A 57,671-nucleotide genomic window follows, 5' to 3' on the forward strand; every position below is an offset into this window, starting at 1 on the left:
AAGTCATACAACGGCGTGCGGTTCAAACCAGGCATCTCATAAACCTCTCATTTAGCGAGACTGGTCACGAACGACCATGACAGTGCAATGCGCGTTGCGCACGACACGGGCGAGGTTCGGACCAATCTCATAGTTTGGGAAATCGCCTTTGGTCGATGCCATGACGATCAGATCGAAGCCGTCCTTATGGGCGAGCTTCAGGATTTCGCGGTAAACACTGCCCTCTTCGATATGCACCGGCACGTCGGAGGCATTGTTCTGATCCAGAATGGCCTGAACCGCCTGACGCACATGATCTTTGGCGCCTGCGCCATAGTTGGCGGGCAGGTTTGGCAGCTGGATGATCTCGGGGATAACGGACACCACATGCAGCTCGGCGCCGTAAAACTTCGCTTGTTCCAATGCGACCGGCAGGGCTTGCTTCCAGGAACGGTCCTCGGTGTGGTCAATGGGCAAAAGAATCTTGTTGGCCATCACGTCTCTCCTCGAGAAATGGAATTCGGTTTCAGGAAGCCGGGGGGCCAGATCAGTCCCCCGGCAGTTTCAAGTCCGTTGATTACTCGGCTGCGGTACCGCCCGGCTCTTCGGACTGTCCGTTGCTAGCAAAGAACTCTTTCGTCAGTTTGAAAACAACAGGGCTCAGCAGAACCAGGGCAATCAAGTTCGGAAGCGCCATCATCGCGTTCAGCGTATCCGCCAGCAGCCAGATAAAGCCCAGATCCGCGGTTGCGCCGAAATAGATCATGACGATCCACAGTACGCGGTACGGCATCAGGGATTTGACACCCAGCAGGAACTCAACACATTTCTCGCCGTAGAACGACCAGCCCAGGATAGTGGTGAAAGCAAAGATCGACAGAGCGATCGCGATCAGATAGCCACCGATACCCGGCAGGGACAGTTCGAACGCTGCCGAGGTCAGCGCTGCACCGGACTCACCCGATGTCCAGGCACCCGACGAGATGATCGCCAGGCCAGTGATCGAGCAGACGATGATGGTGTCGATGAACGTACCCAGCATCGCGATCAGACCCTGGTTGACCGGACCTTTGGTCTCAGCCGCAGCGTGAGCGATCGGAGCAGAGCCCAGACCGGCTTCGTTCGAGAAGACACCGCGCGCAACACCAAAGCGGATTGCGGCCCACACAGCTGCGCCTGCAAAACCACCTTCAGCAGCAGATGGAGTGAATGCGTGAGTGAAGACCAGCGACAGCGCGTTGCCGATTTCGCCGATGTTGATCAGCAGCACCAGCAGACCTGCGATGATGTAAGCAACCGCCATGAACGGAACCAGCTTACCGGCAACCGCACCGATACGGGTGATGCCACCCAGGATGACGGCTGCAGTGAGAACCATAAGCACGACGCCAGTGACCGAAGTGTTCAGGCCAAAGTTTGATTCCAGAACCTGTGCCACACCGTTTGCCTGCACACCGTTGCCAATGCCGAAGGCCGCAATTGCGCCAAACAGCGCGAACGCAACGCCCAACCAGGCCCATTTCGCACCCAGACCGTTCTTGATGTAATACATCGGGCCACCGACAAAGTTGCCCAGCTCGTCCTGCTCGCGATACTTCACGGCACAGACGGCTTCAGCATATTTGGTGGCCATGCCCACCAGGGCGGTCATCCACATCCAGAACAAAGCGCCCGGACCGCCCAGGAAGACAGCAGTGGCCACACCGGCAATGTTACCCGTACCGATGGTCGCCGACAGCGAAGTCATCAGCGCATTGAATGGGCTGATTTGCCCTTCACCCTGACCTTCGCGGCCTTTGAACAGCAGGCTGAAGCCCGTGCCAATGCGCATGATCGGCATGAATTTCAGGCCAACCTGCAAGAAGAAGCCAGCGCCCAGGATAAGCACCAGCATTGGCACCCCCCATACGACGCCATTTATGGCCCCTACGATTGAATTTAACGCTTCCATGGTATCCCTCCCATTTGCGTTAGGTTATGCCCCGTTTGCGAGAGCCCGCTGACGGGCCTGCTTGAGAGCGGCAAAATCTTCGTCCGCATGGAACGACGAACGGGTCAGCGGGGTCGCCGACACGTGCAAGAAGCCCTTGGAACGTGCGACCTGTTCCAGTTGGGCAAACTCCTCCGGTGTCCAGAAACGATCAATCGGGTGATGCTTCGGGGTGGGCTGCAGATACTGACCCACCGTCAGGAAATCGACATTGGCAGCACGCAGGTCATCCATGACCTGACGCACATCATTCAGGCTTTCGCCCAACCCGACCATCAGGCCGGATTTCGTGAAGATCTCAGGGTTGGCGCGTTTTGCGTCGTCCAGCAAGCGTAGCGAGGTGTAGTATCGCGCACCGGGGCGAACGGTCGGATAGAGATGTGGGACGGTTTCCAGATTGTGATTGAACACATCCGGAGCAGCATCGAAAACTACATCCGCCGCATCGCCTTTACCCAAGAAATCAGGTGTCAGAACCTCAACCGTTGTGCCCGGGTTCTGATGACGCACGGCGCGGATCGTCTGCGCCATATGTTCTGCGCCGCCGTCGGCCAAATCATCGCGATCAACCGAAGTGATCACCACATGGCGCAAACCCAGTTTCCTAACAGCAGCCGCTACACGTCCCGGCTCGAATACATCCAACGCATCTGGCCGACCGGTTGCCACGTTGCAAAAAGAACAACCCCGAGTGCAGACCTCGCCCATGATCATCATGGTGGCGTGGCGCTTGGACCAGCATTCCCCGATATTCGGACAGGCCGCCTCTTCGCAGACGGTCGCCAGATTGTGGTCGCGCATCAGGCGGCGGGTTTCGTAGTACTCAGGCCCTTCGACCTTTTTCTTTCTGATCCATTTCGGTTTGCGCGGGATGACACTGTCAGCCTTTTTGGCTTTCTCAGGGTGACGTGGACGAAGCTGAATGGTCATCTGTCTATCCCTCAGTTCACGCGTGAATGGCGCGGCCCATGGCATCAAGGCAGGCTTCTTTGACTGCCTCACCCATCGCGGGATGCGCGTGGCAGGTTGCGGCAACCTCGGCGACAGTTGCGCCTTTGGTAATGGCAAGGACCAGTTCGGCGATCAGGTCGCCACCATGGGCGCCACAGATATGGGCTCCCAGAATTTTGCCATCAGGGCCTGAAAGCACCTTAACGGCACCGTCTGTTTCTCCGGTCGAGCGCGCGCGGGAATTGGCCATGAAGGCGAATTTACCAACCGAATACTCCGCTCCCGCTTCCTTCAGAGCTTCTTCGGTCAAACCAACCGAAGCGACCTCGGGATCGGTGTAAACCACGCCCGGAACGGTGTTGTAATCGACATGGCCAGCCTCACCTGCCAGCATCTCGACACAGGCGACCCCATCTTCCTCGGCTTTGTGCGCCAGCATTGGGCCAGGTACGCAATCGCCGATGGCGTAGATGCCAGGGATCGAGGTTTGGAATGTGCCATCAACCTCAATGAAACCACGCGGGTTCACAGATACGCCCAGATCTTCCAGCCCAAGCCCACGTGTAACCGGTCGGCGGCCGACTGCGATGAGAACCTTGTCGGCCTCAATCACTTCTTCCTTGTCCTTGCCAACACGATCCACCGTTAGCGACAAACCCGCATCGGTTTTATCGACAGACTTCAAAGCGCGACCCAGCTGGAACTTCAGTCCGCGCTTGGACAGCGCGCGCTGCGCCAGTTTGGCAATCTCACCATCAATACCCGGCAGGACACGGTCCAAATATTCGACAACGGTGACTTTCGCACCCAGTCGCGCCCAGACCTGACCCAGTTCCAGACCGATCACGCCTGCCCCGATCACGACCAGATGTTCAGGCACATTTTCCAGCGCAATCGCACCAGTCGAGCTTAGGATGTCCTGTTCATCAATCTCGATCCCGTTAAGCGGAGTAGGCTCCGAGCCTGTGGCGATCAGAATGTTCTTGGCCTCATAAACCTCATCGCCGACCTTGACCTGACCTGCCTTTGGAAGGCTGGCCCAACCTTCGATCAGGTCGACACCATTCTTTTTGAACAGAAATGCAATTCCCTTGGTCAGATCGCCCACGATCTTGTCCTTGCGCCCCATCATCGCGCCCAGATCAATGCTGGCCCCCTCAACCTCAATACCGTGAGAGGAGAGATGAGAAAGTTCGGCATATTTGGCCGAGGAGGTCAGCAACGCTTTGGAGGGAATACACCCCACATTCAGACATGTACCGCCGAGCGCACCGCGCCCTTCAACACAGGCCACTTTCATACCCAGTTGGGCCGCGCGGATCGCAGCGACATAACCGCCGGGACCGCCCCCGATAATGATGAGGTCGTAGGTATTCATTGGTCTTCTCTCAGTAGATCGGGTGGTTGGCACACAGGGCGTGGACTTTGGTACGGGTCTCTTTTTCAACCGCCTCGTCACCCTCGGGTGACTGTGCCAGAGCATCCAGCACGTCACCGATCAGATGACCGATCTGTTTGAACTCTTCGGGGCCAAACCCGCGGCTGCAGCCTGCCGCTGTTCCCAGCCGGATACCGCTGGTGACGGTGGGCTTTTCCGGATCACCGGGGACGCTGTTCTTGTTGCACGTAAATCCGGCGCGTTCCAAAGCCGCTTCTGCGGCATTGCCTTTGACGCCAATCGGGCGCAGATCAACCAGCATCAGGTGATTGTCTGTACCGCCGGATACGATGTCACATCCACGGGACATCATCACATTGGCCAATGCATCGGCACTGTCGATGACCCGCTGCATATAGTCTTTGAACTCAGGCTGCAGAGCTTCTCCAAATGCAACCGCCTTGCCCGCGATCACATGCATCAGGGGCCCACCCTGAAGACCAGGAAAAACAGCTGAATCGATCTTTTTCGCCAGCGCCTCATCATTGGTCAGAATGATGCCACCGCGCGGTCCACGGAGGGTTTTGTGCGTGGTTGAGGTGACTACATGTGCATGACCGATCGGCGAGGGATGCAAACCTGTTGCGACTAAACCCGCAATATGAGCCATGTCCGCCAGCAACCATGCACCAACTTCGTCCGCAATCTCGCGGAAACGGGCAAAGTCGATCTTGCGCGAATAGGCCGATGCCCCTGCAATGATCAGCTTGGGCTTTTCAGCGCGCGCAAGCTCGGCAACTTGTTCATAGTCAATCAGACCGGCTTCGGTCAGGCCATACTGGACCGGACGAAACCACTTACCGGATTGCGCTGGCTTCGCACCATGAGTCAGGTGCCCTCCTGCGTCCAGTGACATGCCAAGGATCGTGTCGCCCGGGCTGAGCAGCGCCAGCTTGACCGCGCCATTTGCCTGAGCACCAGAATGCGACTGGACATTGGCGAAGCTGCAACCAAACAGCTTCTTAAGCCGATCGATGGCTTCGGCCTCAACCTCATCTACGTAATCGCATCCGCCATAGTAACGGCGACCCGGATAGCCTTCGGCATATTTGTTCGTCAGAACCGAGCCCTGAGCATCAATAACAGCCTGCGAAACAATGTTCTCGGACGCAATCAATTCGATCTGTTCGGCCTGACGCGTGGCTTCCCGCGAGATCGATGCCGCAATGATCGGATCTGCCTCAGTAAGCGACGTTTTGAACATGGTGTCCTCCTCCAATACCGAATCCTCAGTACGAAATTTTGTTTCCTATAGTGGAAATGATTCCCTTAAGGCAACATATTTCTCCTATTTGTGAAGTTGTGTGCGCATGGGGAAATTAGTAAACTACGATAAAGTGGAGGAATTTTCTTATGGGTGAAGGTGGCCGTAGCGAGGTTTCCGGGCAGGAAGAACTGGATGACGGCGCCGCATTGGGCCGTTCGATCCGCGATGCACGACGTGCGAAAGGATGGACGCTGGAGGAAGCGGGGCGCGTAGCTGGTATCGGCCGGTCAACGCTCTCGAAGATCGAGAATAACCAGACACGCCCGAGCTTTGACATCGTGAGACGACTGACGCAGGCGTTAGAAATGAACACACCGCAGTTGTTTCTGCAGTCTGGCCAGACCGGCATTGCAGGGCGGCGCGACTTCACACCCAAAGGACAGGGCGAAGTTCGCGAGACATCAACTTATCTGCATGAACTTTTGTGTTCGGAACTCACAAGCAAGCGAATGCTTCCCTACGTCGCGACTATTACGGCCCGTGACATCTCAGAATTCGAAACCTGGATCCGGCACGCCGGTGAAGAATTCATGTATGTTCTGAGCGGTGAACTGACCTTTATCTCGGAACACTACCGCCCGCTGCCAATGAAGGCCGGGGATTCCTTGTACTACGATAGTGGTATGGGCCACGGCTGCATTTCGACAAGTGAAGAAGACGCACAGGTTCTTTGGGTGTCGCTAGAGTGACGATCGGCACACCAAACAGCTTGGACTGTCCATTTGCCAATACTGTCCATAGGGGCCTCCCAATGTCGCCCATCACGTCGACCTGTTAGCTACGGGCGATAAGCAGGATGCTTCTGGAGCGGCTGCACGCCAGGCATTGGTAGATGCGTAAATCAAAGCGTAACTAAAGTGCTACCATCGAAAATTTGCTGACAGAATGTACTTTCCCACTACCGCGAAATCAGCCAATGTCCTGCTCGGCCAAACCCCCGTATGTGGTTGTTGTGCTAGTGGAAATTTTTGGGATTGTTCGAGAACGAAATGGTAAACTTCAGCATCGCAAACGGGAATTCCACGACGTTCGTCGACACCACCCCCGATGGTGGAGTGGTTATCGATTTTGCCACCCTCGACAACAGCTTTAGCATTCAGGTCAACGGCGTAGACCTGTTTGTTGGCGGACCTCCCGGAGCGCCGAACGAACTTCAGTTTCAGACGCCAGGCACCGCCGGTCAGACGGTCCGGTTTGCTGACGGTGACAGGTATGAGGTCAATACACCTGCCGTCTGGCAGCTTGGGAATACAAACGACAATCCCGTTGTCCGCCTCGAGATAAATCCCGACGGGACCATCGCACTGTACGGCGTAAAAGCAAACAATGGGCCGCTCGTACCTCTCGAACTATTCAATGGGCTGACGGTAAACACCGCTGCAATCGCAGCAGCCTGGAACGACAGCGGTTCAAATACCATTGTTTTGGACCAGTCAGTGACCGGTCCGACAAACGCTGCCGGCGAGTTTGTAGACGTGCTTTGTTTTGCATCGGGGACACTGATCGAAACATTGCGCGGCCCGGTGCGGGTTGAGGACATGAAAGTCTCGGATCAGGTTCTGACCTATGATCATGGCTATAAGCCGATCAGATGGGTTGGGTCCCGTCACCTGAGTGGTGCTGAACTTGACGCTCAGCCGCGACTTAAGCCGATTATGATCCGTGCTGACGCTTTGGGGGTGGGATATCCCAAACAAGACCTGATCGTCTCGCCGCAACATCGCGTTCTGGTGTCTTCAACCGTCGCTATGCGCATGTTCGATCGCAAAGATGTCCTGATCCCGGCAAACAAGCTTCTCTCGCTTGATGGCGTAGACGTGGTGGAAGACACGCCGGACGGCGTCACGTATTTCCACTTTCTGTTTGATACACATGAAATCGTCTGGTCCAACGGCACGCCAACGGAAAGCCTCTTTACCGGCCCCGAAGCTCTTAAATCGGTCTCGGCAGAGGCCCAGCAAGAAATCAAAGATCTGTTTCCAGACTGCTGTGACCCACAGTTCGAGGCCCTTTCCGCGCGTTACATACCTAAAAAGGGCAAGCTCATGCGAAAGCTGGTTGAGCGGCATCAGGCCAACCAAAAACCTCTTTTCAGCGGATCAGCGGCTGCGAGTTCCACTGCTTAATTTAGGTTCTTACCGCCTACGACCTGATACCTCCTCGAAAGCTCTGCTTCGTGAGCTGTTCATTCTATTCAGTCATCCAGATACAAGTTGCTTTGGAAGCAACAATTTGACCGCAAGCGTCATGCGTCGCGCGTGAAACGGCATACCGCTTTGACTTCAACCACCGGATTATCTGGCACATCCGCGTTCTCGAGCCCAAACATCTAACGCTCGTGAAGCTTCCGAACATATTCAGAGTTTGAAGTTCTGCACATGCTCGGGCACCGCCACCTCAGGCAAATTTCGATCATCGGGAATTGGTGCCCCTACTTCTGTTCGAACAGGGATGACACCCGCCCATATCGGCAATGCGTAGTCTGGTTCCTCGTCGCTTGGACCACCTGTGCGGATCTTGGCGCTACCTTCGCTGATTTGCATCCCAAGAACCGTGGTCGCCTTGAGATCCTGAGCATGGTCCGGGCGCAGATCTTCGTAACGACCCGGGAACAGGCCATCGACAAAGCGCGCCAGCTTACGCAGTTTTTCTTCCGGATCCTCGACCTTTACAGCAGTTCCGAACAAGGTGACCGACCGCGAGTTCACTGAATGATGCATGCCGGATCGCGCCAAAACAAAGCCATCCAGAATAGCGACGCTGAGACAAACATCCGTATCCCGCGAATGGCGTAGCGCGCGACTGGCGGAAGATCCATGCCAATAGACATGATTGCCCTCACGCCATTGAAGCGTCGGTGTCACGACGGGTTTACCATCAATCACGTATCCAACTGTGCACATGGGTTGCGCATCAAGAATGGTGTTGATGGTTTCTCGGTCGAAATGCCCGCGCTGATGCGACCGGCGCAGACGTGACCGTTCGGTGATGGTGAGCATATCTGTCATATCGATAATCCACTGTAAGTCTTGCGACTCCCGGTTTGCAGCTATATTGGCAATCTGTGAATGGCCAATTCTTTGAAAAAATATCAGTCCAATTTAGACAGCGAACTCTTTGCGCTTTCGCTTGACCCGGATGAGAAAACAGCCCTGCAAATGCAATTGCTTGAGGGATTGCGCAGTATCATCGTGTCTTCCCCGAAGTACGCAGGGGCACGGCTGCCCGCCAGCCGTATGCTTTCGGCAGAATTGTCAGTCTCGCGAACAACAGTTCAAGCGGCTTACGATCAACTGATCAGCGAGGGATATCTGATCACGCGCCAGGGAAGCGGCACTTTTATTGCTGAGAATGTGAGCCACCTTGCTCCACCACGCCCCCGGGCCAAGATCAGCCGATACAAAGTTGACAGCTGGTTGCCATTTCAGACTGGCTTACCCGACACCTCGTTGATGCCACATGCCCTATGGGCAAGACACCTTGATCGTGCCTGGCGCAGACCAGATCCAGAGTTGCTGGCGCGCGCCGATCCCCTTGGCTGGTATCCCTTACGCGCGGCAATTTCTGATCACCTGGCCACATGGCGTAATCTGAACTGCGCTCCAGAGCAAATCATCATCACCTCCGGCGCGTGGGAGTCCCTTGAACTGATCTGCCGAACCCTGATCGGAGAGGGAAATACCGTAACCGTCGAAGACCCCTGTTGGCACAAGACCCGTGACGTGCTGAGCTTAACGGGGCTGACAGAACATTCTGCTCGCATAGATCACGACGGGCTCAATCCGGCCAATATCTCGCACAATTCTGCGGCAGTGATCGTCACACCTTCCAGGCATTACCCAACAGGTAGAAGTCTTCCGATGCCACGCCGCATCTCATTGTTGGATTGGGCCGACCGGGTCGGAGGATTGATCATTGAAGACGACTATGACAGCGAATTTCGTTACCAGGGATATCCATTGCCATCCCTATCCGGTCTCGATGGACTGCAACACACTTTGTATCTAGGGAGTTTTTCAAAGCTCATCAGTACCGCTTTACGGATCGGATACATGGTTGTCCCGAAACGCCTTGTGGACAAAGCGCGCGCCTATCTTGAGCAGGTTGGACCTCGCGCTTCGCTTATCCCGCAACCTGCGTTGGCCGCGTTTATGCAGAGCGGCGACTTTGCTATCCATCTGCGGCGAATGCGCCGTATCTATGTACAGCGCCAATCCCACTTGATTTCGGAACTCAGGGCAGTCGAAGATCTGCTCGAAATTCATCCGGATGTCGCCGGCATGCATTTGTGCTTACCGCTGAAGCCCGGTTTAGCCGCCAGAACCACCGATCAGGGCATCAGCCGCTTGGCTCGCCAGCAGCGACTATCGGTAGGCGCGCTGTCCGCTCATTGCGTCTTACCCACAAAGCAACAGGCGCTGTTGCTGGGATACGCGGCATTCGACAATGAGGTTCTGACTAAAGCGGCCAGCAAGTTATGTCACGTTTTGCGCGATTAACTCGGCCGCTCGAAAGCCGATTTTCATCGGCAATAAACTGTTTTCAAGAGCCGCCGGGTTCTGTCTCAATCAACGGCGGCTCCGGGCAACTCGTCAGTCGGTCACTGATCGGCCATTACTTGGTGCTTTTTGACTCCGCCTTTCAGACTGATCGTGTTTCCGACCGGTCATAGCAAACAACGCAGGCGTTAGTCGCGGATGCACAAAGGCGAAACCATGCTGCTGCAGTCGCATGGGCACCACACGCTGTCCGCTCAACATGGTCTCGCGGCCCATTTTACCAAGCCCACCCGAGATAAGCCATCCAGGGAACCTCAGCAGGGCTGGCCGTTGCAGAGCCCGGGAAAGCGACTGTGTGAAATCAACGTTCCGGACCGGTTCCGGCGCCGTCGCATTGATGACGCCATCAATATCCTGTCGCGCAAGCGAGAACGCGATCACACGGATCATGTCATCAAGCGCAATCCAGGGCATCCACTGCTGACCAGTTCCTAGAACACCACCGCCGCAGAACTCGAATGGTGTCAGAAGTCGAGCCAGCATTCCGCCATCGACACCCAGAACCAACCCGATGCGCAAAATAACTACACGCACCCCGCTCTGCGCGATCTTGTCAGCTGCTTGTTCCCAAGCCTGACACACATCGTGCACGAAGGCCGGTTCAGCTCCGGATGTTTCAGTCAGCGTTTCGTCACCCCGCAATCCATACCACCCGATTGCAGAACCGTTGATCAGGCATTCGGGTTTTTGCCGAAGACGCTGAATCAGCATGCGCAACGCTTCTGTGGCAGCAACCCGGGATTCAACTATGCGAGCGCGCTTTTTGGCGGTCCAAAACCAGTTTGCAACAGGTTCTCCGGCAAGGTTGACGATCGCATCAAACCGTTCCGTGTCGTGGATCTGGTCGAGGCTGGTTATTATTCGCACAGGGTGGGATAGCGTGGCAGCCGTTTCGATATTTCGCGTAAGCACAGTCACACAATGCCCACCAGCAACAAGTGCCTGCACCAACCGCCGTCCGATAAAACCCGTCCCACCGGTGATCAACACACGCTGCCTGGGGGGCATATCTGTCACCAGACCAGCCGGATTCCCGCAATCCAAATGATCACAGCGCATAGCAGCAACAAGATCACGAGCGCTGAACAAACCAACACCAATTGCCGAGAGAGTCGCCATGACGCTCCACCATCCATAGCTGACCGGGACAAGTGCCGTGGGCAGGAAAGCCCAGGACCAAAGATAAGGGGCTGCCAACGCCAGAATAGCTCCGTAGTTCAGCGCCAGAAGCGTATGATTGATGCGTTCGCTACCGGGCAGTCTGCGCGTCAGATCTTCTTCGACAAAATCCCAAAGCGTGATGAAAACTTCCAATACCAGGATCGCAGATAGCACGATGGTGAAGACCCCGTGCGGCTCAAACCAGCCGAAACACAGAAATATGACGGCGTAAAACAGGTTGCGAACGCCATGTAGGCGAAGTTCGGTTTTTTGCGAAGCACGCCAGGCAAGGCGTTCCGTTCCTTCGTGATGAACAAGTGTGTCGAAAGCACCCATAAATACCTGAATTGAAATGAGTGCCCAAAGGATTGGGTTATCCATAACGTCCCTCCTGTATGTCGTGAAAGACCGCATCCTGCTGAATCAAATTGCCAAGAAAGCGGCTCTGCAATTTCAGGGAAAAAAGAAAGCGCGATTGCCCCAGATCGATATGCGCGATGGTTAGCGCTCCTGGTTGCAGCCAAGCCGGTAACCTGAGTTTTCTGCGGCCCAACTGCAGAAAAAAATGGTCACTTTTGAAATAGATGCCCGCACGATCGGCACTTACACGCAGAGCCATTCCGATCCCTGCACCGATATACTCCTCAATGCCGGTAGGGCCCGCGAAGCGCTTTGAACTGCGGATCACTTGAGGGAAGCCTGCAGCTCGACCATATTGGCGCACCCAGAATTGGCCCTTACCCAGGCAATCCTCGGTTACTGTAACCACTGCGGGTTGGTTCAGGCAGGACGTATCGTAAGGCAATGGCCCCCCGAGCAGCCGGGTAATTTGGGCTATCAGGCGACCCACCATGTTCATGCGCATGGAAGCCACTTTGCCCTGATAAACAACACTTGCCCCATTTCGCAGGCGATAGCCAAACCGCTTTCGAACCTCGTCGGGAAGCGCGCGCCAGGCGTTCTTGCCAACAAGATCTCTGAACCGGTTGTCCCTAAGAATTTGATGGTGAGGCGAAAAGTTAATCTGCTTCATTCTACTTCCTACTGTTTAGTCAGGTATTTCTGCATAAAGAGAAATCATGTTCCAAAAAATTTTAGACTACTTGCTGTTGATCTTGAGTAGCGACAAAACCTTGTCCCCCATTTTCATCAGCAAAGAGAGTTTTGACTTGGGCACATTGAGCATCTGCTCCGACCAGCGATCGGCCGTGTTCAGGAAATCCTGCATCTCCTGCATCCGACTGAAAACGGCCGGATGCAAATCCGGTTCCGTGGCGGCCTGAGCGACACAAACGTTAATTGCGCGCATGGCCGGATCAATCTCGCGCTCTTTTCGCCCCTTTGCGATCAGCAGAGCCATCTCCCAAACATCGGTTTCGGCGGCGAAGTGCTCTCTGCGATCACCAGGAACCGGAATTCGGTGGATCAACCGCCAGCCAACGAGTTCTTTCAACGAATTCGAAACATTTGACCGAGCAATTCCCAATTTCTCGGATATCTGCTCGGCATTAAGCGGAGTTTCACTGAGAAACAACAGCGCGTGGATCTGGGCCACAGATCTGTTGACCCCCCATTGGCTGCCCATATCACCCCAATACAGAATGAACTTGGACTTGGAGGATGAGGCAGATATATCATTTATTTCTGTCATAACAGAAATAAATGATATCCCCCAGAGAATGTCAAGCCGATGCCACGAGGCGCAATGCCAATCGACATAACGGCATTTTTCTAAGGGCTTCCGATAACACCCACGCTCGCGGTATCGGGTCCAGCTACTGTTAAGACAATGGGCCGATGTGCGGGAGGAACCGCAGCTCCAGGCTACCGCCGTTTCGGGACGGCACTCCCTCCCTTGGCCGCTTTTACAGCAGCCCGAGCACGGTTTTTCTTGCTATTGGGCTTTCCTTTGGGGGGAGGAGGACCTTTAGCGCCGCTTTTGCGAGATTTGGAATGCACGTCTTTGCCAGCCTTGGCCTCAGCCTTTGGCTGACCCTTAGGGCTCGCCGCCGCGGGCTTTCGTTTTTTCAAGGGCGCTTGCGCTATCTTTTCCGCGTCTTTCGCCCTGGGCTTTTGATCTTCTGATTTGCGGGGTTTGCGATCCTCGGATTTCGGCTTGCTGCGCCGAAGTTCCGGCGTGGCGTCCCGTTCCGTTGGGTGGGAATCCATTTTGCGCCGACGCGGTTTGCCGGTGGGCGCGCGATCAAATTTGGGACGCTTGAACGCTGGAAGATCTGGCGCGGCGTCCAGACGAACAATGTCTTTTGACCCCTCTATCTTCATATCTGGGCCTATAGCCGTCAGAAAACCCTCAACGGCAGCTTCACGGATTTCGACATAAGACAAGTCATCCGCGATACGTATCGCGCCGATATCGTCTTTTGTAATCTTGCCCGCCTTGCAGACCATCGGCAGCAAATGACGTGGGGATGCGCTTTGATTTCGCCCTTCCGACAGCGAGAACCATACGCTTGGGCCAAACTCTGCCCAAGGTTTTGGCTTTTCAATCTGTACAGCACCCAGCTCTTCCGGGGCAGAATACCGCTTCTTGTATTGGCGCAGATAGGCTGCTGCGATTTGCTGAGGTGTGAATTTTTCAACCAGTTGGTCGACCGTCGCGCTCTCACTCTCAGTAATGTCGGTCTGCCAATCTTCGGCCGACAGCATACGCACTTGATCGCGTTCGTTTACATCATCGGCAGAAGGCGCAGATACCCAATCGGCGCTTAGTTTGGCGAATTTCAAAATGCGCTCCGCCTTCTTTCGGGAAGACGGAACGACGACCAAAGCACTGACACCTTTTCGCCCTGCCCGACCTGTGCGACCGGAACGGTGCAAAAGGGTTTCGTGACTGTTGGGCAATTCGGCATGCACCACCAGATCGAGATTGGGCAAATCAATGCCTCGGGCAGCGACGTCGGTTGCGACACATACCCGGGCACGCCCATCACGCATCGCCTGCAATGCATTGGAACGTTCGCTTTGAGTGAGCTCGCCTGATAGCGCTACGACTGAAAAACCACGGTTCGACAGTCGCGTCGTCAAACGCGAGACCATCGCACGAGTGTTACAAAACACGATTGCGTTGGGCGCTTCATAATAGCGAAGGACGTTGATGATCGCGTTTTCACCATCGCGTGCGGCCACCATCATGGCGCGGTAGTCGATATCGGCATGCTGGGTCCGTTCGCTTACCGTCGAGACGCGCTCCGCATCGCGTTGATAGCTTTGGGCAAGCTTGGCGATCGCGCCGGGAACCGTGGCAGAAAACAACAGTGTCTGACGGTCTGAAGGGGTTTCATCCAGTATGAATTCCAGATCCTCGCGAAAGCCCAGGTCCAGCATTTCATCAGCTTCGTCCAAAACCACCGCACGCACTTGGGTCAGATCAATGGATCCTCGCATGATATGATCGCGCAACCGTCCCGGAGTAGCGACGACAATATGCGAACCGCGTGCCAAAGCACGACGTTCATCGCGCATATCCATGCCACCCACGCAAGATGCCAGAAACGCGCCCGCATCGGCATAAAGCCATCCAAGCTCACGCTTCACCTGCATCGCCAGTTCCCGGGTCGGCGCGATAACCAGAGCCAATGGCGCACCGGAAGCACCGAATGTGTCATCGTCTCCCAGCAAGGTGGGGGCTATCGCCAATCCAAAGCCGATGGTTTTCCCCGACCCCGTTTGTGCAGACACCAACAGATCCCGGCCTTCCAGTTCTGGCTGAGTGACCGCTTGCTGAACTGGTGTCAAAGCCTCATAGCCCTTACGGGCAAGCGCGTCTGCGATGGTTTTTTTCACGGCTGAGATTCTCTGTGTAAGGCAGGCTGTGCGACTGAGCAGCATTGCAAGCAGCGCATCATCCGAGATTAAAGACCGCCCTCTATCGGGTAGAATTCGGTTTGTATAGCCACTGTATCCTACTTGTTGCGGAAAACGGCGCGTTTTGTGCAAATAGTCCCCGCCGCAACGCAATCTACGCGGTCAGCCTCAGGGCGATTGGCAAGGAGCAGCACCTACAACGCCTCGCATCTCAGGCGTTACGGAACCGCAATCGGCATTTTAATTATCAATTTAAACTGCGTTCTTAGATGGTGGCACAGGTTCAGAAACAGAGCATAAAGTCCGAGCGAACCTCTCCGGCCTCGGTCGTATTACCATGATGCGCATGGTGAAACTGGTGCGCGCGTCCTTCAGCTTCGGTTTCAAGTGTCGGGTGCAACGGGCAGACGTAGCCGATCTGGGGGGTAACAACCGCGCGGGATACGCTGGATTGGTCACTTTTCAATGTGCCACCTTTTTGAGGGTCGGCGTGTAGCCCTTTCTAGGCATTTCGGCACTGCGAGCTTCGCCAATCCTATTGGCGTCGTCGCCGAAGCCAGTCACTGCCTTAAGCCGATAAACTTAGTCATAGATTTCTTTGGGTGCTTGCGCCCCGTCACAATCGATCTCCGCGATCTATGTCTGACCAAGATTTTTGAGGATCGGACAGTCGGGGCGGTGGTCGCCAGCACATTCGTCGATGAGATGAGACAGCGTGTCATGCATCGCTTTCAGATCGGCAATCTTATCGTCTATCTCTTTGAGATTCTGTTTGGCGATTTCTTTCACGTCAGCGCTGGCGCGTTCTTTGTCCTCGTATAGCGCCAGTAACGAGCGACAATCCTCAATGGTGAAGCCCAAAGAACGGGCTCGTCCGATGAAGGCCAGTTTGTGCAGTTCCTTTTCATCGAAATGGCGATACCCATTCAAACTGCGCTTTGGCTTGATGAAACCGATATCCTCGTAATAGCGGATCGTTTTAGCCGGCAGACCCGAACGTTCTGCTACATCTCCAATATTCATAGCAGTTCTCCTGTACTATTCAGCAGGCACTGAACGCAGCGTCCGTTTGGCATTTTCCGCTGCCTGATCCTGCACAACCTTGTTTGATTTAACCCAACGCAACCGTAGCGCGTTGGTCAGAACGAATACGCTGGACAATGCCATGGCACCTGCGGCCAATACCGGCGAGAGCAACGGGCCGCCAAACGGGTACAGTACCCCCGCCGCAACCGGTATGAGTAGTGTGTTGTAACTGAACGCCCAGAACAGGTTTTGGCGGATGTTGCGCATAGTTCGCTGGCTGATATTGAAAGCGTTGACCACGCCGGTCAGGTCGCCTGACATCAAAACGACATCGGCTGCTTCGATTGCGATGTCCGTGCCTGTGCCGATCGCAATTCCCACATCAGCCGCCGCCAAAGCAGGCGCATCATTAATGCCGTCACCTACAAAGGCCAGTTTTCCACTATTCAAACGCAAATCTTCCAGCGCAGACACTTTACCCTCGGGCAAAACCTCAGCCACAACATGATCAATACCCAGCTGCGCCGCGATAGATTTGGCAGTAGCGGTATTGTCACCGGTAATCATCGCCACTTTCAGCCCCAGTTCGTGCAAAGCTTCAATTGCGGCAGGCGTGGTGGTTTTGATCGGATCAGCCACAGCGATAACGGCCGCGATAACCCCATCTATGGCAGCATAAAGTGGAGTCTTTCCGTTGACTGCCAGTTCAGCGCCCCGATCAGACAACGCGCCTATTTCAACGCCTTCGCGGACCATCAGTCGGTCAGCCCCGATCAGGATTGTATGGCCTTCAACTTCAGCACGCACGCCGTAGCCAGTGATCGAAGTGAAGTCTTCAGGCTGCGGAAGATTCAACCCTCGGGTTTCAGCCGCGCGCGCGATAGCCGTGGCGATAGGATGTTCAGATGTGACCTCAACTGCAGCAACAAGGCGCAGAACCTGATCTTCGGTCATTTCTTCGGCCACTATCAGGTCGGTCAGTTCCGGACGCCCTTTGGTCAGGGTGCCGGTCTTGTCCACCGCCACAACGGTTGTTTCCTGGAGCATTTGCAAGGCGTCGCCCTTACGGAACAGCACACCCATCTCGGCCGCGCGTCCGGTGCCAACCATGATCGAGGTTGGAGTAGCCAACCCCATGGCGCAAGGGCATGCTATGATCAGCACCGCAACCCCGGCCACTAGCGCCAGGCTGAGCGCGGGATCGGGACCGAACAACAGCCAAACCAGAACCGTCATCACGGCCACAGTGATCACTACCGGCACAAACCATAGCGTGATGCGGTCGACCAGGCCTTGAATCGGCAGTTTGGCCCCCTGGGCTTGTTCGACCATCTGGATTATCTGGGCCAACATAGTGTCGGCACCGATCTTTTCGGCCTGGTAAGTCAACGCACCAGTGCCATTTACGGTTCCCCCAACCACAGTAGCGCCTTCGGTTTTTTCGACTGGAACCGGCTCACCAGTAATCATGCTTTCATCGACATATGACGCCCCAGTCACTACGGCACCATCCACCGCGATCTTTTCGCCCGGTCGAACGTGAACAAGATCCCCTACAGCGATCTGCTCAATCGGGAGCTCAACAACCGATCCGTCGCGTTCAACCCGCGCTGTTTTTGCCTGTAAACCAACCAGTTTGCGAATTGCTTCACCAGTTCTGCCCTTAGCGCGAGCCTCAAGGAAACGCCCCAGCAAAATCAGAACCACGATCACCGCGGCAGCCTCGTAGTAGACGTTTGCAGTTCCCGCAGGCAGGATACCGGGCGCAAAGGTTGAGATAAGCGAGAAGCCATAGGCCGCCGAGGTGCCCAGCGCCACCAGAGAGTTCATGTCCGGCGCGCCTTTGAACAAGGACGGGAAACCCTTGGTATAGAACTGCAAACCTGGCCCAAAAAGAACGATCGTGGTCAGAAGGAACTGCAGATAATAGCTGTTTTGGATGCCGATCGTACTCGCTATCAGATGGTGCATGCCCGGAATAACATGCGAACCCATTTCAAGGATGAACACCGGCAAAGCGAGCAAGGCAGCAAAGCCCGTTCGCCGGGCCAACAGGAGGATCTCTGCTGCTTTGCGGTCTTGTGGTTCGGTTTGCGAAGCCGATCGAAGGGTTGCCGGATAGCCTGCAGCTGCGGCAAGCGCCGCGATGGCTTCGGGCGTGGTGACACCCTCAGCATAGCGCACCGTGGCACTTTCGGTGGCCAGATTGACTGACGCAGACAACACGCCATCATCAGCTTCCAAGGCTCGCTCAACGCGCCCTACGCACGATGCGCAGGACATGTTTTGAATATCAAGCGTGACCTCTTTGGTCAGGGCCGGGTATCCGGCGCTGTTTAGCGCATCTGCAATCGCCGCTTTATCAGCTGGATCGCGAAAATCGACCCGAACACTTTCGCTGGCAAGATTAACCGAAGCGGCATCAACACCTGGAACAGCTTTCAGCGCGCGCTCGACCCGCCCTACGCAGGACGCACAGATCATCCCCTGAACCTGAAACCGCGCATGTGAATTTTCAGTCATTTTGTCACCACAAGAAGTCTGCTGACGTGCAACATAAGGGTTCCAGCAAGTGGAAGGTCAAGGGATGTGGGTGACTTTCTTTCCAACTAATTTTGGTGATCCATTCGTAATAAGCTGACCTTCCTGTGCTGGATTACTTAGCCAGAACAACGGAACAGATGTACGAACCACTTTGACGACCCTGAGTATCCTGAGGAGGCGAAGCTATGGTCGCATGATAAGTTGAGGCGCGCATAATCCTGCCCCATTGGCTCTATCTTAAGTCTCTAACAAACTCGATGAGACGGGTCATTTCACCTTCGGCGCTCGCCACACGAACACCGATCAACATGACTGCCGCGATTTGACCTGTGCGTAATCTCATCACATCAGTTTCCGTCCACTTGTTCTGCCTCAGTGCGCTGCTCTTGCAGCTTACGCTCCCGATCCGGCCAACTGTCCTTGATAAATGCAAGGATGTCCCAGATGTCCTGATCCGACAGGTTGTCCCCGAAACCTGGCATGCCACTTTTGACGTTGGTGACACCCATCTGTTTCAAAGTCTGTTCCCCACCAAGCTTTGTATAGTCGAACAACAGCTTGTCGCCGTGATGCCATGTGTGGCCTGTTCGGTCATGTGGGGGTGCCCGCAAGACGCCATCAGGATCAGGTGTCTGCCAATCCGGCTGACCCTCCAGATTCGCCCCATGGCATGACGCGCAGTTTTCGGCGTACAAATCTGCACCGCGTGCCGTATCCGAGGGCGAGCTGTTCTGTGCACGCCCGCTAAGACTCCAGCCTGTGACAGTGACAATGATCACTACCGCAGCCAGTGACATCCATTTCGCAACGCTCTTATTCATAACACCACGCTCAACCAAGTCTTCATACCAGCGGCCTGATGCGACAGCATGTGGCAATGAAACAGCCAATCCCCCGGGTTATCCGCAACGAACGCGATTTCCCGTGTTTCGACCCGGTCGACCAGGATTGTGTCCCTCAGCGGCCCAAGACTCCCGTCCGCCAGAACTTCCTGAAAGTGCGTCCCATGCAGGTGCATGGCGTGGGGAAAGACGGTGTCGTTTTTGATCTGTATACGAACGACGTCACCACGAGAGACAGAGGCCAACGGGTTCTCTGGCAAACCAGCAATGCCGTTGAAAGTCCAGATCTGACCCTCCCGAACCAATTCATCGCTACTCATGATCTGGCCTTTGTACGAGCCTTGGCGCAGCCCACCCATTGCTCCTCCCTCCATTACCAAAGGAACGGTCAGAGCGTCCGAAACATCCTTGAGCACAGAAACGGGATTGGGTGGCAAAGCCTCTATCGCGCCGCGGGCGACAGTTGTACCGCGCCTCGAAACCGGAAGCTCAGCAATGACAAATGCTTCAACACGTTCGTGAAGAATGATTTGAACGGCTTCACCCACGTCAGCTGTGACATCTACAACTAGATCCACTCGTTGCGCAGGCCCGAAAACAAGGGTTTCAAAATCCTCTGGCTGCGTCACTGGCATGCCATCATAAGCGATCAGTTTTCCGTTTGCGCCACGAACTGAGACATACATGATCCGATCAGTCGCGACATTGACCAAGCGAAGCCGCAATCGCTGGTTCGTTAAAACTTCGGTCATAGGCGATACATGCGCGTGAACGTAGTTCCCCATTCGACCTGCATGCGTCCAGTCATGCATTGAGCCAAAATCATCGACAATTTGGGCATCCTGCCCCAACCGCCAGTCATCCAGCAGAACCGTAATGTCATGATCCGTGTCCGGCGGGTTCGTTTCATCGACGATGAACGCGCCGTAAAGGCCCCGGGCGACTTGTTCCGTCGACTGGTTATGAGAGTGGTACCAAAAGGTTCCCGCGTCCTTGAGCGGCAAATCATACTGAAATTTATCGCCCTTTTGCACTGCCTCCTGTGTGAGACCCGGCACCCCGTCCATGTTGTTTGGAACCCGCAATCCATGCCAATGAATAGCCGTTGGTTGGGGGAGCGAGTTTAGGAGCGTCCGGCGAACCGTTTCGCCCTGACGGGCACGAATTTCGGGGCCCGGGACACCGCCGTCATATCCCCAAATCTCGGTTTCCGGATAGCTGTCGGGCGCTATACGCGCCAACTCTGCACGCGCCTCAATTGTTTTAGGAGGCGTAGCCGCCCTCCCGATAGCAGGCACCGCGAACAGTGCCGATGTACCGGCAACGAATTGCCTGCGATTGAGCGTCATGATGACTTCCTTCCCAAGAATACTTGATCTCTCACTGGATTATCCGCCGTCGTGCACATCCAACAGATAGATCGCCATCGCCTTGCGGTCATCCTCTGTCAGAAAGCTGGTGCCATAGTTTACGACCTCTCCCATAGCGCCCCCGAATACATCGCCATCAGGCATGACACCTGTGCGCAAGGCATAGACCAAATCATCAACCGTCCAGCCACGCTGTTGCAGCGTCCCAAAGTCGATGGCCGGCGCCTTGTCACCGCCCGGCAGAGAGTCACTTCCCTTGAAGTGTTCGGTGTCTGATTTTCTCGCGCCAACCAAGTTCCTCCCGGTGTGGCAGGCCGCACAATGCGTGGCGCCTTCGACCAGTAACCGGCCCCGGTTCCAAACATCATCCTTACCCGGCACAGGATAGGTAGGAGGCGGCTCCAGAAAAGCTGCCCGCCACAGTTTCAGTCCCCAACGCTGATTGAAGGGGAACGCCATATCCTGCTCTTTTGACGGTTCCGCGACCGGTGGAACCGTTTGCCAGGCAGCCCAGAGATCGGCGATGTCCTGATCCGTGAAGTTGGCATAGAACGGATAAGGAAAGGCCGGGTAGTAGGGTTGTCCGTCGGGCGACACACCCTGTCGTACGGCACGGGCAAACTCCTCGACGGTCCAACCACCGATCCCGTGATCAGGATCGGTGGTCAGATTCGGTGAATAGAGCGTGCCGAACGGTGTATCTAACTCTACCCCGCCGGCCAGCGGCGCACCCCCTTTGGCAAAATCTGTGTGGCAGGCGATACAGCCACTTGCCCTTGCCAGATATGCCCCACGGTTAACGTCACCCTCGATGTGAAAAGATTGTAGTGGCCGGCCAATCGGCCAAGCAATTATTGCAACAAGTCCCGCTGACGCCATGACGGCAGCAGCAAGGCCCAATCGGACTAGCGGACTCATGACGCATTCCTATTCCGACCGAAATCGCGTGTGGCATGCCGAGCAGGTCTGGCTCAGCATCATGAACACGCCATCTGCTGGCATTTCAGAAAGTTGTGCCTGATCCGGGCCCCCGCCCATCATGTCGGCACCCATCATAGAACTACCACCCATCATGGTTGCATTGCCCATCATACCGGAACCTTGGTCCGATCCGGACGCCATCAACCCATTGTCCGCCGCAAGCATGAGCCCTTCAGAGTAGGTTTCCAACTGTCTGGCCAATTCTGCAAAGGAACCCCAGTCCTGCCAGATTTCCGGTTTTGCCTCCGAGGGTTTGCCATCAGTTCCCTCTGGAAACAGCTTAGTCATGCTCTCACCGGCATGGAGCCCTATTTTCTTCGCTTCGCTTCGCACTGTTTGCGCGTTGTACGGCGTTTTCCCCTGCATCATCGGCGTGAGGACTTTCATACTGTCCTTCATCGCGGACATACCGTCCATGCGCTCTTTGACGATGCCTGTTGCACCACCATGAGCCAGAGCGGCTGCAGCAAACAGAGAAACCAGGGCGACGCCTGTGGTCATTTTTTCGAATGTTCATTGCTTTGTCCTTATCGTCTGCTTCGACGCGCTCGTATTGAGCGCAATTCGACTGGTCAGATCAGGACGCGCGGCGGTGGCGGGTCAAACGCTATGATACTCAGAACCCGGTATTGGGCGCGTGGTATCGAGTATCTTTGTTCCGTGTCTTTGGGGGCAGGCAGCGGCGGACCTATCGAAAATAGCCCGACAGCGTTGCAAATCGATCCGCTATGACAATGCCCCGGATGACCTTGTTTGACATGCTCCACGTACGCAGAGTCCGTATGGTCAACAACGTGTTGCGAGCTGCTACCATGCGCATGAGCAGAGTCGGTAGTCACAAGTAATCCGCCAATGGTCAGCACCATTGACAGGATGATGTAACGAATTGCACTGCCAATCCGGCTCGTCACTTTCAGAAAATCCCGTTTTCCTGCTGCAACTCTCTGATGTACGCAACGATGCCTTTCACATCGGCACGGGTCAAGCCATCGACCGGCGGCATATTACCAAACCTCCAATGGTGTGCCCGAACTCCATTCTGGACTGCGACATAAAATGTCTCGTCCGAATGGTGGCTTGGTTCATAGATCTTATGCACCAATGGCGGCGCAAGCCCCTCCAGACCAGTTGCATTCACACCATGGCAGGCCGCACATTTAGCGTCGAATGCCACCTTTCCGACTGCCGCAAACTCGCTCAACTGCTCCGGCAGATAGACGTTTTGGATTGGATCTCCCGGCTCCAGCGTCGCCGTATCAGGTGACGCCATCGAGTGACCAGTTGGTTGCTGATTGAGATTGTAGACGAGTACGGCGGCACCTGCGATCGCTACGCCGCCGATCAAGAGTGTAAGTTTATCCATCTCAGTATTTCACTTGATTGTCAGTTATCGGACAGTATTGCACGCCCGGTGAAATCGACCTGGACGAGGTCAGATCAGTTTTACCTGCGTGCCCACTGCCGCCAATTTGAACAGTTCCGCAATCTGCTCGTTGTACAAGCCAATGCAGCCGTTGGAGGATCGTCTCCCGATCTTGCGGGTGTCGTTGGTGCCGTGGATACGATAGTACTGCCAGCTTAAGTATAGCGCATGGGTCCCCAAAGGATTCTCGGGGCCCGGGCCTACATAGTCAGGCCACGCCGGATTGCGCTTTTTCATTGCCGGTGTCGGTCGCCAAGATGGCCCTTCGACCTTGCGAGTAATTGTAGTGTAGCCCAGCCTTGTAAGGTCTTCCGTGAGCGGAACGCTGGTGGGAAACATACGATAGACGCTTTCGTCCTCCGACCAGTATTGCAACACTTTTGACTGTGTATCAGAGAGGATCACACCGTTCCTGAGTGTATCAAAATGGTCCTGCCATTTGGCAACGCGGAACGACGATACGTTTCGGCGCGTACCTTTGATTGCTGCGGGTTGGGCCAAAACGGCCGGTGCGGGAAAAAGGGTCGTTGCAGCGAACGCGGCTATCACTTCGCGTCGCGATATACCCTTTCTATCTTCGCTCGGTTTCATGCCTGCCATCCTGATCGGTTATCCTTGTTTCTCGATTTAGGTAGCTCGTATGCCCTATTCCTGCGCTGGAAGGTCAACATGAAAAAGACTTCGCACAAAGCAGCCCCAATACCTTTCGTGCAGCCGACCCTCTGCGAGCGAGGGGACATTGTTGGGGACGCTAGGCACAGAGGCAGCTGGCATTCATCATAAACGGCGCCACTGAATAACTGGTGTGGTGAAAATCCCTGCATTGCAATGCTTAGCTCGCCACACGTCTGATCCAGCAATCAAGACTGGGTCGGATTTCGTCAGCTGTTGTTTTGTATTGACCTGCTGCCTCTCAAACTGACGGTGCTGATAACGGTCTCACTTCCGTTCCAAACGATGAAACCCCATGAAAAATCTGTGGACCACCCTCGTGAGCGGATAAAGGTAGTCCACAGAAATAGCAGCTTGATGAGTTGTTATCTCAGGTCCACGCAAAAGAATGTCGGCGTGGCCAATGCGAGTTTTCTGCTTTGGTTAACAAAAACGCTGACGCATTCCCGGTTCAGAAGCTCCATTCATAGGATGCCCACAAAGCTTGCGTAGACACATCAGCGCCTAGGGTCGATCTTGCCTCCAAGCGCAGGTTTCCACCGTGCACAAAGGCTCTCTCATAGCTCAGACCGACTTCGCCGAAAGTATCGGTTCCACTACCGCCCGAGGCCAGAGCAAGCGTATTGCCGAAGACTGCCACATCTATGATCGATGGCGCATCTGCGTCACGGCGGACCGCAGCCAATGATGCAGATAGGTTTCCTCCTCCCAATGACGCTGTATAGGCAGCCCCGATGCGGGTTTCATTGAACGTGATGTCTCTTGCGCCCACAGTCGCATTCGCGCTGCTGCCCATCTCGGTGTAAGCATCCAAATTCTGCTCGCCATATAGAAAACTGGCTCTGGGTGTCAGGACCGCGCCGTGCTCCAACACAAAATCACGTTCAGCAGCAACGAAAGCTGTGATCATATCGCTCGAGTAGTCAGCCGCCGACCTTGTGTTTCCACTGAAGCGGGTTTCATTGTGATCCAAATCGCCATAACCCAACCCGAAACTCACATCAGCAACTCCGAAGTTTTGCGCAACGATCCCGCTGACAAACACGCCGGACGTATCGAAAGACGTCGCGCCAAAGGTTCCGTCATTCTTGAAATAGCTGGCCCCGAACCCGTATCGCAGCCCGGCTCCAAGATCGCGGGTCAATCCAGCGCTGGCGCTCCACATATTTGATGAAAGCGCTGAAGAGCTGCCGTTCGAAGTACCGTCGCTTCTGCTGCCGCTGACAAGGAAATATGGTCTAAACCCTTCGATTGCACCGCTTCCGCTCGTGCTGAGCACAACTCTGTCCCGACTGACATCGGTGCTGTCTAATTTGTCCAACTGACCTTTAAGGACATAGGACAGCCCTGCGACCTCGAAAGCCTGGTTGGTATTGGGCTGAAACTCGCGCGCATCGATGGAAGCATAGACAGGCGCCGCGCCACCTTCGTCGTCAACAAACCATCCCTGAGACGGTGAGGACACCGAGGTCGTAAACACCCCGTTTGACGTATCGTCGTCCCGGAAACGGTAGATCACTTTGCCTCCGACATGGGTCAGGTTGACATCGTGGTCACTCACCCGCATCAACCCATCGATGTTTGCCGTGGATTCCAGATTTAGTGTGCCCCCACCATCACCCAAGTAAATGGCGTAACCCTTGCCGGCGGACTTCACTGCGATGTCGCCCGTGACATTGATCGTTCCCTCTGCGGTACCGACATACAATCCGTAGGCTTCAACATCCCCCCCATTGGCCGCCACCGCAATCGACCCGCTATGCGACAGAACTCCGTTCTCGTTCAGCGCGCGCGCTTTGACGCCATATGCACGCACCTGATCGGATCCGCCCGCAGCCACAGCTATGGCTCCTGAATTGTCAAGAACCCCGGAGATGCCCCCATCGATCAAAATTCCGGACGCAATAAGTTCAGCTGTGTTTCTGGCCTTTGCATCAACCGCGATGGTTCCACTGTTTTTTAGTATACCGCTGGTGTCGATTGAGTTTATCGACACTCCGACAGCAGAGCCGCTTACGCCATCGTTCAGGTCGAGCGATACACCGATACGACCCGAGTTCCGAAGCTCACCCAGGAAGCTGATGATACGGACGCCAGAAGCTTCCGCATTAAAAACTCCATCCCCTTTGGCCGAAACGTTAATAGAACCGGAATTCGATAAGTCTGTAGACTCGAACAGAAATCCAAGGCCTACGCCAACAGCCTCGACGGAACCGCCTTGCGTGCTTTCCGCTGTTACCGTGAGCTCGCCGCTATTGGAAATATGACCATCGGCCAATATGTTCGCGCTGACCCCGTTTGCACTCACGAAGGTTCCGTTATCACCTTGGGCCGCAACCACGATTTTCCCTGAATTCGAAATCGAGCCTCCCATCTCAAACAGTGATGCAGAAGCACCTGTTGCGAATACCTCGCTGGCACCGCTACCAACTGCCGTTGCAGCAATAGTGCCCGAGTTAGAAATGCTGTCGGATATGGTGTCGGTTTCAAACCCCCTTGCATATACCGATTGCGTGCCGGCTGCTTTCGCCAGGACGACGCCCGAGTTGACGACCTGTCCGCTGGTGCCGCCCAGCCTGATCCCCATGGCTGAGGCGGTAGCACCGTCCGCTACTACAGTCAGGTTCCCGCTGTTGCTCAGCGTACCCTCAATCGTGCCTGCTGAAATGCCATAGGCATATGCGCTTGAGCCATTGCTCTGGGCCTTGACGGAAATCGTACCTGTGTTGTTGAAGTCGGCATCGCCAATAACACTGCCAATCCGTATTCCTCCGGCCGAAACGTAAGAACCCTGCGCAGCGACCGAGATTTGACCGCTGTTGGAGAATGTACCCGCCACGGTAGAAGACCGGATACCGATTGCTTCGACACTCGAACCATTGATCACATCGACGGTAATCGCGCCCGAGTTGTTCATCGCGCCGTTGATCTGGCCCAAGCTCATACCATACGCCGAGGCATGGCTTGAGGCATCAATCTGAACAGTCACATTGCCCGAGTTCGAAAGCGTGCCATCCACTGTATTTGTTGAAATACCCGAGGCGTCACCGGTACCCGTGCCAATCGCTGTGGCAATAATGGAGTTTGTGTTGTTCAGAGTGCCAACAATATGCCCGGCTTCAATTCCAATGGCATTGGCGGTTCTTCCCCGACCCGTTGCCAAAATAGGCCCATTGTTCGTCAACGTGCCTGTAACAGTCTCGGCGAGTATACCGGTTGCGGTTACGGTACCCGAACCGGTTGCAGCCGCGATCAGAGGCCCGGCATTGGCAAGTTGACCGGAAATATCTCCAACCTCGATTCCATATGCGAAGGCCTGTTGGTTCCCAGCGCGCGCATCCACAAATATCTGGCCACTATTGTCGAGCGTACCTGCCAGATCCTCCGCCTGGATCCCCCGGGCCCGTGCGCGATCACCGTTTGAGGTAACGATGAGTTGCCCACTGTTCGTGACGCTGCCATCTACATCTGCAAAATCCAGCCCATCTGCAACAGCACCTGAAGCCAGCGCAATCGCGCGGATCGTCACGAGACCAGAATTGTCGAAACGGGCGGCTGAGCTAAGACCGCCAATGTCAATGCCGTCCGCGCCAGCTGAGCCGCCGATAGCCTGCCCATCGATGGAACCGGAATTGGTCAGGCTGCCGGTAAGATTGGATACTTCAATAGCATCAAAATTTGCCGCACCGGTGCTGTCGGCGGTCATTGAAACGGTCAGGGCACCGCTGTTGTGCAAATTGCCGGATACGGTGGAAATCTCAATTGCATCCCCATTTGCATTGGCTCCCCCGTTTCCAGTGACGGAAATGGCACCGGTATTGTTCAAATCACCGGACAAGTCGCCGATGCCAATGCCATCGACGCTGGCAGTTGTTCTTGCAGTTGCAAAAGCCGTAACGGGTCCTGAATTCTCAACTGTCCCAGCGACGGTTGTCAGTTCAATGCCATCCGCAAACACATTCCCGCCGGAACTGACGGCGTCGACAGAAATGCCGCCACTGTTGCGGAAGGTTCCATTCACGCTCTTCGCAACTACCCCAGAAGCAAACACGCGGGAGCTGAGATCAGCACCAACACTGATCGTTCCGCTGTTGGCCAACGTGCCATCGACTTGGTTAACGTTAATACCGGCAGCGGTGCCAAAGGTCAGCGCCAAATTTGCGATGTCTATGGTGCCAGTATTCTGAATGGCACCTGTCACATTCCCCGACACATCAATACCGTGCAACACTGCACTGTCGCCAAACGCCGCTCCCATCGAAATCGTACCGGAATTCACAACGGCACCGGACAAATCGCCGTTGATGTCGATCGCGGCTCGGGTTCTCTGTATGCCTTCGGGCGCTGTCAGCCGCCCGTCATTTGTCAGCGTGCTGGAATAGTCCGCCACATTAACTTGAACCAGGCCCCGTCCCGGCAACGGGTCTACGTTAATGGACCCGGTCGCCGTAATGGTATGATCTTCGTCAACACTACTGATCAGAGAAGCGGTCCGCGCCCCATCAACGACCTCACCAAAAACAGATCCTGTTGAAATTGCCAAAACCGAAGCTGAACACAAAAAAACGGAAGGGGCGACACTTGCCACTCCTCCTTTCCATTTGGTCAGCCGTCCCCCACGTGCGAAAGCATGAACTCGTTGCTGGATCTGCATATAACTTTGCCCCATCTGGCTAAATTTCCGTTCCCTGGGTCCGGAGGGTTGTTTCCCCTGCGTCACCCGTTCCATGCGCCATTTGTTTGCACACTCAAAACTGGCGTTAAATGTGCGCTGGAGGCGGAAATATGGCCAAATAGGCAGATTAGAACTTTAGTTTATGCATTTTTCACAAGGGTTTATTCCAACATGAGACTTTATTCGGCAGATGTGGACAGGGGTGTCACTCTGAGTGTGACGCCCCTACCAATAGTTGGCGTCAAGCAACCGATCCGCCATCTGTCAGATCTTCCAAAAAAGCACTGAGCAGCTGAGTTTTGCCTGCATAGCCGGACTTTTTGTAGATCGAATTGGTTTGTGCCTTGATGGTGCCTTCCTTGGCGTTGCGAATTTCCGCCATTTCAGCAATCGAGCACCCTTTGATCAACAGGCGGGTAACCGCACGCTCGGCCTCAGAGAAAGACCATTGCTCGAAATACGCGTTCAACAGGTCCTCGAAGGCACTGGAGGCCCTGGCCACCTTATCTTCAAGTGACTCTTGATATCGGCGCATTTTCAGAACTTCGAACCCAAGCACCATGATTGAACCAAACAGTGAAAACATGATCAGGACTTCCCAGACATGAATTTCGTCCCATTCATCAATCCAGGCCACGCCCATTGCCTCACCAATGTCTTCGAACAACATAATGCAGGCGCAAAATAGCGATGCGAAGAACGAAAAAGTCAGGCGTTTTTTTGATGGCATAGAGGCCTCCCCACAGGCAGTAGATTTGATCGCGGGTTCTTACGCGAAGTAAGCAGACCACCTCAAGCGACAACCGCCGTTCTCTGCAGCAAAAATCGACTGTTCGAAATGCCCGATGCGGCGCAACTTTACCAGATGATTACATCGGTTTTCAGAGACCGTTAGCCCTGCCCCAATCGCTTGAGCCGCGTCCGCCCACGCCCGCGATGTTCCAGGAACATGAACGACAGCAGCACCGCTACCAATGACACCAGAAGGATCGCAAAAATTACATCAGACAAGAAATGCCGGCCAAAAACAGTGCGAAGCAGCGCACCAAGAACTGATACCGTGAGAGCAGACCCGAAAACAATTCGGCGCAATGCCTTGTTTCGAAGAAAACGGGTCAGGACATAGGCAGATATCGCAAAGGCTGCTGCTCCGGCGGCCTCACCTGAGACAAAAGAGCAATTTACCTGACATTGGGCGGCGATCTCAAAGGGCGGGGAAAACGAAAGATTACCGCCAAACTCCATAATATCAGCTGGTCTGGCACGACCCCAGAACGACTTTAACAAACCATTGACCAGAAGCGCGGGCCCGATCAAGTACAGGCAGAAAATGAACCCCCACACGCGCCTCGGCACTCCGGTGTACGTGCTGGTGATAGAACCTGCGAGAACGCCGCATAGCGCGAGTATTGCCATATAAAAGTAAGTTTTCTGCGCTGCTTCACGAAACACTGTTAAAACAGGTGAGCGCGCTGCGGCGAAACCTTTAGCCGGCTCCCAGAACAGTGATGAAATCCAAACATCTATCCACGGAGCTGAAGCAAACAATGCCTGAAAAGCAGCGACCAGAAAGAACAACCAGATCATGATCCGAGTTCGATTGCTTTGATATCTCGCCAGATAGTGTAACGGTTTTTGACCTCGGTTTGGTGCGGCAGGACGGATTGGTACGAACTTCTGCATGAGTTTCACTGGGTTGCTGCGCACGATGTGCTAACGACAAATCAAGGCGCGAGTTAGCAGGTACAGCCCATCTGGGCGCCTCTCGTGCGAGAGGCGCAGATTGCACTGCAATTTATCGGATCGACGTTTGGCCTGCCTGAGGCCAAAGTACCCTAGAGGGAGATATTCAAGAGCTTCTCAGCATTCTTGTACCCGATTTTCTCCTTGACCGGCCTGGGTAAATCCACGCCACGGAACCATTCGGCCCCTTCAATCCCACTGACAAACGGATAGTCGGTCGAAAACAGAACTCGATCCTCGCCCATCACAGTCAAAGCCAGTTCAAGCAGTTCGGTCCGGAAGAACGCGCTGGTGGTGATGTGGAAATTGTCGGTGACGTAGCTTTGAACAGGCTTTTGCAGTTTGCCTGTTGTTACCTTTGCCAGATCATCCCCGATGCGCCAGTAATAGAAGGGTAATGCCTCGCCCATATGGCCGATGATAATCTGCAAGTTCGGGTGGCGGTCAAACACGCCGCTGACGATCATGCGCAGGCACTGAAGGGCAACTTCCTGATGCCACCCATAACCCGCACCGCTGAGAACCCTGCTGACAATCGGGTCACCCAGATCATCGTAATACAGATCCATCGCCTCTTTTGATGCCCACCCCGGATGAATGTAGATCGGTACGCCTAATGTCTCGGCCATGGTCAGAACCGGTTCGAATTCCGGATGATCAAGGAACATACCATTCACAGCACCATAGGTCATCGTGCCAACGAACCCCAATTCGTTGACACATCGCTCAAGCTCGAGTGCGGCTGCCTCAGGCGAGGTAAGCGGTAGCGCGGCAAAACCGCGAAACCGATCCGGATGGGCATCGATGTAGTCAGTCTTGATCTGGTCGTTCAGCCTTGTCGCATAGTCGATGCCCTGCTGACCGGGCAGGAGTTGCGCACCCGGTGTCAGAGCCGACAGAACCATGATATTCAGTCCGGCCTCATCCATATGGGCCACGCGCCCCACGCCCACATCCATGATGTCAAAGGACGGAACACCCGGTGGGAATTTGATGTTATTAAGTTGCATCATTTCCGGAGTGGCGAAATGTTCTTCAAGCCCGATCAGAGGCATGTCTTTGTCACGCTCGGCGATTTCTGCTGAGCCGATGGACCAGAGATCACTGTTTGCAAACGACACACCCGGCAGGGCCATAGCGCCCATTGCTGAAGCAGATAGCAAAAACTCACGTCGCTTGATCATTTGAATGTCATCCTTCCCAGCACGTCATGGCCTTCGATGCGATGCTTCACGACAGCTGCAACATGGCCCGCGACAACGGCTAGCATCGCGTAGGCGAGCCATCTGTGAAGGGTCGCCGTGGTCGTTTCGAGATTGTAGCCCCATAGCGCTTCTTTCGTCGGAAATATTTTTGGCATGCTGAGGCCGAACAAAGTTGTGCCATGTCCACCAAAATCCGTTTCAGCCCATCCGATCAGGATAACCATCAATGGCAGAACGTAGAGCGCCAGATGGCCCAAGTGCGAGAGCAGTTTTTCCCAGTTCGCCAAAGCCGCCAAAGGAGCGGGGGCCGGTGTGATAATCCGAAGAGCAATGCGCACCACGATAAGGAACAGCAGCAAGACGCCCATGGAGATGTGAATAGAGAATAAGGCTTCCTGTATCGCGGAGTCATCCGGTACCAGCTTGGTCATCGTGTACCCACACGCCCACATGAAGGCGAAACAAATCGCCATAAGCCAGTGTAGAACCCTAGTGGAAAAGCTGTAGCGTTCCATGTTAGCCACCCTTTCTTTAAAGCTGCTGAGCGAGATGCTGCAGAGGGGATGAGCCTTCAAGAACGGACGCTGGAGCGGTATCCGACCTGCGTTAAAGGTATGGGTTCTTTCGCGAACGGTCGGGGCTCGACCATTCGCGATGGGAGCGCTAGATACTCAACATGAAGTTGGATCAAGTTGCTGTCTCTGCTGGGCTTATCAGAAAGGTTCTGCTTGCCGCTTTAATCGGGGCGGGCTTCATATTGGTTCTCGAACCAACCCATACGGAAAACGTGCCCATACTGGCGGCTTTTGCGCTATGGTTTACCCATCTATTCTTGGCTGCCGCGCTGTTTTTGACGGGCGTCCTGGTGCTGCAACGACTCAGATGTCCCGACCCGATCCCGGCAATCGCTTCTGCACTTGTTTTGCCAATACCTTTCGCTCTGGGATCTCTCGTCCTGGATTATGGTTTCGGCAATGCCGATGATGACCTGCAAGCAGCTGGAACACCCGTTTCTGTTTTCCTGAATGAAATCGTCACAATTACTCCGCTCGCTTTGGCAGTAGCGGTGGCAATGACGTTTCTTCTTCGCCGAAGTCCGTCAGATGAAAGTGCTCTTCAGACCGAAGGGCAACCAAAGGAATTTCCCCCATCATTGAAGCAACTCATACACAGCGTACCGAGCGCTCTTGGAGATGACATCATTCACCTTCACGCGCAGGACCACTACGTGGAAATCGTTACCACCGAAGGACGCGCATTGCTTTCAGAGCAGTTCGGCGATTGTTTAGAAAAGCTGGAAAACCTGAACGGAATTCAATGCCACAGATCTCACTGGATCAGCTTGGCGCATGTCGACAGTGTTTCGCGAAAAGGTAGCGCATACACCTGCAAAATGAGCAATGGCGATCAGGTTCCTGTCAGTCGGAGGCGATACGCAGAGCTGCGCGACAAAGTCGATGCTGCTTTTACCAGTGCCCGAAGGCAGTGATCTGCAACTAAAAACGAACGGCTCTTCTTGCATCTCTAAGCGCCGGTCGACAGGGGCAAATGAAGGTGAGCGCAAACGAACCGCTTTTTCATGGTCAGCGTTAAAATGTCGGCTCTCGCTGCTTGTTCAATCGTGCTTTTCGGAAGATGCTGGAATGATGCCAGAAACTAACAAATAGCTATCTCGGTATCTTAACTTGCCAGGATTGAGAGGAACTTATGTACACTCGGCGGAGCGCTTTGAAACTCGGGATTGCATCTTTTCTGGCATCGCTTGGCTCTAGCGTCCATTCGCAGGATCTCGATGGCACCACAGTCATCGTTATAGGTGCGGGTATATCTGGTCTCGCTGCGGGTCAGGAACTTTTGAGACACGGCGCAAAAGTGATCATATTGGAAGCTGGGGACTATGCTGGTGGACGTATTCGAACCGATATGTCCATGGGTGTTCCATTTGAATACGGGGCAGGCTGGATACATGGGCCAAGTTCTGCAAACCCTATTCAGAAGCTTGCGGCGCTGATCAAAGCACCGACCTTTCTAACCGATGACAACAGTCTTGAAGTTTTCGGACCGGATGGCACCCCACTGACGGACGCAGAGTATCAGCACATCGATGACACATACGAACGTCTGTTGCGCAAGCTGTATCTGCGCGTTTGGAACAGGGACACAAAAAGCATCAAGGAGGCCATCGCCGACTTGGAACCCGAGGTGCTGAATGACCCTCTGGGCCGGTGGTTGCTCTCTGCCTTTGTTGAATTTGATATTGGCGCGGGGATCGAGGATATCTCTGCCGCCAATGCCTTTGCAGATACGGCCTTTGAAGGCGACGATGTCATTTTCACCGAAGGGTATGACACGATCTTGGCTCCGCTGATGAGCGGACTGGACATTCGACTAAGTACCCCGGTCAACCGCATTGCATACGGCGATGACGGTGTGACCGTGAACGGCATCCCGGCTGACTATGCCATTTGTTCGGTTCCTCTGGGTGTGTTGAAAACCAACGCTATTGAGTTTGACCCACCTCTTCCGACTGACCTGCAAGTGGCAATTGACAAGCTTGGCTTTGGCTCGGTGACGAAGATTGCCCTGAGATTTGACAAGGCCTTCTGGGACGAAAAGACCCAGTATTTTGGGATCGTAACTGAGCCAAAGGGACGGTGGAACTATTGGCTAAACTACCGGACGTTCAGTGAAGAAAACGTTTTGCTTGGTTTGTCTTTTGGCAGTTACGCCCCCATTGCGGATCGAATGAGTCAATCGGAGATGACTGAAGACGCCTTGGCGGTTCTGCGGTCGGTTTGGGGAGAGCATGTAGTCGAACCGAATACCGTTCTGAGCACACATTGGTCTGAGTACCCCAATTTTCGAGGGGCTTATTCTTATCCGCAAACCGGCGGGTCAACCGAACAATTTGAAGTCTTTGGTGAACCTGTAGCTGAACGGCTTTTCTTTGCTGGTGAGCACACGATATTTGATTATCACAGCACAACGCATGGAGCGTTATTGTCAGGCCGGCACGTTGCGACCCGTATCATTGAAAACTAAAATGCAGACCTTCAGATGCAGTGCGGCATTCGGCAAAAAAGGGTTCACTGCCGCAATTCGTTGCCGTTGCGTCAACTGGTCGGACGAGCCAAGAATTATCGTTGGTTCCACTTCAGTCTTTCTCTCGTAGAGCAGGTTACGGACCACACACCCCAGACGTTCAGCATCAGGTGGAAAATGATAAGTGAGCGGACAAAACGAACATTAGAAAGTTAGGAGCAAAACCTTCTCCACTCTGTAGCAAAGCCAATGGATGTTTCGTTGCTCTTGGCTCTACGTGCGTGGTGCGTTTTGGCGTAGATCGGAACGCTTAAAAAATCCGCTGTTCACTATGGGCACCAAGAATATGTGGCTTGCCAGCAGTCCACGTCCGCATTCGCAACCCTTTGGCTATCGGATGATTTCCTCTGCCTTGAACGGGACCAAGCTTTCACGGAACTGTTCGATGAATTCAAGCGTCACAAGTGACGGTTGCTTCAAGATCGGGCGCACAAGCGAGAGTGTATGTGACAAGATTGGCTTGAACGGCCGATAGCTCAACCCGCGTGCCGCATACTGGATGGCGTCCAACTCACTTACCACAGACACCCCCACACCTTTAACCGCCAACTCGCAGGCCGCTGTGAACTGCCTGACCTCGATGTGGGAGTTCAATTTGACATTGGCGTTTTGAAACGCTTTTGAGAGGCGCCCAAAAAAGTCGCTGTCGCGACGTGTGTGAATAATCTTGGCATTTGCAAGATCATGCGGTGTGATCTCGCAGAGGTTTTCCAACTCATGCCCAGTAGGAAACACGCATACTGTGCGAACATCGATGTTTCTGCTTTCAACAGCCGGATGACCGTTAAAGCTGTCAGTGATACCGAAATCATACTGCTCACCGATCATCCACTCGAGAATACGCTCTGGTCTGTCTGGCTCGATTGTCATGGTGACACCGGGTCGATCCTCCAAAAACTCGGCGACGACGTTGGGAAGATGGCTGGTAGCGAACCCAGGCAAGCAAGCGACACGGATGTGCCCGGCCTTGCGCTGTGTGATGTCCTGACTGACATCAGAGATCTGTTTCATGAGTTCCAGAACTCGCTCTACGCTGGGCTGTAGATAGCGGACCTCCTGTGTTGGCACCAAACGACCCTTGCTCCGGTCAAAAAGTTGAAACCCAAGCGATTTTTCCAAATCTGATAGCAGTCTGCTGACAGCAGGTTGACTGACCCCAAGTTCTGCCGCCGCCCCGGTCACCGAACCACTGGTGGTCACAGCCATAAGCGCTTCTAGTTGTCTAATTCTCAAGATTTGGCTCATGATTGGTTCCGATTTCCGGTGCGTCCCGCCACCATATAATATAATGTTATGTTTTTTGCCAATAATAAGGTCTTGAATTATATTTTGCCATCGGTAACGTCGTTGGGATAATAAGCCCACCAGATGCGCCATGCGCTTGGTGTTAGTGAACGCATCAATTTGATGCATGGGAGGAATCATGAATAAGCAATTTCTCGGCGCTCTCGCCGTAACTACTGCGTTGTCCCCCGTGGCGGCGATGGCGCAGACCGAAGTTCAATTCTGGCATGCCTTTACCGGTCGACTGGGTGATCTTGTGAAAGCCCAGGTTGAAGAGTTCAACGCCAGCCAGGATGAGTTCGTCATAGTCGAGAGCCACAAGGGCAACTACTCGGAAACTCTGAACGCAGGTATCGCGGCTTTCCGCGCGGGTGAGCAGCCGCATATCCTGATGGTTTTCGAGGTTGGCACTGCAACGATGATGTCGGCGGAAGGTGCGATCAAACCAGTTCACGAAGTGATGGCCGAAAGCGGTGCGTCCTTTGACCCTGACGCCTATATCGGCGCCGTCAAAGGGTATTATACGACCACAGATGGCGACATGCTTTCCCTGCCCTTCAACTCTTCGACGCCGGTTTTGTGGGTCAACCGCAACGCCATGGAAGCGGCGGGTGTCGATCCTGATACAGACCTGTCCACTTGGGAAAAAGTCGGTGACGTACTTGAACAGCTGAAAGCCGGTGGCGAAGACTGCCCGCTGGTGACCGCATGGCAAAGCTGGATCCACCTCGAGAACCTTTCAGCCTACCACGATGTTCCATTTGCGTCGCAAGACAACGGCTTTGCCGGACTGGATACCGAGCTGATGCTGAACGGTCCGACCCAAGTTGCACACCTGACTGCAATGGGTGACTGGGCCAAAGACGGAAAGTTCATCTACACAGGTCGCAGAAACGAAGGTGGCGCGAACTTCCGCGCTGGCGAATGCGCCTTGTTCACCGAAAGCTCGGCAGGTTATGCCGGGATCAGCTCAGAAGCGGAGTTCGACTTTGATGTACGCCCGCTGCCCTATTGGGAATCGGCCGTGAGCGAGCCACAGAACACCATCATTGGTGGCGCCTCGCTGTGGGTGATGGAAGGTCATGACCCCGAAGAGTACAAGGGCGTCGGAGAGTTCCTGAGCTTCCTGTCATCACCTGATGTACAAGCGGCCTGGCACCAGAACACCGGTTATCTTCCGATCACCTCAGAAGCTGGTGAGGTTACTCGTGCCGCAGGTTTTTATGATGAAAACCCAGGCACCGACATCGCAGTCATTCAAATGACAGCGAAAGAACCAACTACAAACTCGAAAGGCCTGCGTCTGGGATCGTTCGATCAGATTCGTGGCATCATTGACGAAGAACTTGAGGCCGTCTGGTCCGGTGAGAAGACCGCTCAGGAAGCAATGGACAGCGCGAAAGAGCGCGGTGACGCGCTGTTGCGCCGTTTCGAATCCGCCAATCAATAAGTCGTAATTCGATGCGGGCCTTTTCAGGGCCCGCATTTTCTTTCTTCAGTGGACTATCAGGATGGAAAAACGCGTTACCTTTCGCGGCTGGCTTTTGCCATTGGCGCTGATCGCCCCGCAGGTCATCATTTCCGCTGTATTCTTTTTCTATCCGGCTGGGCAGGCTGTTTGGCAATCTCTGTTCATACCTGATCCTTTTGGGCTGTCGTCCCAATTTGTGGGGCTCGGCAACTTTGAGTTCCTGCTGAGCGATAAGTTTTACCGCGCGTCGTTTGTGACAACTGCAGTGTTTTCAACGCTCGTAACGCTGTGCTCAATGATCCCGGCTTTGTTTCTGGCGGTCATTGCGGATCGCCTGATCAAGGGATCGGGGGTCTATCGGACGCTGCTGATCTGGCCCTACGCCGTTGCCCCCGCCGTGGCCGGTGTCCTGTGGCTGTTCATGTTCAACACGCGTGTTGGTGTCGTGTCGTGGTACCTCGGCCAGCTTGGCTATGACTGGAACCACGTTCTGAACGGCACCGAAGCCATGGGACTGGTGGTCGTTGCTTCGGCCTGGGGGCGTATCAGCTATAACTTCCTGTTCTTTTTCGCGGCACTGCAATCAGTCCCAAGATCGGTGATTGAGGCTGCTGCGATTGACGGTGCGCGCTTCTGGCGCCGGTTCTTCACGATCGTGCTGCCGCTTTTGTCACCAACCGCGTTCTTCCTGTTGGTGGTCAATGTCGTCTACGCCTTCTTTGAAACCTTCGGCGTGATCCACACGATTACCGGCGGTGGTCCACAACAGGCGACGACTATTCTGGTCTACAAGGTCTTCTCGGATGGGTTCGTCGGACAGGACCTCGGTTCATCTTCGGCACAATCAGTCATCCTGCTGATCGTTGTCGGCCTGCTGACCGTCATTCAATTCAAATACGTGGAAAAAAGGGTGCATTACTGATGGCAGCCCAACAACACGGAATGGTCGAAAAACGCGGGATGGGCATCTGGCTGACCCATGCCATGATGATCCTTGGCGTATTAATCATCTTTTTCCCGATCTGGCTGGCATTCGTGGCGTCGACTGTGACCCAGCCGGAAATCGTATCGCCACCCATGCCAATTCTTCCCGGCGATCAGTTCTGGGAAAACTACAAGGCCGCGCTGTTTTCTGGTGTGAATGTCCCTGTCGCCACCATGCTGTTCAACAGCCTCGTGATGGCGATTGGGATTGCGGTGGGCAAAATCGTGATCTCACTGCTTTCTGCCTTTGCGATTGTCTACTTTCGCTTTCCCGGGCGGACGACGTTCTTTTGGCTGATTTTCCTGACGCTCATGTTGCCGGTTGAAGTTCGAATTGTTCCAACATTCGAAGTTGTTGCCGGGTTCGGCATGCTCAACAGCTACTATGGGCTTATCTTCCCCTTGATCGCCTCTGCCACGGCGACGTTTCTGTTCCGTCAGTTCTTTCTAACGATCCCAGATGAACTGGCCGAAGCTGCTCGAGTAGATGGAGCCCGTCCGATGCGGTTCTTCATTGATATCGTGGTGCCCATGAGCCGGACCAACATCGCGGCGTTGTTCGTGATCCTGTTCATCTATGGGTGGAACCAATATCTCTGGCCGCTTTTGATCACCACCGACCCCGAAATGAACACCATCGTGATGGGTATCAAACAGATGTTCCCCTCCGGTGATGATGTGGCCGAATGGCCAGTCATTATGGCGACGTCCATTCTGGCAATGATCCCGCCGGTCATCGTGGTTGTGTCGATGCAAAAGCTCTTTGTGCGCGGCCTTGTCGATAGCGAGAAGTAAGAAATGGCAACAGTAACCCTTGAGAATGTCAAAAAGAGCTTCGGCCCAACCGACGTCATCCATGGCATCGACATAGATATCGCGGACGGTGAGTTCATCGTAATTGTTGGGCCGTCGGGCTGCGGGAAATCCACGCTACTCCGGATGGTTGCAGGTCTGGAAACCGTAACTGCGGGAGAAATCCGGATCGGAGAGGAACGGGCTAACGACAAGGAACCAATGGATCGCGATATCGCGATGGTGTTTCAGAACTATGCGCTCTACCCACATATGTCCGTGCGGCAGAACATGGGATATGGCCTGAAAATCGCCAAGTTACCCAAGGCTGAAATCGATCAAAAAGTGACCGAAGCTGCCAAGCTGTTGCAGCTGGAACCCTTACTGGATCGCAAACCCAGACAGCTGTCAGGCGGCCAGCGTCAGCGCGTGGCAATGGGCCGGGCTATTGTCCGGGAGCCAGCCGTCTTCCTGTTTGATGAACCGCTTTCGAACCTCGACGCCAAACTGCGTGTTCAGATGCGCTTGGAAATCCGCGAACTTCAGGAAAAGCTAGGGATCACTGCGCTATATGTCACCCATGATCAGGTCGAGGCCATGACTATGGCTGACAGAATGATCGTCATGAACGGCGGTATCGCCGAACAGATTGGTACGCCCCTTGAGGTTTACGAAACACCACAGACGCTGTTTGCTGCACAATTCATTGGCAGTCCTGCGATGAATGTTTTTGAAGCCCGGCGTAAAAATGGTTCGATCAAAATTGGTGATCTTGAGGTGGGCCCGTCCACCGGAGCAGACATGGTCGTCAAACTTGGCATACGGCCAGAGCATCTATTGTTGGATGAAAACGGGCCCTTAGAAGCGACGATTCAGATGGCTGAACCCCTAGGCGCGAACACGCTGTTGCACGGTCACCTGGCCAATTCAGACGGTACGATCACGATAAGCCTCCCGGGCGTCCATCCGATTGAAGGTCGACATCCGAACATGAGGTTCTCTGTCAAGCCTGAGCATATGCACCTATTTGATCCTGCAACCGGCAAAAGGCTGGATAGCTAATGGGTTTTCCACAGGTCGAAGCATTTCGCGGAGGCGAAAATGTCATCCGCGTCGTGGGCCATCGCGGCGCACGCGGGATTCTGCCAGAAAACAGCATGCTCGGGTTCGAGTTTTCGCTGTCAATCGGCGTGCCGCTGCTCGAGTTTGATGTCGTTCTCACCGCAGACAACGTGCCGGTTATTACTCATAATCACCGACTGCACGGGCCGACTTTTCGCGACACGAACGGTCAGTTCTTGACTGGCGAGGAACCAAAAGTCTCTTCGCTTACTTATGAACAGATCCGACAGTTCGACATCGGGCGATTGGACGGGCAATCGGCCTATGGTCGTCGTTTTCCGGATCAGGCTCAACTGGACGGCGTTCAAGCGCCAAGGCTTCTGGATCTGCTCAATTTGATCGATGATCCCAAATACGGCGATGCCTATCTGATGCTCGAACTGAAGTCGGATCCTGACCTGGCTCACGATGCGCCTTCCAGAGAGAACTTTGTCGGGCGAGTTCTTCAGGAAGTTCGTGACAAAGGTCTGTCATCGCGCGCGGTATTGCACAGTTTCGACTGGAATCTGTTGGAGGAATGCCAGCGACAAGCCCCTGACATGCCGTCTTCTTATCTTACCCAGCTTCCGGAAAATGCGGACGATGTTGGCGAAGATTCCTCGAAAGCTGTCTGTCCGGACTTTCGCGGCCGTCGCGATGAAATTCCATCGCTGGTCAAACAAGCCGGCGGTTCGCTTTGGTGCCCATACTATGCGGATGTAACAGCAGAAAATGTGGCACTTGCAAAAGAGCTGGGCCTGTGTGTTGCCGTGTGGACGGTCAATGAGCACGAAGAGATAGGTAGGATGATCGACCTTCGCGTGGACGCAATCGTATCTGACTATCCTGGACGGGTTCAAAGGCAGCTGTCGGATTTAGGCATGGGTTGGCACGTCACTCACCAGTGATTTTTACGTCATAATTATCCGACGCCAATCATGTTTCTTCCAGTTTCGGTCAGAAAGGAACAACCGCGTCACTACTTCGATCTGCCTTGTTAGACGAAAGGCATAGAGACTCGTCGGAGTTCGCCACGTGGAAGATCGGCAGAAACGGGCGGACTTCCCATCTGATCTCTAATTCCGTGACGCAACTCCAGACCGTGCCCAAATTTTCAGAAGTGTGACCCGCGTCACTGACACACGCGTTGGAACCGGCAATACTGAGGGCATTAGTTGATTGCGCTTGAATATATTACAAAGCGCAGATTTTCATTATCCTCCCTGTGGACTGGGGCGCGCTTTTGACCGGCGCGCCCTTTTTTAGTTCGGCGGCTCGTTTTCGATTTCGCGGATTTGGCACGCATGCCGACGAGAGCAATCAGCCCAATCTGTGGGTCGCATAAAAACATGGCCAGTTGTTTTGTTGAACTGACTGTGCAGCAACGTATGCCGCCAACGGGCCAAAACTGGTGTCTTTTCTCAAAACCTTGACGTGCCAGCGCAATAAATCTGAGCCGCAGGTTGCCAAATTGAGTGCACACACAGCGTGTCAAACACACTCAACTGAAAGGAGCCAAACGATGAAAAAGGTAATGATTGCAACCGCTACGGTGTTCACCCTTGTTACAAGTGCTGGAATGTCCATGGCGCATCCATCATTTGGCCACGCAGCATTGGGTGGAGGTGAGTTGTCCCGTCCGAACCTGAGCGCCCACCTGGAATCGAACGAAACCTTCGGGACCGAATTGCCGGTTGCGGGGCTGGGCGGGGCCGACTGGAGTGCAGTTAATGGAGACTCCGAGGCTGCCATCAACAGAGAATTTGAACCGGGTCTTAGTGCGGTGCCACTGGGTTCCATATGCAGCGAGATTCCTCCCCACCAAAAACACCATAGCAAATATTCGCCATGCTATTGATCCAAGGAGAGCTTTTCGTTGCGTCTTGGTGAAGTCCCCCGGAACTGTGACGAAAGCTCCACGGCTTCTTATTTGATCGCGGTTTCCATGACGAAACGCCAGAACATGCTTTAATTCACCGTCCCAGACGAATTTGAGCAACCTGAGATCGCTCTAAGCCGTGCGAACACTGCCTGGAGAGTGGCCCGTCCAAGTCTTGTAGGCATTGGTAAAGGCTGCCTGATCAGAATAGCCCAGCGCAAAAGCAATCTCGGAAAGACTGAGTTTGGGGTCATCAAGATACTGCTCTGCCAGCCTTGCACGAATGTCCTTTAGCAGCTGCTTGTAGGTTGTGCCTTCTTTGGCAAGTTTACGACCAAGTGTACTGATACTCATCCCAAGCGTCTTGGCGATTTCATCTTGTGTCGGAGCATTGAATGACAGTCGCGAAGTTATCTCACCCTGAACCATCGAACTTGTTTCACCGATGACTGGCGTTAACTCCTTCATCAGGTTTTGCACATGCGTTTCAAGATGCAAAAGCAATGCGGGGTCCGTATCCTTGATAGGAATGGCCATCACCGCCTTGTCAAACAGGATACCTGGAACGCGTTGGCCCTGTTTGACACTAACCGATAGTGCATTGGAAATCTGTGTTTGCTTCTCTTCGGTCAATTTATGCGGAAACCGTATCTCAAGCACAGGTAATGCTGTCTCAGCTGCGATTTGAAGACTTGTCAAGAAAGCGGAAACTCGAAACTCATTGTGAGCACCATCCGCGTGCAAAAGCTGGGCAACGGAATCTATTTCCAGAAACATGCCGCGATCGTCTTCATAGAATGACAGTTTGGCAAAACCCCGAGCCAAGCGAGCGTAGTTCACGGCCTTCTCGATTGCCTCGCCAACGGTCGGAGAATTCAGAACGACATAGCTGAGAAGTGTTGTTTTTCTCGGGTTGAAGGTTGTCCCTGCAGAGATGGGAAACAGGGGGTCTCCGGTCTCAGCGATAGCGAGTTCCAGGAGGCGGAGTTCATTCCGAACGTCGACAAAATTCGGGGGAGTTTCGTGAATATCAACGGGTAGGTTGGACGATTTCAGCAGCGCAACAATATCTAAACCTCTGTTGTCCAGAAGTTTGGCTATGTGATGCACACCAAAACCTGGAACATTCCAGGATTGGCTATCAGAACTAGTTTGGTTTTCATTCACGTTGACATACCGCCCGAAATTGATGCGCCCTGTGAAACCGGGGCGTTTGTGTTTTGGGCAATAATAGACAGGGTGCAAAAGCTATGCCAAGCAATCGTTTGGCTGCTACAAGGGGGCTAGCCGCAGAGAACGGAAGCGGTGAGCCCCAAACTGACGCGCGCCGCGCGACCCATGTATGATCGCGAAGCGCATACTGCGACCGCAAACTATCGTGGTTACGGATATTGTCTGACCTGCAAAATCGCAGAGCCATGCCTCACTGCAGCCTTACTTTCCAGACATCCGCGACCTCGAATCGATAAGGGCACGTTCAATTGGCTAGGGCTGTCCCGTCCCGATAGTCTCAGTTTTTGCCGCAGTTATATGGTTGTAAAGTGTGGGGCAAACTTTGCCATTTCCCCCACAAGCATGCCTCATACCCAGCCCATCTTGTAGTGATGATGGTCAAACGTCAGGTGTTGTCCACAACCTGCCAGACCGGGGCGGTAGTGGCGGTATAGCGCGCGCCAATAGGGCTGAATGGCAACGCCTTCATCCTGAATCAGTTTCTGGATTTTCGCCATGACTTCACGGCGCTGATCCGCGTCAGCAATCGCCAGCGCCTCATCCAACAAGGCGTCGAACTCCTTGTTTTCCCAACCGAACTCGTTCCAAGCCTCGCCTGAACGATAGGCCACGTTCAGAATTTGTACAGCAAGAGCCCTGTGGTTCCAGTTTGTGGCCGAGAACGGGTACTTGGTCCAGTCGTTCCAGAAAGTGGAGCCCGGAAGCACTGTCCGCTTTACTTTGATGCCGGCATCACGCAACTGGGCCGCTACCGCATCGCAGGTGTTTTTACGCCAGTCATCGTCAATTGAGATCAGCTCATGCTCGAAATCAGCCATTCCGGCTTCGTTCATTAGCTGCTGGGCTTTGGCCGGGTTGAATTCAGGTGGCGGCAGTTCGGCATAGGCCGGATGCACAGGCGCGACGTGGTGGTTTTCAGCAGGTGCCCCAAAATTGTTGTAGCCCAGCTCGAGGCAAACAGCGTTGTCTACCGCCATTGCCAGCGCCCGCCGCACCCGGGCATCTTCATAGGGGCGTTTGCCATCAACCTCGGCCAGTTGGTTAGGTCGAACCACTAGGGTCGAGGCGGTGACCACCTCAGATTTCTCCAGCCCCAGATCGTCTAGGATGGAGATATACTCGCCTACTGACTCATGGAGCATGTCAACTTCTTCAGCGTCGATTGCTGCAAGCCAGGCCGAAGGGTCCGTGCCAAAATCCAGATATTCGATGCGATCCAGATATGGACCGCCATAAACTTCTGTCCCCCACCAGACATGATCCGGGACGCGCTCCAGAACACATTTCTCACCTACCGCGAGCTCGGCAATTTTGTATGGGCCCGTACCTATATTGTTCAGCAGATCGTTGGTGTTGAACTCCGAGTGGATAATCTGCGCTGGATAATCCGCCATGGCCGGGATCAGTGAAATGTCGGGACGCGGCAAGATCAGTTTGAGGGTCAGATCATCGACCACTTGAATGCTGTTCTGAACGGCCTTTTCGGTTTCCTTATCCACCAGCGTTGCCATACGACCGGCCATCGAATTGCCCTCTACCGTCTTGTCGCACCAGCCTTCGATATTGCGAGCCACATCAGTGGCAGTAAAAGGGTCGCCGTTATGCCATGTCACGCCGGGACGAACCTTGAGCGTGTATTCCGTTGCGGTGTCATTCACCTCCCAACTGTCCAGCAACATTCCCCGGAACGACCCGTCATTGTTGTATTCGACAAGATACTCAAATGTTCCACGGGTCATGTTCCCGATCTGGGACCAGTCGTAAACGCGAGGCTCTTTCAGCCCTTTGACATCCATTTGTATCCGCAAAGTACCGCCCTGTTGAGGCGTTGCCTCTTGTGCATATGCCGGGCTGGCTTCGCCCAACAGGCCATAGGCAGCACCAACGCTGAGACCAAGTGCGGTGGAACGGGCAAGAAATTCGCGCCTTGTGATTTTTCCGTCGCGCAATTCGCAAGCGTGCATTTCCGCGGCGGGGTGCACATCTCGCTTTGTTTGATTTGAGTTCATAGGAAGCTCCCTGTGTTGGTTGAGCGGGCACGTTTCAGTAAGTGGCAAGAGATGGTCCACCTGCCTGCGCGGCAGCTGGGAATTCACGCGCCATTCGCTCAATAAAGGTCTGTTTTCTTGCGCTATATTCCGGATCGAAGAACAGGTTGATATGTTCACCCGGGTCATTGAGCAGGTGGAACAATTCTCCCCACTCCGGGTTCTCGGGATAGATCGTGATACGCCAATCACCTGTCATGAGGGTCTGGTTGTAGGTATCCATGCGGGTACGTGGATGATATTCGGCAAACAGCTCCGACCGGGCGGGCGCATCTCGATCCGACAGCAGGGGCTGAAACGAGTACCCATCCGTCGGCTGTGACCGAAGCCCGATGTAGTCCTGCAGTGTCGCGCGCAAATCCAGATGGCTGGTAATGGTATTCCGTTCGCCCGGCGCAATACCGGGGCCCGCCATGATCAGTGGAACATGGAGAAGCGATCTGTAAGGGCTCGGGCCTTTGCGGATCAGACCGTGATCGCCCAGCAGCTCTCCGTGATCTGACGTGAATATTATCAGCGTGTCTTCTGCCAGCCCACTTGCCTCGAGTTGGGCCATCAAACGACCAATGCAGTCGTCAATCATCGACACCATTCCATAGGTGTGGGCGATAGCCTGACGCAGCGAAGTTTCGGAAAACCGCTGCGTTGTCTGCATGAACCCCTGCTCGCGTGGCGGGCCTGGGTTGCGCAGGAACTCCACATAACTCTTGCCTGTTTCCTCGTGGTCACCATCCAGTATGTAGGACGGCATGTCAGACAGTTCGTCCGGCCTCAGTGCCGGGGCGGGCACGTCGTTCGGGTCGTACATGTCACACCAAGGCGCAGGCGGTGAGAACGGATGATGCGGATCGGGATAAGACACAAACAGGAAAAAGGGTTGCTCTTTGTCCTGATCCCGCACGAAATCGCGCGCCCGGTCGGTGATCCAGGTATTGTAATGAAGCTCGGATGGGATCGCGGATTTCCAGACCTCATCCATATCTCCGGCCTGCGGTTCCAGCGCGTTTTCCGGTAGATATAGCGCCGCGGCGTCCGGTGCGGTCTCGTTCAGCCATTGCGCATAGTGGCCGCCTTCGGTGGCGCTTACGGATTCACCGATCAGGATATCCACCGTATCGAACCCGTAAAACGGGCCATTCCAACCGTCGCTTTCGGGCAGTTTCCAAAACGCGTTCGAATCTGGCATAGCGTGTTCGAGCCCGGCCAGGATGGGTTGGAAGTGAAATTTACCGACCCCATGCGTCCGATAGCTCGATTCTTTCAGGTCATGGGTGATCAGAGGCAAGTCACCGGGCAAGGCCACTCCGTTGCGGGTCAGACCATGATTGCGGGCGTAGAGGCCGGAAAACAATGTCGAACGGCTTGGTGAACAGATCTGGTGCGGGGTAAAATGCTGACGAAACACCGCCCCGCGCGCGGCCAGAGCATCGATGTTCGGAGTATTGACGACAGGGTTTCCAGTGCAGCCTAAGCTGTCGGCTCTCTGCTGATCGGTCATGATCAGGATGATATTTTTTGGCATCGATATCGCCCGCGTTAGATAGTCAAAAAAAGCGTAGCGACGTTATTGCATTCAGAAAAATACTATTAATTACCTCTGATATTTGCAAAACAAATACCATGTTTACGCAGAAGCAGTTAGCCGTGTTCAGGGCGGTCATGCAGACCGGATCCGTCTCAGCAGCCGGGCGAAGAATGAACCTGTCCCAGCCCAGTGTCAGCCGAATCCTCGGCGACTTGGAGAGGCAGTTTGGCGTGCCCTTGTTCCAGAGGAAAAGCAAAGGCGTTTCTCCGACACCAGAAGCTGAAGCCTTCCTCGAAGAAGTCGAACGGAATTACCTCGTTTTGACAAATCTGGAAGAGGCTGCCGCACAGATCGCCCGAAAGGAACGAGGGACCTTGTCGATCGCGACCATAACGGCGGCATCGCTGGAAATTGTGCCCAGCGCCCTTGCCCGGCTTCAGGTCGCCGAGAAAAACATCAAAGTGGTATGGCAGGTGAAATCCTCGAAATGGGTGCTGGATTTTGCTCGTTCTGGAACACTCAGAACCGGCTTTGCGAATGTATTACATATGCCATCCGGTATGAGGGTCCTTCACGAAGGCACAATACCCCACATGTGCCTTGTGCCTGCTGACCATCCGCTTGGTTCGCAACGAACCCCTTTGTTGCTGCGCGATCTGCGCCCTTATCCGATCATTGGATTGTTGGGGCAAGTCGCGGATGAGCTGGCAGTGCGCAACGTGGGTGCAAATATCCACTCACCCTTGACCGCCGAGACATCTCTGGCCGCAATTACCCTCAGCCAGCACTGCGGCGGCCTCCCAATAGTAGATGCGTTTACAGCCCATTACTGGCATCAAAACCATGACGGACAACCCCGTATTGTCGAAGATTTGCCGGACTACAGGTTTGCAGTGTTCGAGCCTTTGGGCACCAGCGCATCGCTGATAGATCGCGAATTCCAAACCTACTTAATTGAAGAGGTCGAAAAAATCCGAGCATGGATCAGTGGCTTCATCTGTTAGCGGTGGACACGTTGAAAATAAAACGAAGCTAGCCAGACCAAATCACAAAATTCTTGGAACAACCGCAACAAGTGAACGCTTTTGGAAAGGATGCTCCAAACTTGCTCGGATGGTTTCTGGGATTCAAGTCTACCCGCCTGAAATCTCAACGGTGAGAAAGGCGTTGATAGGTTGGTTTAGAAACAACTGGCGATCAGCTCGAAAACAAATTCTGCTCACAAAGGCTTCGCGGCGTTGATCGCAATCCGGTTTCCTTCGCTGTCTTCGATTTCAGCTACATAACCGCCGTCCCCAATGTCTGTCTTTGGGTACAGTAACTTTGCACCTTCGGATTCGGATCGTCGCAAGGCCTCGTCGATATCGTCCACAGCGAAATAGAGAATGCAGCCCGTTTGCGATGGTTTGTAAACATCACCTTTCGCCAAGGCTCCACTTACTCCAGCCTGATCGTCCGAACGGGGAAAGAACGCCATCTCATATCCGTCGACCATTTGACGATTGAGCTCAAGTCCGAAAACGCGCTGGTAGAATTCGATTGCTCGATCCATGTCCGCAACCGGTATTTCGAAATGGCATACCGGATTGGTCATATGCTGTTCCCCTCGAAAAGTAGGGCAAGACTACCCCCAATGGCCGGACAAAGTCACGCAACCGAATGCGTAGCGAATGAGCCGTATGCATGATCGAAGAATGCCTGAAAGGGAAGCATTCTTGAAACCAGCGAAACCCAATGTCTGCTTTGCTAAGCATAACAGATCTTGTCCATTGACCAGGCCGCTGACCTCAAACTGGACCAAGCGGCCGATCAACCGCCGACCGGGGTCAGCGGTTGAAGTGTTTTACGCAGTTCCTAAGCGGCGACCTGTGCCACGGGTAATTTACGTGGGTATGGGTCGCCTTGCTTGTACGATCCCGCCGCGGTGAACAGAACGTCGGTCGATGAGTTCAAACCGGTTTCTGCAGAGTCTTGCAGAACACCGATGATGAAGCCGATGCTAACCACCTGCATGGCCGTTGCGTTGTCGATGCCAAACAAGCTGGTAGCCATTGGGATCAACAGCAGTGACCCGCCCGCTACGCCCGAAGCCCCAGTAGCGGCAATCGAGGCAATGATGCTCAGGAACAGAGCCGAGAGGAAATCAACCTGAATGCCCATTGTATTCACGGTTGCCAGCGTCATGACTGTGATGGTTATTGCGGCGCCGGCCATGTTGATCGTCGCGCCGATTGGGATAGTGACCGAATAGGTCTCTTCATCCAGACTCATGCGGCGGCAAAGTTCCATGTTTACCGGAATATTGGCAGCTGAACTGCGCATGAAAAAAGCGGTAATTCCGGATTCCTTCAGGCAGGTGAAAACCAGCGGATAAGGGTTCTTGCGAATGCTGAGGAACACAATCAGAGGATTCACAACCAGCGCCATGAAGATCATGCAGCCAATCAACAAAGCCAACAGTTGGCCATAGCTCGCAAGTGTCGCAAAGCCGGTCTCAGCTATCGTCGAAGCCACGATACCGAAGATACCAATTGGGGCCACCCGGATTATTGCTGCAACGATCTTGGTGATTGCGCCGTCCAGATCCGACATCAGGGTCTTGGTCGAGTCGCTGGCGTGGCGGAAGACCAGCCCAAGGCCAACAGCCCAGGCGAGAATGCCAATATAGTTAGCCGTTGCCAGCGCATTCACCGGATTATCCACGATTTTCAGCAGGATGTTCTTGACCACCTCAGCCAAACCATCCGGGGCATCCAAAAGCTCCGGCGCACCCGTCAGATGCAATGTGACCGGAAACATGTAGCTGGCTCCAACAGCGACCAGTGCGGCTGCGAAGGTCCCGAGTATGTATAAAAGTACCACGGGGCCCATGCGCGCCTCGCTGTCCTTTTTATGGTTTGTGATCGCAGCACAAACAAGGATCAGCACCAGTACTGGCGCAACGGCCTTCAATGCGTCGACGAAGAAGTCGCCAAGCAGGCCAACGGCGGAGCCGGCAGCAGGCCAAAGAGTGGCGAGAAGAGCACCGGCTACAAGACCGATGCAAATTTGAGTAACCAGGCTACCGCGCAGAATAAAATTCATGGGGACCATCCAGTTTGAATAGGGGCCTGGCGGGTGAGACTCACTCCCGTACAGGCACGATTAAAGTTGAAAGGCTGGTGGCTATTTGGGCGCTATGGAGTTGATTTAAACGTCTGAAGAAGGGTGAGGCTTTTGCAGGTCTTGGCTGAAGTAATTGTTTTTTGAATGAAAAAGCGTAATTTATGCTGTCCTTACAAAGTCTTACCCTACGTCAACTTGGTTGCGCCACTAAATGACATCTAAATAATTCTTAATAACTTTCCCCAAGCGAAGGCTCTGTCTAACCACTCCTATCCGGCCATTGCGATCCAGTGACGAACACATAAAGCCATCGGCCACAATGGTCGGATGAGTTTCCGCATCGAAGATGTGTAAACCCTGCGGTCGAAACTCAGGTATCTGCCTGAATGCAACAGGCCAGATCGGCTCGATCTTCCAGTTTTCGAACTGCTCAATAACCCCAGCGGGCGGATCATGTTCAGGTTTTAGAACGGTGTGGTCTGTATGGGCGATGCTGTCATTTTCCTAGTCGAGCCACCGGCCAAACTTCTGGAATAGAGGTACTTTCGCTTCACTAACGCGCACTATCGTGGCCAAAGGATGCAAGCTGGAAATGAATACCTGGCAACGCCCAACCAACCAGCCTGGCTTGTTCAAACAGGTACCTTCAATACAAATCAAACCGCTTGATGGACCTCGATAATATTTCCCTCTGGGTCGTGAAAGAACACTTGGTGCCACTCTTTTGCGAAGGCGGTACCGTAGTCCGAGTAAGGAATTCCGTTGTCGTCCAGCAATTTTTTGAACGCCTCGATGTCATCGGTACGAAATGCGATATGGCCACGTTCGACGGGGTTAATCGTCTCACCGTTCTTGAACGCAACTTCCAGGTTTTTTTCAGCCAGATGCATCTGCATTCCGCCATCGGTCGCGAAACGAATCTTGCCACTGTAGCCACTATCGTCAGTCTCATCTGACCTGGGGAAGTTCTCAATCGGAATATCGGCCAGCCCCAAAACCTGCGTATAAAACCGGTGCATCCGATCGACGTCTTCTGAGACAAAGTTGATGTGGTGAAATTCAATTTTCATGAAGGCCCGGTCTTTTGATTGGTCAGTCTGCTCAGAAAATCTCAAAGGCAGACGACAGGCAAGCCCTGTATCAAAGAGTTTGGATAGGGAGGGAACGCCGCAGATTTTCGGCAGGGCTAATTGCAAGGTTTTACTGTATCGACTGCGCTCAACCAATCTGAGCGACCCGTTTTTTACCAGACTTACCACTTCTGTTGAAGTGAGTTCAGGTGCGCGGCTTCATCAAGGGGTGCGCAGCAGGAAACGTCACAGGCACTGTTAAGTTCTATCTCGACTGGAATAACTATGGATGCCAAGTGGCAAAACTCTGTGTGGCCATATTGAAAATGTGGGACGACAAAGGGTTTTACCATATGCGACACAAAGCTCTTTCATCACGCTTGAGATCGCGAAGGATGTTTAGAGGCTGCTAGCTGACGTTCTTGATGGCAGCATAAAGCCGGCGAAATTGGGCCAACCGCTCGAACAGCAGCGCCATTTCGGCTGGCTCGAACCTATCTGTTGTTGGCGGCTGAAACGCGAGATCGGATATAGTAACGGCACCGTCGCCACAAGCCGCCAGCCGGGCCGCACCATAGGCCGGGCCAGTTTCGGCTCCTTCCGAACGTACTATCGGTTTATCAGTCGCAGTAGCGATCAGCTTCAACAGCAGATCTGATTGAGCACCCCCACCGATGGCAGCCAGCTCCGACAGACTGCCCATCGTGTCACCGAAGCTCTGAGCCGCATCAGCAAAGCAAAATGCAACTGACTCCAATACTGAACGACAGATGTCAGCGCGTGTCGTTGAGTCCTCCAAGCCAAAGAAACAGGCCCGGATGTGTGGGTCTCCGAGGGGGCTGCGTTCACCGGTAAGGTAAGGCAGAAAAATCGGCACGCGATCACCTCTTACCGTTTCGGCAAGGGCAACAACTTCAATCGCGGAAAGCCCCAGTTGACCGCCGATCCATGAAATCGGCCTTGCGCCGTTCAGCATCGCCGCCATTTGATACCAACGCTCGGGCAGCGTATGCGCAAATGCGTGTACATAACGTTCAGGGTTGGGCTTGTATTTGCGATCTGCCACAAACAGTTGGCCAGAGGTCCCAAGCGAGATGAAACCACGCCCCGGTTCCGTCGCGCCCAAAGATATCGCTCCTGTTGCAGCGTCTCCCCCTCCGGCCACCACGGGAACACCGGATTTCAACCCGCTCTCGGCGGCAGCTTGTGCTGTCACAGCCCCCACCACCCTGTGGCCGTCAAAAACCTGTGGCAACCAATCGGGCGAAACCCCTGTGTCCTCGGCGATACCTACATGCCAGCTTCGCGAAGCCTGATCGAACCACATTGTACCGGCAGCATCTGACGTATCAGTTGCCAACTCTCCGTGCAGGCGTAGACCGATGTAGTCTTTGGGCAGCAGGATATGTGCAAGTCGGGCATAGTTTGCCGGTTCATGTTTTTTAAGCCATGCAATCTTCGGCGCGGTAAATCCCGGCAAGGGAAGGACACCCGCGATCTGCCCAATCTGCGGCTGGGTCATGCGCAATTCATCGCATTCAAATGTTGCCCTGCTGTCGTTCCACAATATTGCCGGGCGGATCGGGCGAAGGTCGCGATCGAGAATAACCGCTCCATGCATTTGACCGGACAACCCGATGGCTTTCACCTCTGATAGTTTGATTTTGCCTGCGAGCAGCCTCAAGGCATCGCGCGTCGCCTGCCACCAAAGATCGGGGTGCTGCTCTGACCAGCCGGGCTGCTGTGAAGACGTCTTGAGCCCCACTGAAGACGTCGCAAGAATGCAGTCGGTATCCGCGCAAACAAGCTTGACCGCTGACGTTCCGATATCGATCCCGAGATACATTCAAACCCCTTGCCTGCACAAACGCCCGGAACTTGTCTGGCTATTGATTTTTTAGCGCGCGCAAAGAATATGTAAAAACATGATAAGATCAAGGCGACTAAGATCCGCAGGCAAGCTGGCATGACTAAAATTAAGAATATGGAAGAATTCGCGACCCTGAGCGGGATCTCGCGGCCCACTGTGTCCAAGTACTTCCACGATCCCGACAGTGTTCGCCCGACAACAAGGGCTCGCATCGAAGAAGCGCTCGAACGGTTCGATTATCGTCCCAATATTTATGCGGTGAACCAGAACCGAAAGCTGACCAAGAATATCGGGATCGTCGTACCCTATCTGGCTGACCCCTTTTTCGCAGAAATCGCACGATATCTGGAACAATCCTGCTTTGCAGCAGGCTATCGCCCGTCCCTGTTCAGCTCGCATGGTGAACAAAGGTTGGAGAACGAAATTCTGGACGGGCTGCAATCCATGAAACCGGCAGGAGTTCTGCTGGCACCTCTGGGACGCATGTCTGACCGATCCGCGATCGAGAAGTTCTGCGCCAATGTGCCGACTGTTCTGTTTGACAGCAACCTAGATGGTCTGGGTGCGGCCTTTGTTGGTTCGGACAATTTTAGTTTTGTGTCGCAGACCGTGGAATACATGACACGGACGGGTGAGCCCCCTTCTTTCTTTGAAATGCGCACACCTGCGAACCCAAATGCCAACAAGCGAAGGAAGGCCTATATCGAAGTGATGGAGCGCCTGGGGTTCGAACCGCATATCATTAAAGTAGATGGCAAAGGTTGGGCCTTTGAAGAGATCGGGCACAGGGGTGCACTTAAAATTCTGGAAGAGCGCGGACTAAAGACGGACTCGGTTTTGTGCAGCAACGACCGGCTCGCCATTGGCTTTCTTGCAGCCTGTTTCGAGCAGGGGATTCGGGTCGGTCGGAAAGAAGGCTGCACCCTGCGGGTGGCCTCAAATGATGATCACCCGTTCGCAAAATTTACGTGCCCATCACTGACTACGGCAGCGCATGACTACGACAATGTGGCCGGACGAAGTGTCGAAACTTTGTTCGAACTCATTGAAAGTGGTGGGGAATTTGCAAACCGCACTGAAACTCTTTTCCCTGCACGACTCGTTTTGAGGGACTCTGCGTAACTCAAATTTTTTAACGCGCGTAAAGTTTATATTGACGTCGCGATAATTTACACTCTAGGCTCTCTGCACGACATCCAAGCTCAGGGAGGACAGGGATGTATCTGAAGCACGCACTTCGTGCGGCGACTGCGTTGACTTTCGTCGCCACGGCAGCGGCCCATGCGCAATCCATCACCATCGCCACTGTGAACAACGGCGACATGATCCGGATGCAGGGCTATACAGACAAATTCACCGAAGCGACCGGCATTGATGTTGAGTGGGTGACACTGGAGGAAAACGTGCTGCGTCAGCGCGTGACCACCGACATCACCACCAAGGGCGGTCAGTTCGATATCATGACCATCGGCATGTATGAGACCCCGATCTGGGGCGCGAATGGCTGGCTGGTGCCGCTGGACGGCATGTCGGCTGAATACGACGTCGCCGATATTCTACCTGCAATGTCTGGCGGCCTGAGCCATGATGGAACGTTGTATGCAGCGCCGTTCTATGGCGAAAGCTCAATGATCATGTACCGCACCGACCTGATGGAAAAAGCCGGAATGGAGATGCCTGAGGCACCGTCCTGGCAGTTCATCAAAGAAGCGGCAGCCGCGATGACCGACCGTGACGCCGACATCAACGGCATCTGCCTGCGTGGTAAGGCCGGTTGGGGTGAAGGCGGCGCGTTTATCACTGCGATGTCAAACTCGTTCGGTGCCCGCTGGTTCGACGAAGACTGGAAGCCTCAGTTCGATCAGCCAGAATGGGCCGATACGTTGAACTTCTACGTTGAAATGATGACGGAATCCGGCCCGGCCGGCTATGCTACAAATGGGTTTAACGAAAACTTGTCGCTGTTCCAGCAGGGCAAATGCGGCATGTGGATCGACGCCACCGTTGCGGCTTCGTTTGTGACCAACCCCGATGACTCGACTGTCGCGGATCATGTTGGATTTGCGCTGGCACCCGATACCGGATTGGGCAAGCGCTCCAATTGGCTTTGGGCATGGGCGCTGGCCATTCCCGCCGGTACACAGCAGGAAGACGCAGCCAAGCAGTTCATCGAGTGGGCGACATCAAAAGACTACATTGAGCTTGTCGCTGAAAACGAAGGCTGGGCAAACGTTCCACCAGGAGCACGTACATCTCTGTACGAGAATCCGGAATACCAGAAAGTCCCGTTTGCCAAGATGACGCTGGACTCGATCCTGACAGCTGATCCGAACAATCCGACGGTCAAGCCCGTACCTTACGTTGGCATCCAGTTTGCAGCGATCCCGGAATTCGCAGGTATAGCAACCCAGGTCAGCCAAGAGTTCTCGGCAGTCTATGCCGGACAGCAAACGGTTGAGGAAGCACTTGCCAAAGCGCAGGCCTTCACCGCTGAAGAAATGGAAGCCGCAGGCTACTGAGATCTTCTCCCCAGCGGGTGGGCAGAGATCTGTCCCCCGCTCTCGACTTCCACAAATCACGTTTTTCTCGCAGGCTAGCGTTACGCCTGAACAGAGAGGTCTTGCATCATGGCAACCCAACATTCCCGATCCGTTGCTCGCCTGATGATGGCGCCCGCAGTTGTCCTGCTGCTTGGCTGGATGCTCGTCCCACTGACCATGACCCTGTATTTCTCGTTCAAGAAGTATCTGCCACTGCGCGGTGGGGATCTGGGCTGGGTTGGGTTCGACAACTATGTTCGCTTCGTCTCGTCCAGTTCTTTCTGGCCAGCCGTACAAGCGACGCTGGTGATCGTGGGCGGAGTGCTGGTGATCACGGTTATTCTGGGTGTTTTGTTAGCCATGCTGCTGGATCAGCCGATGTGGGGCCAAGGTGTTGTACGCATCCTCGTCATCGCGCCGTTCTTCGTCATGCCGACAGTTTCCGCGCTGGTCTGGAAGAACATGTTCATGGATCCGGTGAACGGTTTGCTGGCCCATCTATGGCGTTTCTTTGGAGCCGAACCGATCTCATGGCTGTCAGAAGCTTCGATGACGTCGATCATTATCATCGTATCCTGGCAGTGGCTGCCCTTTGCGACCTTGATCCTGCTGACCGCGATCCAGTCTTTGGATAGTGAACAGTTGGAAGCCGCTGAAATGGACGGTGCGCCACCGCTGAAGCGCTTCTACCACATCATTTTGCCGCATCTCAGCCGCGCGATCACCATCGTGATCCTGATCCAGACGATCTTCCTTCTGTCGATCTTCGCCGAGATCTTTGTGACCACCGGCGGCGCATTCGGCACCCGTACACTCACCTATCTGATCTTCCAGCGCGTGCTGGAAAGCCAGAATGTCGGCCTTGGATCGGCCGGAGGTGTCTACGCAATCATCCTTGCCAATATCGTTGCCATCTTCCTGATGCGCATCGTCGGCAAGAATCTGGACGCGTGAGGAGGTAAGACCATGGCCCGCGCTGTCACAACCCGCCGCAAATCGCTGAACACCGTCCTTGCCTGGGCCGTTGGTCTGCTGATCTTTTTCCCGATCCTCTGGACCATCCTGACCAGCTTCAAGACCGAGGCGCAGGCGATCGCAAGCCCGCCGTTGTTCCTGAATTTTAACTGGACGCTTGAGAATTATGCCATCGTACAGGAGCGCTCGGACTATATGCGCTTCTTGTGGAATTCGGTTATCATTGCGGGTGGTTCAACTATACTTGGTGTGATTATCGCGGTGCCGGCCGCATGGGCGATGGCATTCGTGCCATCCAAACGCACCAAGGACATCCTGCTGTGGATGCTCTCGACAAAGATGCTTCCTGCTGTAGGTGTTCTCTACCCGATCTACCTGCTGTTCATCCGGCTAGGTCTGTTGGACACCCGTGGGGGATTGGTCGTGGTGCTGATGCTGATCAACCTGCCGATCATCGTCTGGATGCTCTACACGTACTTTCGCGAAATTCCGGGGGAGATTCTGGAAGCCGCGCGTATGGATGGGGCATCGCTGAAAGAAGAAATCCTATACGTGCTGACGCCGATGGCCGTTCCTGGCATTGCCTCGACCGTCCTGCTGAACTTCATCCTGGCGTGGAACGAGGCGTTCTGGACTCTCAACCTGACCGCAGTCGACGCGGCACCGCTAACCGCCTTTATCGCCAGCTATTCCAGCCCCGAGGGCCTGTTCTTTGCCAAGCTCAGCGCGGCATCGACAATGGCGATCGCTCCAATTCTGATCCTTGGCTGGTTCAGCCAGAAACAACTTGTCCGCGGCCTGACCTTCGGCGCTGTGAAATAAGGAAGACACTTCATGGGACGCATTCAACTCAAGTCCGTGACTAAAAGCTTCGGCGATGTAGAAGTCATTCCACCACTGGACCTGACAATTCAGGATGGCGAGTTCACCGTCTTTGTCGGCCCGTCAGGTTGTGGGAAATCTACGCTATTGCGCCTGATCGCAGGGCTGGAGGATATCACTTCGGGATCTATCGAGATCGACGGTACAGACGCCACGGAT

General features: G+C 54.2%; 49 protein-coding genes (1 of these 49 running past the window's edge). 17 read left to right on the forward strand and 32 right to left on the reverse strand.

All coding sequences use genetic code 11. The features are described from left to right. Nucleotides 1-51: 51 nt before the first annotated feature. From GOX61_RS05285 to glyA, 5 genes are all read right to left on the reverse strand, one after another. Nucleotides 52-474 (reverse strand): universal stress protein, encoded by a 423-nt coding sequence (locus GOX61_RS05285; RefSeq protein WP_155150495.1) that lies wholly within the window; start codon nucleotides 472-474, stop codon nucleotides 52-54. Between the two features lie 82 nt (nucleotides 475-556). Beyond that, the gene (locus tag GOX61_RS05290) at nucleotides 557-1,930 is read right to left on the reverse strand and encodes an alanine/glycine:cation symporter family protein (protein ID WP_170331851.1); all 1,374 of its coding nucleotides are present in this window, start codon (nucleotides 1,928-1,930) and stop codon (nucleotides 557-559) included. A 24-nt stretch (nucleotides 1,931-1,954) separates the two neighbouring features. Beyond that, nucleotides 1,955-2,899 (reverse strand): lipoyl synthase, encoded by a 945-nt coding sequence (lipA, locus tag GOX61_RS05295; protein ID WP_170331853.1) that lies wholly within the window; start codon nucleotides 2,897-2,899, stop codon nucleotides 1,955-1,957. A 16-nt stretch (nucleotides 2,900-2,915) separates the two neighbouring features. Next, nucleotides 2,916-4,298 carry a dihydrolipoyl dehydrogenase gene (lpdA, locus tag GOX61_RS05300; RefSeq protein ID WP_170331855.1) on the reverse strand — a complete coding sequence of 461 codons (1,383 nt, stop codon included), beginning with the start codon at nucleotides 4,296-4,298 and terminating at the stop codon, nucleotides 2,916-2,918. Nucleotides 4,299-4,308: 10 nt separating this feature from the next. Beyond that, nucleotides 4,309-5,562: a serine hydroxymethyltransferase gene (gene glyA / locus GOX61_RS05305; RefSeq protein WP_170331857.1), complete on the reverse strand. Its 1,254-nt coding sequence runs from the start codon at nucleotides 5,560-5,562 to the stop codon at nucleotides 4,309-4,311. A gap of 149 nt (nucleotides 5,563-5,711) precedes the next feature. Between glyA and GOX61_RS05310 the strand changes: the two genes are divergently transcribed. After that, nucleotides 5,712-6,314 (forward strand): helix-turn-helix domain-containing protein, encoded by a 603-nt coding sequence (locus tag GOX61_RS05310; RefSeq protein WP_155150484.1) that lies wholly within the window; start codon nucleotides 5,712-5,714, stop codon nucleotides 6,312-6,314. 300 nt (nucleotides 6,315-6,614) lie between these two features. Further along, entirely contained in the window at nucleotides 6,615-7,751 is a 1,137-nt protein-coding gene (locus GOX61_RS05315; RefSeq protein WP_170331859.1) for a Hint domain-containing protein, read from the forward strand. A 231-nt stretch (nucleotides 7,752-7,982) separates the two neighbouring features. On the opposite strand, the gene GOX61_RS05320 is transcribed toward GOX61_RS05315, so the two are convergent. Then, a complete protein-coding gene (locus GOX61_RS05320) occupies nucleotides 7,983-8,633 on the reverse strand; it encodes a pyridoxamine 5'-phosphate oxidase family protein (protein ID WP_170331861.1) in 651 nt (216 codons plus the stop codon). A 60-nt stretch (nucleotides 8,634-8,693) separates the two neighbouring features. Here GOX61_RS05320 and GOX61_RS05325 point away from each other — a divergent pair, with 60 nt between their 5' ends. Then, a complete protein-coding gene (locus tag GOX61_RS05325; protein WP_170331863.1) occupies nucleotides 8,694-10,124 on the forward strand; it encodes a PLP-dependent aminotransferase family protein in 1,431 nt (476 codons plus the stop codon). A 93-nt stretch (nucleotides 10,125-10,217) separates the two neighbouring features. Here GOX61_RS05325 and GOX61_RS05330 read toward each other — a convergent pair whose 3' ends face one another. From GOX61_RS05330 to GOX61_RS05415, 18 genes are all read right to left on the reverse strand, one after another. Next, nucleotides 10,218-11,726 (reverse strand): TIGR01777 family oxidoreductase, encoded by a 1,509-nt coding sequence (locus tag GOX61_RS05330; RefSeq protein WP_170331865.1) that lies wholly within the window; start codon nucleotides 11,724-11,726, stop codon nucleotides 10,218-10,220. Beyond that, nucleotides 11,719-12,378, reverse strand: coding sequence for a DUF4166 domain-containing protein (locus GOX61_RS05335; RefSeq protein ID WP_170331867.1), 660 nt, complete (start codon nucleotides 12,376-12,378; stop codon nucleotides 11,719-11,721). Before GOX61_RS05335 ends, GOX61_RS05330 begins: the two co-directional genes overlap by 8 nt. A 66-nt stretch (nucleotides 12,379-12,444) precedes the next feature. Then, nucleotides 12,445-12,996 carry a GbsR/MarR family transcriptional regulator gene (locus tag GOX61_RS05340; RefSeq protein WP_170331869.1) on the reverse strand — a complete coding sequence of 184 codons (552 nt, stop codon included), beginning with the start codon at nucleotides 12,994-12,996 and terminating at the stop codon, nucleotides 12,445-12,447. A gap of 173 nt (nucleotides 12,997-13,169) precedes the next feature. Continuing rightward, nucleotides 13,170-15,149: a DEAD/DEAH box helicase gene (locus GOX61_RS05345; RefSeq protein WP_367646940.1), complete on the reverse strand. Its 1,980-nt coding sequence runs from the start codon at nucleotides 15,147-15,149 to the stop codon at nucleotides 13,170-13,172. A gap of 304 nt (nucleotides 15,150-15,453) precedes the next feature. Continuing rightward, nucleotides 15,454-15,636 (reverse strand): hypothetical protein, encoded by a 183-nt coding sequence (locus GOX61_RS05350; RefSeq protein WP_170331873.1) that lies wholly within the window; start codon nucleotides 15,634-15,636, stop codon nucleotides 15,454-15,456. Nucleotides 15,637-15,806: 170 nt separating this feature from the next. After that, nucleotides 15,807-16,193 (reverse strand): Cu(I)-responsive transcriptional regulator, encoded by a 387-nt coding sequence (gene cueR, locus GOX61_RS05355; RefSeq protein ID WP_170331875.1) that lies wholly within the window; start codon nucleotides 16,191-16,193, stop codon nucleotides 15,807-15,809. 15 nt (nucleotides 16,194-16,208) lie between these two features. After that, complete coding sequence (locus GOX61_RS05360) at nucleotides 16,209-18,719, reverse strand: heavy metal translocating P-type ATPase (RefSeq protein ID WP_170331877.1); 2,511 nt, start codon at nucleotides 18,717-18,719, stop codon at nucleotides 16,209-16,211. Between the two features lie 368 nt (nucleotides 18,720-19,087). Beyond that, a complete protein-coding gene (locus tag GOX61_RS05365; protein ID WP_170331879.1) occupies nucleotides 19,088-19,561 on the reverse strand; it encodes a c-type cytochrome in 474 nt (157 codons plus the stop codon). Next, the gene (locus GOX61_RS05370; protein WP_170331881.1) at nucleotides 19,558-20,931 is read right to left on the reverse strand and encodes a multicopper oxidase family protein; all 1,374 of its coding nucleotides are present in this window, start codon (nucleotides 20,929-20,931) and stop codon (nucleotides 19,558-19,560) included. Before GOX61_RS05370 ends, GOX61_RS05365 begins: the two co-directional genes overlap by 4 nt. 39 nt (nucleotides 20,932-20,970) lie before the next feature. Beyond that, entirely contained in the window at nucleotides 20,971-21,870 is a 900-nt protein-coding gene (locus GOX61_RS05375) for a c-type cytochrome (protein WP_170331883.1), read from the reverse strand. 9 nt (nucleotides 21,871-21,879) lie between these two features. Next, the gene (locus GOX61_RS05380; RefSeq protein ID WP_170331885.1) at nucleotides 21,880-22,434 is read right to left on the reverse strand and encodes a c-type cytochrome; all 555 of its coding nucleotides are present in this window, start codon (nucleotides 22,432-22,434) and stop codon (nucleotides 21,880-21,882) included. A gap of 412 nt (nucleotides 22,435-22,846) precedes the next feature. Continuing rightward, nucleotides 22,847-23,296 carry a c-type cytochrome gene (locus GOX61_RS05385; RefSeq protein WP_170331887.1) on the reverse strand — a complete coding sequence of 150 codons (450 nt, stop codon included), beginning with the start codon at nucleotides 23,294-23,296 and terminating at the stop codon, nucleotides 22,847-22,849. A gap of 69 nt (nucleotides 23,297-23,365) precedes the next feature. After that, nucleotides 23,366-23,956, reverse strand: a complete 591-nt coding sequence (locus GOX61_RS05390; protein ID WP_170331889.1) for a L,D-transpeptidase — start codon at nucleotides 23,954-23,956, stop codon at nucleotides 23,366-23,368. Nucleotides 23,957-24,479: 523 nt separating this feature from the next. Beyond that, nucleotides 24,480-28,571 (reverse strand): beta strand repeat-containing protein, encoded by a 4,092-nt coding sequence (locus tag GOX61_RS05395; RefSeq protein WP_170331892.1) that lies wholly within the window; start codon nucleotides 28,569-28,571, stop codon nucleotides 24,480-24,482. 373 nt (nucleotides 28,572-28,944) lie between these two features. Continuing rightward, entirely contained in the window at nucleotides 28,945-29,433 is a 489-nt protein-coding gene (locus GOX61_RS05400; RefSeq protein ID WP_155150431.1) for a helix-turn-helix transcriptional regulator, read from the reverse strand. A gap of 161 nt (nucleotides 29,434-29,594) precedes the next feature. Then, on the reverse strand, nucleotides 29,595-30,290 hold the full coding sequence (locus GOX61_RS05405; protein ID WP_170331893.1) for a phosphatase PAP2 family protein: 696 nt from the start codon (nucleotides 30,288-30,290) through the stop codon (nucleotides 29,595-29,597). A 248-nt stretch (nucleotides 30,291-30,538) separates the two neighbouring features. After that, a complete protein-coding gene (locus GOX61_RS05410) occupies nucleotides 30,539-31,630 on the reverse strand; it encodes an amidohydrolase family protein (RefSeq protein ID WP_217353776.1) in 1,092 nt (363 codons plus the stop codon). Beyond that, nucleotides 31,627-32,166: a cytochrome b gene (locus tag GOX61_RS05415; protein ID WP_170331895.1), complete on the reverse strand. Its 540-nt coding sequence runs from the start codon at nucleotides 32,164-32,166 to the stop codon at nucleotides 31,627-31,629. The genes GOX61_RS05410 and GOX61_RS05415 overlap by 4 nt, the downstream gene beginning before the upstream one ends. A 161-nt stretch (nucleotides 32,167-32,327) precedes the next feature. Between GOX61_RS05415 and GOX61_RS05420 the strand changes: the two genes are divergently transcribed. Together GOX61_RS05420 and GOX61_RS05425 are read left to right on the forward strand one after the other, a co-directional pair. Then, nucleotides 32,328-33,140 (forward strand): LytTR family DNA-binding domain-containing protein, encoded by an 813-nt coding sequence (locus tag GOX61_RS05420; RefSeq protein WP_170331897.1) that lies wholly within the window; start codon nucleotides 32,328-32,330, stop codon nucleotides 33,138-33,140. A gap of 218 nt (nucleotides 33,141-33,358) precedes the next feature. Beyond that, on the forward strand, nucleotides 33,359-34,693 hold the full coding sequence (locus GOX61_RS05425) for a flavin monoamine oxidase family protein (protein ID WP_170331900.1): 1,335 nt from the start codon (nucleotides 33,359-33,361) through the stop codon (nucleotides 34,691-34,693). 390 nt (nucleotides 34,694-35,083) lie between these two features. Here GOX61_RS05425 and GOX61_RS05430 read toward each other — a convergent pair whose 3' ends face one another. Then, a complete protein-coding gene (locus GOX61_RS05430) occupies nucleotides 35,084-35,998 on the reverse strand; it encodes a LysR substrate-binding domain-containing protein (RefSeq protein WP_170332576.1) in 915 nt (304 codons plus the stop codon). A gap of 178 nt (nucleotides 35,999-36,176) precedes the next feature. Here GOX61_RS05430 and ugpB point away from each other — a divergent pair, with 178 nt between their 5' ends. The 6 genes from ugpB (at nucleotide 36,177) to GOX61_RS05460 (ending at nucleotide 42,243) form a co-directional block, all read left to right on the forward strand. Continuing rightward, complete coding sequence (gene ugpB, locus GOX61_RS05435; protein WP_170331902.1) at nucleotides 36,177-37,487, forward strand: sn-glycerol-3-phosphate ABC transporter substrate-binding protein UgpB; 1,311 nt, start codon at nucleotides 36,177-36,179, stop codon at nucleotides 37,485-37,487. 61 nt (nucleotides 37,488-37,548) lie between these two features. Further along, complete coding sequence (gene ugpA / locus GOX61_RS05440; RefSeq protein ID WP_155150415.1) at nucleotides 37,549-38,430, forward strand: sn-glycerol-3-phosphate ABC transporter permease UgpA; 882 nt, start codon at nucleotides 37,549-37,551, stop codon at nucleotides 38,428-38,430. A 20-nt stretch (nucleotides 38,431-38,450) separates the two neighbouring features. Next, nucleotides 38,451-39,287: a sn-glycerol-3-phosphate ABC transporter permease UgpE gene (ugpE, locus tag GOX61_RS05445; protein WP_155150595.1), complete on the forward strand. Its 837-nt coding sequence runs from the start codon at nucleotides 38,451-38,453 to the stop codon at nucleotides 39,285-39,287. Between the two features lie 3 nt (nucleotides 39,288-39,290). Next, nucleotides 39,291-40,346 carry a sn-glycerol-3-phosphate import ATP-binding protein UgpC gene (locus GOX61_RS05450; RefSeq protein ID WP_170331904.1) on the forward strand — a complete coding sequence of 352 codons (1,056 nt, stop codon included), beginning with the start codon at nucleotides 39,291-39,293 and terminating at the stop codon, nucleotides 40,344-40,346. Beyond that, entirely contained in the window at nucleotides 40,346-41,293 is a 948-nt protein-coding gene (locus GOX61_RS05455) for a glycerophosphodiester phosphodiesterase family protein (RefSeq protein ID WP_170331906.1), read from the forward strand. Before GOX61_RS05450 ends, GOX61_RS05455 begins: the two co-directional genes overlap by 1 nt. Before the next feature lie 614 nt (nucleotides 41,294-41,907). Further along, the gene (locus GOX61_RS05460) at nucleotides 41,908-42,243 is read left to right on the forward strand and encodes a hypothetical protein (protein WP_170331908.1); all 336 of its coding nucleotides are present in this window, start codon (nucleotides 41,908-41,910) and stop codon (nucleotides 42,241-42,243) included. Nucleotides 42,244-42,396: 153 nt separating this feature from the next. Here GOX61_RS05460 and GOX61_RS05465 read toward each other — a convergent pair whose 3' ends face one another. The 3 genes from GOX61_RS05465 to GOX61_RS05475 form a co-directional block, all read right to left on the reverse strand. Further along, nucleotides 42,397-43,431 (reverse strand): AraC family transcriptional regulator, encoded by a 1,035-nt coding sequence (locus GOX61_RS05465; protein ID WP_170331910.1) that lies wholly within the window; start codon nucleotides 43,429-43,431, stop codon nucleotides 42,397-42,399. Between the two features lie 413 nt (nucleotides 43,432-43,844). Next, nucleotides 43,845-45,506 (reverse strand): ABC transporter substrate-binding protein, encoded by a 1,662-nt coding sequence (locus tag GOX61_RS05470; RefSeq protein WP_170331912.1) that lies wholly within the window; start codon nucleotides 45,504-45,506, stop codon nucleotides 43,845-43,847. 34 nt (nucleotides 45,507-45,540) lie between these two features. After that, nucleotides 45,541-47,067: a sulfatase family protein gene (locus tag GOX61_RS05475; RefSeq protein ID WP_170331914.1), complete on the reverse strand. Its 1,527-nt coding sequence runs from the start codon at nucleotides 47,065-47,067 to the stop codon at nucleotides 45,541-45,543. Between GOX61_RS05475 and GOX61_RS05480 the strand changes: the two genes are divergently transcribed. Then, nucleotides 47,061-48,074, forward strand: coding sequence for a LysR family transcriptional regulator (locus tag GOX61_RS05480; protein ID WP_254436765.1), 1,014 nt, complete (start codon nucleotides 47,061-47,063; stop codon nucleotides 48,072-48,074). The two genes, GOX61_RS05475 and GOX61_RS05480, sit on opposite strands and share 7 nt — an antisense overlap. Before the next feature lie 215 nt (nucleotides 48,075-48,289). Here GOX61_RS05480 and GOX61_RS05485 read toward each other — a convergent pair whose 3' ends face one another. From GOX61_RS05485 to xylB, 4 genes are all read right to left on the reverse strand, one after another. Next, a complete protein-coding gene (locus GOX61_RS05485) occupies nucleotides 48,290-48,664 on the reverse strand; it encodes a VOC family protein (protein ID WP_170331917.1) in 375 nt (124 codons plus the stop codon). A 260-nt stretch (nucleotides 48,665-48,924) separates the two neighbouring features. Further along, nucleotides 48,925-50,154, reverse strand: coding sequence for a serine/threonine transporter SstT (gene sstT, locus GOX61_RS05490; protein ID WP_170331919.1), 1,230 nt, complete (start codon nucleotides 50,152-50,154; stop codon nucleotides 48,925-48,927). Nucleotides 50,155-50,831: 677 nt separating this feature from the next. Beyond that, the gene (locus GOX61_RS05495; RefSeq protein WP_254436766.1) at nucleotides 50,832-51,401 is read right to left on the reverse strand and encodes a VOC family protein; all 570 of its coding nucleotides are present in this window, start codon (nucleotides 51,399-51,401) and stop codon (nucleotides 50,832-50,834) included. 253 nt (nucleotides 51,402-51,654) lie between these two features. Further along, nucleotides 51,655-53,091: a xylulokinase gene (gene xylB, locus GOX61_RS05500; RefSeq protein WP_170331921.1), complete on the reverse strand. Its 1,437-nt coding sequence runs from the start codon at nucleotides 53,089-53,091 to the stop codon at nucleotides 51,655-51,657. 120 nt (nucleotides 53,092-53,211) lie between these two features. On the opposite strand from xylB, the gene GOX61_RS05505 reads away from it, so the two are divergent. From GOX61_RS05505 to GOX61_RS05525, 5 genes are all read left to right on the forward strand, one after another. Beyond that, a complete protein-coding gene (locus GOX61_RS05505) occupies nucleotides 53,212-54,237 on the forward strand; it encodes a LacI family DNA-binding transcriptional regulator (RefSeq protein WP_170331923.1) in 1,026 nt (341 codons plus the stop codon). A gap of 95 nt (nucleotides 54,238-54,332) precedes the next feature. Then, on the forward strand, nucleotides 54,333-55,634 hold the full coding sequence (locus tag GOX61_RS05510) for an ABC transporter substrate-binding protein (protein ID WP_155150391.1): 1,302 nt from the start codon (nucleotides 54,333-54,335) through the stop codon (nucleotides 55,632-55,634). Nucleotides 55,635-55,742: 108 nt separating this feature from the next. Beyond that, the gene (locus GOX61_RS05515) at nucleotides 55,743-56,609 is read left to right on the forward strand and encodes a carbohydrate ABC transporter permease (protein ID WP_170331925.1); all 867 of its coding nucleotides are present in this window, start codon (nucleotides 55,743-55,745) and stop codon (nucleotides 56,607-56,609) included. Between the two features lie 12 nt (nucleotides 56,610-56,621). Further along, a complete protein-coding gene (locus tag GOX61_RS05520; RefSeq protein ID WP_170331927.1) occupies nucleotides 56,622-57,452 on the forward strand; it encodes a carbohydrate ABC transporter permease in 831 nt (276 codons plus the stop codon). 12 nt (nucleotides 57,453-57,464) lie between these two features. After that, nucleotides 57,465-57,671, forward strand: the start of a protein-coding gene (locus tag GOX61_RS05525) for an ABC transporter ATP-binding protein (RefSeq protein ID WP_170331929.1). 798 nt of this gene lie beyond the right edge of the window; only the first 207 of its 1,005 coding nucleotides appear in the window; its start codon is at nucleotides 57,465-57,467; its stop codon lies off the right edge, out of view.

The organism is Ruegeria arenilitoris (genome assembly GCF_013030265.1).
GTDB classification, from domain to species: Bacteria; Pseudomonadota; Alphaproteobacteria; order Rhodobacterales; family Rhodobacteraceae; genus Ruegeria; species Ruegeria arenilitoris_E.

Excerpts from the sequence above, each read along its gene's own strand:
- GOX61_RS05380 (WP_170331885.1), bottom strand. The coding sequence starts at position 22,434 with ATGACCACAGGCGTCGCCCTGGTTTCTCTGTTTGCTGCAGCCGCTCTG.
- lpdA (WP_170331855.1), bottom strand. The coding sequence starts at position 4,298 with ATGAATACCTACGACCTCATCATTATCGGGGGCGGTCCCGGCGGTTAT.
- GOX61_RS05410 (WP_217353776.1), bottom strand. The coding sequence starts at position 31,630 with ATGATCAAGCGACGTGAGTTTTTGCTATCTGCTTCAGCAATGGGCGCT.
- GOX61_RS05515 (WP_170331925.1), top strand. The coding sequence starts at position 55,743 with ATGGCAACCCAACATTCCCGATCCGTTGCTCGCCTGATGATGGCGCCC.
- GOX61_RS05450 (WP_170331904.1), top strand. The coding sequence starts at position 39,291 with ATGGCAACAGTAACCCTTGAGAATGTCAAAAAGAGCTTCGGCCCAACC.
- GOX61_RS05520 (WP_170331927.1), top strand. The coding sequence starts at position 56,622 with ATGGCCCGCGCTGTCACAACCCGCCGCAAATCGCTGAACACCGTCCTT.
- GOX61_RS05370 (WP_170331881.1), bottom strand. The coding sequence starts at position 20,931 with ATGACGCTCAATCGCAGGCAATTCGTTGCCGGTACATCGGCACTGTTC.
- GOX61_RS05460 (WP_170331908.1), top strand. The coding sequence starts at position 41,908 with ATGAAAAAGGTAATGATTGCAACCGCTACGGTGTTCACCCTTGTTACA.
- GOX61_RS05475 (WP_170331914.1), bottom strand. The coding sequence starts at position 47,067 with ATGCCAAAAAATATCATCCTGATCATGACCGATCAGCAGAGAGCCGAC.
- GOX61_RS05360 (WP_170331877.1), bottom strand. The coding sequence starts at position 18,719 with ATGACTGAAAATTCACATGCGCGGTTTCAGGTTCAGGGGATGATCTGT.
- ugpE (WP_155150595.1), top strand. The coding sequence starts at position 38,451 with ATGGTCGAAAAACGCGGGATGGGCATCTGGCTGACCCATGCCATGATG.
- GOX61_RS05365 (WP_170331879.1), bottom strand. The coding sequence starts at position 19,561 with ATGAATAAGAGCGTTGCGAAATGGATGTCACTGGCTGCGGTAGTGATC.
- GOX61_RS05455 (WP_170331906.1), top strand. The coding sequence starts at position 40,346 with ATGGGTTTTCCACAGGTCGAAGCATTTCGCGGAGGCGAAAATGTCATC.
- GOX61_RS05290 (WP_170331851.1), bottom strand. The coding sequence starts at position 1,930 with ATGGAAGCGTTAAATTCAATCGTAGGGGCCATAAATGGCGTCGTATGG.
- lipA (WP_170331853.1), bottom strand. The coding sequence starts at position 2,899 with ATGACCATTCAGCTTCGTCCACGTCACCCTGAGAAAGCCAAAAAGGCT.
- GOX61_RS05385 (WP_170331887.1), bottom strand. The coding sequence starts at position 23,296 with ATGGATAAACTTACACTCTTGATCGGCGGCGTAGCGATCGCAGGTGCC.
- GOX61_RS05400 (WP_155150431.1), bottom strand. The coding sequence starts at position 29,433 with ATGCCATCAAAAAAACGCCTGACTTTTTCGTTCTTCGCATCGCTATTT.
- GOX61_RS05405 (WP_170331893.1), bottom strand. The coding sequence starts at position 30,290 with ATGATCTGGTTGTTCTTTCTGGTCGCTGCTTTTCAGGCATTGTTTGCT.
- GOX61_RS05340 (WP_170331869.1), bottom strand. The coding sequence starts at position 12,996 with ATGACAGAAATAAATGATATATCTGCCTCATCCTCCAAGTCCAAGTTC.
- GOX61_RS05390 (WP_170331889.1), bottom strand. The coding sequence starts at position 23,956 with ATGGCAGGCATGAAACCGAGCGAAGATAGAAAGGGTATATCGCGACGC.
- GOX61_RS05425 (WP_170331900.1), top strand. The coding sequence starts at position 33,359 with ATGTACACTCGGCGGAGCGCTTTGAAACTCGGGATTGCATCTTTTCTG.
- ugpB (WP_170331902.1), top strand. The coding sequence starts at position 36,177 with ATGAATAAGCAATTTCTCGGCGCTCTCGCCGTAACTACTGCGTTGTCC.
- GOX61_RS05420 (WP_170331897.1), top strand. The coding sequence starts at position 32,328 with ATGAAGTTGGATCAAGTTGCTGTCTCTGCTGGGCTTATCAGAAAGGTT.
- sstT (WP_170331919.1), bottom strand. The coding sequence starts at position 50,154 with ATGAATTTTATTCTGCGCGGTAGCCTGGTTACTCAAATTTGCATCGGT.
- glyA (WP_170331857.1), bottom strand. The coding sequence starts at position 5,562 with ATGTTCAAAACGTCGCTTACTGAGGCAGATCCGATCATTGCGGCATCG.
- GOX61_RS05415 (WP_170331895.1), bottom strand. The coding sequence starts at position 32,166 with ATGGAACGCTACAGCTTTTCCACTAGGGTTCTACACTGGCTTATGGCG.
- GOX61_RS05285 (WP_155150495.1), bottom strand. The coding sequence starts at position 474 with ATGGCCAACAAGATTCTTTTGCCCATTGACCACACCGAGGACCGTTCC.
- GOX61_RS05315 (WP_170331859.1), top strand. The coding sequence starts at position 6,615 with ATGGTAAACTTCAGCATCGCAAACGGGAATTCCACGACGTTCGTCGAC.
- GOX61_RS05430 (WP_170332576.1), bottom strand. The coding sequence starts at position 35,998 with ATGAGCCAAATCTTGAGAATTAGACAACTAGAAGCGCTTATGGCTGTG.
- cueR (WP_170331875.1), bottom strand. The coding sequence starts at position 16,193 with ATGAATATTGGAGATGTAGCAGAACGTTCGGGTCTGCCGGCTAAAACG.
- xylB (WP_170331921.1), bottom strand. The coding sequence starts at position 53,091 with ATGTATCTCGGGATCGATATCGGAACGTCAGCGGTCAAGCTTGTTTGC.
- ugpA (WP_155150415.1), top strand. The coding sequence starts at position 37,549 with ATGGAAAAACGCGTTACCTTTCGCGGCTGGCTTTTGCCATTGGCGCTG.
- GOX61_RS05330 (WP_170331865.1), bottom strand. The coding sequence starts at position 11,726 with ATGGATAACCCAATCCTTTGGGCACTCATTTCAATTCAGGTATTTATG.
- GOX61_RS05310 (WP_155150484.1), top strand. The coding sequence starts at position 5,712 with ATGGGTGAAGGTGGCCGTAGCGAGGTTTCCGGGCAGGAAGAACTGGAT.
- GOX61_RS05485 (WP_170331917.1), bottom strand. The coding sequence starts at position 48,664 with ATGACCAATCCGGTATGCCATTTCGAAATACCGGTTGCGGACATGGAT.
- GOX61_RS05510 (WP_155150391.1), top strand. The coding sequence starts at position 54,333 with ATGTATCTGAAGCACGCACTTCGTGCGGCGACTGCGTTGACTTTCGTC.
- GOX61_RS05320 (WP_170331861.1), bottom strand. The coding sequence starts at position 8,633 with ATGACAGATATGCTCACCATCACCGAACGGTCACGTCTGCGCCGGTCG.
- GOX61_RS05505 (WP_170331923.1), top strand. The coding sequence starts at position 53,212 with ATGACTAAAATTAAGAATATGGAAGAATTCGCGACCCTGAGCGGGATC.
- GOX61_RS05335 (WP_170331867.1), bottom strand. The coding sequence starts at position 12,378 with ATGAAGCAGATTAACTTTTCGCCTCACCATCAAATTCTTAGGGACAAC.
- GOX61_RS05470 (WP_170331912.1), bottom strand. The coding sequence starts at position 45,506 with ATGAACTCAAATCAAACAAAGCGAGATGTGCACCCCGCCGCGGAAATG.
- GOX61_RS05325 (WP_170331863.1), top strand. The coding sequence starts at position 8,694 with ATGGCCAATTCTTTGAAAAAATATCAGTCCAATTTAGACAGCGAACTC.
- GOX61_RS05375 (WP_170331883.1), bottom strand. The coding sequence starts at position 21,870 with ATGAGTCCGCTAGTCCGATTGGGCCTTGCTGCTGCCGTCATGGCGTCA.